General features: G+C 68.6%; 54 protein-coding genes, 6 tRNA genes and 1 pseudogene (1 of these 61 only partly in view). 24 read left to right on the top strand and 37 right to left on the bottom strand.

All coding sequences use genetic code 11. The features are described from left to right. From ruvB to A5767_RS08255, 6 genes are all read right to left on the bottom strand, one after another. A protein-coding gene (gene ruvB / locus A5767_RS08280; protein ID WP_231913153.1) for a Holliday junction branch migration DNA helicase RuvB crosses the window boundary here: on the bottom strand, positions 1–832 show its 5' portion. It extends 266 nt beyond the left edge of the window; the window shows 832 of its 1,098 coding nt (coding positions 1–832); it begins with the start codon at positions 830–832; its stop codon lies off the left edge, out of view. 95 nt (positions 833–927) lie between these two features. Then, positions 928–1,524, bottom strand: coding sequence for a Holliday junction branch migration protein RuvA (gene ruvA / locus A5767_RS08275; protein WP_006551390.1), 597 nt, complete (start codon positions 1,522–1,524; stop codon positions 928–930). Next, a complete protein-coding gene (gene ruvC / locus A5767_RS08270; protein WP_033096573.1) occupies positions 1,521–2,099 on the bottom strand; it encodes a crossover junction endodeoxyribonuclease RuvC in 579 nt (192 codons plus the stop codon). The genes ruvA and ruvC overlap by 4 nt, the downstream gene beginning before the upstream one ends. A gap of 197 nt (positions 2,100–2,296) precedes the next feature. Next, positions 2,297–3,049, bottom strand: a complete 753-nt coding sequence (locus A5767_RS08265) for a YebC/PmpR family DNA-binding transcriptional regulator (protein ID WP_006551388.1) — start codon at positions 3,047–3,049, stop codon at positions 2,297–2,299. Positions 3,050–3,154: 105 nt separating this feature from the next. Next, the gene (gene pdxT / locus A5767_RS08260) at positions 3,155–3,793 is read right to left on the bottom strand and encodes a pyridoxal 5'-phosphate synthase glutaminase subunit PdxT (protein WP_051121558.1); all 639 of its coding nucleotides are present in this window, start codon (positions 3,791–3,793) and stop codon (positions 3,155–3,157) included. An 82-nt stretch (positions 3,794–3,875) separates the two neighbouring features. Beyond that, complete coding sequence (locus A5767_RS08255) at positions 3,876–4,700, bottom strand: acyl-CoA thioesterase (RefSeq protein ID WP_006551386.1); 825 nt, start codon at positions 4,698–4,700, stop codon at positions 3,876–3,878. A 142-nt stretch (positions 4,701–4,842) separates the two neighbouring features. On the opposite strand from A5767_RS08255, the gene A5767_RS08250 reads away from it, so the two are divergent. Next, positions 4,843–5,664: an alpha/beta fold hydrolase gene (locus A5767_RS08250; protein WP_033096572.1), complete on the top strand. Its 822-nt coding sequence runs from the start codon at positions 4,843–4,845 to the stop codon at positions 5,662–5,664. Then, positions 5,661–6,857, top strand: a complete 1,197-nt coding sequence (locus A5767_RS08245) for a SpoIIE family protein phosphatase (RefSeq protein WP_064852062.1) — start codon at positions 5,661–5,663, stop codon at positions 6,855–6,857. The genes A5767_RS08250 and A5767_RS08245 overlap by 4 nt, the downstream gene beginning before the upstream one ends. Before the next feature lie 5 nt (positions 6,858–6,862). Here A5767_RS08245 and pdxS read toward each other — a convergent pair whose 3' ends face one another. The 9 genes from pdxS to A5767_RS08200 all read right to left on the bottom strand — a co-directional run bounded on the left by pdxS (position 6,863) and on the right by A5767_RS08200 (position 15,707). After that, positions 6,863–7,765 (bottom strand): pyridoxal 5'-phosphate synthase lyase subunit PdxS, encoded by a 903-nt coding sequence (pdxS, locus tag A5767_RS08240; RefSeq protein WP_006551383.1) that lies wholly within the window; start codon positions 7,763–7,765, stop codon positions 6,863–6,865. Between the two features lie 250 nt (positions 7,766–8,015). Further along, positions 8,016–9,098, bottom strand: a complete 1,083-nt coding sequence (locus tag A5767_RS08235) for an NUDIX hydrolase (protein ID WP_019289238.1) — start codon at positions 9,096–9,098, stop codon at positions 8,016–8,018. Further along, positions 9,095–10,222, bottom strand: coding sequence for a glycosyltransferase family 4 protein (locus A5767_RS08230; RefSeq protein WP_064852061.1), 1,128 nt, complete (start codon positions 10,220–10,222; stop codon positions 9,095–9,097). Before A5767_RS08230 ends, A5767_RS08235 begins: the two co-directional genes overlap by 4 nt. Further along, entirely contained in the window at positions 10,223–11,125 is a 903-nt protein-coding gene (locus A5767_RS08225) for a phosphatidylinositol mannoside acyltransferase (RefSeq protein WP_006551380.1), read from the bottom strand. Then, positions 11,122–11,793 (bottom strand): phosphatidylinositol phosphate synthase, encoded by a 672-nt coding sequence (pgsA, locus tag A5767_RS08220; protein WP_019289235.1) that lies wholly within the window; start codon positions 11,791–11,793, stop codon positions 11,122–11,124. Before pgsA ends, A5767_RS08225 begins: the two co-directional genes overlap by 4 nt. A gap of 151 nt (positions 11,794–11,944) precedes the next feature. Further along, positions 11,945–12,466: an HIT family protein gene (locus A5767_RS08215; protein ID WP_051121556.1), complete on the bottom strand. Its 522-nt coding sequence runs from the start codon at positions 12,464–12,466 to the stop codon at positions 11,945–11,947. 59 nt (positions 12,467–12,525) lie between these two features. After that, positions 12,526–14,604, bottom strand: coding sequence for a threonine--tRNA ligase (gene thrS, locus A5767_RS08210; protein WP_064852060.1), 2,079 nt, complete (start codon positions 14,602–14,604; stop codon positions 12,526–12,528). A gap of 142 nt (positions 14,605–14,746) precedes the next feature. Next, entirely contained in the window at positions 14,747–15,397 is a 651-nt protein-coding gene (locus A5767_RS08205) for a DUF742 domain-containing protein (protein WP_006551376.1), read from the bottom strand. Positions 15,398–15,635: 238 nt separating this feature from the next. Further along, positions 15,636–15,707, bottom strand: a tRNA-Val gene (locus tag A5767_RS08200). 433 nt (positions 15,708–16,140) lie between these two features. Here A5767_RS08200 and A5767_RS08195 point away from each other — a divergent pair. The 5 genes from A5767_RS08195 (at position 16,141) to A5767_RS08175 (ending at position 16,603) form a co-directional block, all read left to right on the top strand. Next, positions 16,141–16,213 (top strand) — tRNA-Gly (locus tag A5767_RS08195). 25 nt (positions 16,214–16,238) lie between these two features. After that, positions 16,239–16,309: transfer RNA gene (locus A5767_RS08190), tRNA-Cys, on the top strand. Between the two features lies 1 nt (position 16,310). Beyond that, positions 16,311–16,385, top strand: a tRNA-Val gene (locus A5767_RS08185). A 50-nt stretch (positions 16,386–16,435) separates the two neighbouring features. Next, positions 16,436–16,511, top strand: a tRNA-Gly gene (locus tag A5767_RS08180). Between the two features lie 20 nt (positions 16,512–16,531). Beyond that, positions 16,532–16,603, top strand: a tRNA-Val gene (locus A5767_RS08175). Between the two features lie 157 nt (positions 16,604–16,760). Here A5767_RS08175 and A5767_RS08170 read toward each other — a convergent pair. Continuing rightward, a complete protein-coding gene (locus A5767_RS08170) occupies positions 16,761–17,255 on the bottom strand; it encodes a 2-isopropylmalate synthase (protein WP_006551375.1) in 495 nt (164 codons plus the stop codon). Between the two features lie 400 nt (positions 17,256–17,655). Between A5767_RS08170 and A5767_RS08165 the strand changes: the two genes are divergently transcribed. Beyond that, positions 17,656–18,225, top strand: coding sequence for a GNAT family N-acetyltransferase (locus tag A5767_RS08165; RefSeq protein WP_006551374.1), 570 nt, complete (start codon positions 17,656–17,658; stop codon positions 18,223–18,225). Between the two features lie 52 nt (positions 18,226–18,277). On the opposite strand, the gene zapE is transcribed toward A5767_RS08165, so the two are convergent. Then, positions 18,278–19,291 carry a cell division protein ZapE gene (gene zapE, locus A5767_RS08160; RefSeq protein ID WP_064852126.1) on the bottom strand — a complete coding sequence of 338 codons (1,014 nt, stop codon included), beginning with the start codon at positions 19,289–19,291 and terminating at the stop codon, positions 18,278–18,280. 165 nt (positions 19,292–19,456) lie between these two features. Between zapE and A5767_RS08155 the strand changes: the two genes are divergently transcribed. From A5767_RS08155 to msrB, 3 genes are all read left to right on the top strand, one after another. Continuing rightward, positions 19,457–21,016 (top strand): alpha/beta fold hydrolase, encoded by a 1,560-nt coding sequence (locus A5767_RS08155; protein ID WP_064852125.1) that lies wholly within the window; start codon positions 19,457–19,459, stop codon positions 21,014–21,016. Between the two features lie 63 nt (positions 21,017–21,079). Further along, the gene (locus tag A5767_RS08150) at positions 21,080–22,315 is read left to right on the top strand and encodes a glycosyltransferase family 87 protein (protein WP_230809471.1); all 1,236 of its coding nucleotides are present in this window, start codon (positions 21,080–21,082) and stop codon (positions 22,313–22,315) included. 56 nt (positions 22,316–22,371) lie between these two features. Beyond that, on the top strand, positions 22,372–22,800 hold the full coding sequence (msrB, locus tag A5767_RS08145) for a peptide-methionine (R)-S-oxide reductase MsrB (protein ID WP_033096717.1): 429 nt from the start codon (positions 22,372–22,374) through the stop codon (positions 22,798–22,800). On the opposite strand, the gene A5767_RS08140 is transcribed toward msrB, so the two are convergent. Further along, a complete protein-coding gene (locus tag A5767_RS08140) occupies positions 22,763–23,488 on the bottom strand; it encodes an HAD family hydrolase (RefSeq protein ID WP_019289229.1) in 726 nt (241 codons plus the stop codon). The genes msrB and A5767_RS08140 overlap by 38 nt on opposite strands. A gap of 174 nt (positions 23,489–23,662) precedes the next feature. Between A5767_RS08140 and A5767_RS08135 the strand changes: the two genes are divergently transcribed. Next, positions 23,663–24,631 carry an L-lactate dehydrogenase gene (locus A5767_RS08135; RefSeq protein WP_006551368.1) on the top strand — a complete coding sequence of 323 codons (969 nt, stop codon included), beginning with the start codon at positions 23,663–23,665 and terminating at the stop codon, positions 24,629–24,631. A gap of 4 nt (positions 24,632–24,635) precedes the next feature. Here the strand turns inward: A5767_RS08135 and A5767_RS08130 are convergent, their stop codons facing one another. The 4 genes from A5767_RS08130 to hemE are packed head-to-tail and all read right to left on the bottom strand — an operon-like array spanning position 24,636 to position 30,130. After that, on the bottom strand, positions 24,636–26,921 hold the full coding sequence (locus A5767_RS08130) for a molybdopterin-dependent oxidoreductase (protein ID WP_064852124.1): 2,286 nt from the start codon (positions 26,919–26,921) through the stop codon (positions 24,636–24,638). A gap of 55 nt (positions 26,922–26,976) precedes the next feature. Continuing rightward, positions 26,977–27,672 carry a hydrogen peroxide-dependent heme synthase gene (hemQ, locus tag A5767_RS08125; RefSeq protein ID WP_024100734.1) on the bottom strand — a complete coding sequence of 232 codons (696 nt, stop codon included), beginning with the start codon at positions 27,670–27,672 and terminating at the stop codon, positions 26,977–26,979. 5 nt (positions 27,673–27,677) lie between these two features. Then, positions 27,678–29,036: a protoporphyrinogen oxidase gene (locus tag A5767_RS08120; protein WP_064852059.1), complete on the bottom strand. Its 1,359-nt coding sequence runs from the start codon at positions 29,034–29,036 to the stop codon at positions 27,678–27,680. Then, complete coding sequence (hemE, locus tag A5767_RS08115) at positions 29,033–30,130, bottom strand: uroporphyrinogen decarboxylase (RefSeq protein WP_064852058.1); 1,098 nt, start codon at positions 30,128–30,130, stop codon at positions 29,033–29,035. The genes A5767_RS08120 and hemE overlap by 4 nt, the downstream gene beginning before the upstream one ends. 168 nt (positions 30,131–30,298) lie before the next feature. Here hemE and A5767_RS08110 point away from each other — a divergent pair, with 168 nt between their 5' ends. The 3 genes from A5767_RS08110 (at position 30,299) to A5767_RS08100 (ending at position 33,736) form a co-directional block, all read left to right on the top strand. Next, a complete protein-coding gene (locus tag A5767_RS08110; RefSeq protein ID WP_064852123.1) occupies positions 30,299–30,874 on the top strand; it encodes a DUF3000 domain-containing protein in 576 nt (191 codons plus the stop codon). 50 nt (positions 30,875–30,924) lie between these two features. Beyond that, entirely contained in the window at positions 30,925–32,367 is a 1,443-nt protein-coding gene (locus A5767_RS08105) for a WS/DGAT/MGAT family O-acyltransferase (RefSeq protein WP_064852057.1), read from the top strand. 115 nt (positions 32,368–32,482) lie between these two features. Next, on the top strand, positions 32,483–33,736 hold the full coding sequence (locus A5767_RS08100; protein ID WP_064852056.1) for an HRDC domain-containing protein: 1,254 nt from the start codon (positions 32,483–32,485) through the stop codon (positions 33,734–33,736). A gap of 123 nt (positions 33,737–33,859) precedes the next feature. On the opposite strand, the pseudogene A5767_RS23675 reads toward A5767_RS08100, so the two are convergent. Continuing rightward, positions 33,860–34,075 (bottom strand): annotated as a pseudogene (locus A5767_RS23675) (oxygenase MpaB family protein); the annotation flags it as partial. A gap of 366 nt (positions 34,076–34,441) precedes the next feature. Between A5767_RS23675 and A5767_RS08095 the strand changes: the two are divergent. Next, positions 34,442–35,839 carry a sugar porter family MFS transporter gene (locus A5767_RS08095; RefSeq protein WP_024100730.1) on the top strand — a complete coding sequence of 466 codons (1,398 nt, stop codon included), beginning with the start codon at positions 34,442–34,444 and terminating at the stop codon, positions 35,837–35,839. Positions 35,840–35,915: 76 nt separating this feature from the next. On the opposite strand, the gene dxs is transcribed toward A5767_RS08095, so the two are convergent. The 5 genes from dxs to A5767_RS08070 form a co-directional block, all read right to left on the bottom strand. Further along, a complete protein-coding gene (gene dxs / locus A5767_RS08090; protein ID WP_072740497.1) occupies positions 35,916–37,859 on the bottom strand; it encodes a 1-deoxy-D-xylulose-5-phosphate synthase in 1,944 nt (647 codons plus the stop codon). Between the two features lie 159 nt (positions 37,860–38,018). Beyond that, the gene (locus tag A5767_RS08085; protein WP_006551358.1) at positions 38,019–39,614 is read right to left on the bottom strand and encodes an MDR family MFS transporter; all 1,596 of its coding nucleotides are present in this window, start codon (positions 39,612–39,614) and stop codon (positions 38,019–38,021) included. Further along, the gene (locus A5767_RS08080; protein WP_006551357.1) at positions 39,611–40,069 is read right to left on the bottom strand and encodes a MarR family winged helix-turn-helix transcriptional regulator; all 459 of its coding nucleotides are present in this window, start codon (positions 40,067–40,069) and stop codon (positions 39,611–39,613) included. The genes A5767_RS08085 and A5767_RS08080 overlap by 4 nt, the downstream gene beginning before the upstream one ends. Before the next feature lie 151 nt (positions 40,070–40,220). Next, positions 40,221–41,504: a class I SAM-dependent RNA methyltransferase gene (locus A5767_RS08075; RefSeq protein WP_024100728.1), complete on the bottom strand. Its 1,284-nt coding sequence runs from the start codon at positions 41,502–41,504 to the stop codon at positions 40,221–40,223. Beyond that, positions 41,501–43,498, bottom strand: a complete 1,998-nt coding sequence (locus A5767_RS08070; protein WP_006551355.1) for an APC family permease — start codon at positions 43,496–43,498, stop codon at positions 41,501–41,503. The genes A5767_RS08075 and A5767_RS08070 overlap by 4 nt, the downstream gene beginning before the upstream one ends. Before the next feature lie 141 nt (positions 43,499–43,639). Here A5767_RS08070 and A5767_RS08065 point away from each other — a divergent pair, with 141 nt between their 5' ends. Together A5767_RS08065 and A5767_RS08060 are read left to right on the top strand one after the other, a co-directional pair. Further along, positions 43,640–44,305, top strand: coding sequence for a potassium channel family protein (locus A5767_RS08065; RefSeq protein WP_064060807.1), 666 nt, complete (start codon positions 43,640–43,642; stop codon positions 44,303–44,305). 25 nt (positions 44,306–44,330) lie between these two features. After that, complete coding sequence (locus A5767_RS08060) at positions 44,331–44,984, top strand: potassium channel family protein (RefSeq protein ID WP_016694461.1); 654 nt, start codon at positions 44,331–44,333, stop codon at positions 44,982–44,984. On the opposite strand, the gene A5767_RS08055 is transcribed toward A5767_RS08060, so the two are convergent. Together A5767_RS08055 and A5767_RS08050 are read right to left on the bottom strand one after the other, a co-directional pair. Beyond that, positions 44,981–45,721, bottom strand: coding sequence for a DUF3159 domain-containing protein (locus A5767_RS08055; protein WP_006551352.1), 741 nt, complete (start codon positions 45,719–45,721; stop codon positions 44,981–44,983). The genes A5767_RS08060 and A5767_RS08055 overlap by 4 nt on opposite strands. Positions 45,722–45,797: 76 nt before the next feature. After that, on the bottom strand, positions 45,798–46,172 hold the full coding sequence (locus A5767_RS08050) for an OB-fold nucleic acid binding domain-containing protein (protein WP_006551351.1): 375 nt from the start codon (positions 46,170–46,172) through the stop codon (positions 45,798–45,800). Positions 46,173–46,355: 183 nt separating this feature from the next. Between A5767_RS08050 and A5767_RS08045 the strand changes: the two genes are divergently transcribed. Continuing rightward, positions 46,356–47,087, top strand: a complete 732-nt coding sequence (locus A5767_RS08045; RefSeq protein WP_064852122.1) for an alpha/beta fold hydrolase — start codon at positions 46,356–46,358, stop codon at positions 47,085–47,087. A 12-nt stretch (positions 47,088–47,099) separates the two neighbouring features. Here A5767_RS08045 and A5767_RS08040 read toward each other — a convergent pair whose 3' ends face one another. Next, positions 47,100–47,972 carry a DUF3710 domain-containing protein gene (locus A5767_RS08040; protein ID WP_064852055.1) on the bottom strand — a complete coding sequence of 291 codons (873 nt, stop codon included), beginning with the start codon at positions 47,970–47,972 and terminating at the stop codon, positions 47,100–47,102. Position 47,973: 1 nt separating this feature from the next. Then, positions 47,974–48,444, bottom strand: coding sequence for a dUTP diphosphatase (gene dut, locus A5767_RS08035; protein WP_006551348.1), 471 nt, complete (start codon positions 48,442–48,444; stop codon positions 47,974–47,976). Positions 48,445–48,570: 126 nt separating this feature from the next. Between dut and A5767_RS08030 the strand changes: the two genes are divergently transcribed. Continuing rightward, entirely contained in the window at positions 48,571–49,023 is a 453-nt protein-coding gene (locus A5767_RS08030) for a DUF3093 domain-containing protein (RefSeq protein ID WP_006551347.1), read from the top strand. A 184-nt stretch (positions 49,024–49,207) separates the two neighbouring features. Here A5767_RS08030 and A5767_RS08025 read toward each other — a convergent pair whose 3' ends face one another. Continuing rightward, positions 49,208–49,510 carry a DUF4193 domain-containing protein gene (locus tag A5767_RS08025; RefSeq protein WP_006551346.1) on the bottom strand — a complete coding sequence of 101 codons (303 nt, stop codon included), beginning with the start codon at positions 49,508–49,510 and terminating at the stop codon, positions 49,208–49,210. A gap of 361 nt (positions 49,511–49,871) precedes the next feature. On the opposite strand from A5767_RS08025, the gene cei reads away from it, so the two are divergent. After that, positions 49,872–50,555 carry an envelope integrity protein Cei gene (gene cei / locus A5767_RS08020; RefSeq protein WP_006551345.1) on the top strand — a complete coding sequence of 228 codons (684 nt, stop codon included), beginning with the start codon at positions 49,872–49,874 and terminating at the stop codon, positions 50,553–50,555. Positions 50,556–50,641: 86 nt separating this feature from the next. On the opposite strand, the gene A5767_RS08015 is transcribed toward cei, so the two are convergent. Further along, a complete protein-coding gene (locus tag A5767_RS08015; protein WP_051121554.1) occupies positions 50,642–51,535 on the bottom strand; it encodes an inositol monophosphatase family protein in 894 nt (297 codons plus the stop codon). A 99-nt stretch (positions 51,536–51,634) separates the two neighbouring features. On the opposite strand from A5767_RS08015, the gene ppgK reads away from it, so the two are divergent. Next, a complete protein-coding gene (ppgK, locus tag A5767_RS08010) occupies positions 51,635–52,420 on the top strand; it encodes a polyphosphate--glucose phosphotransferase (RefSeq protein WP_024100721.1) in 786 nt (261 codons plus the stop codon). Positions 52,421–52,554: 134 nt separating this feature from the next. Then, the gene (locus A5767_RS08005) at positions 52,555–53,928 is read left to right on the top strand and encodes an RNA polymerase sigma factor (protein WP_064852054.1); all 1,374 of its coding nucleotides are present in this window, start codon (positions 52,555–52,557) and stop codon (positions 53,926–53,928) included. 98 nt (positions 53,929–54,026) lie between these two features. Here the strand turns inward: A5767_RS08005 and A5767_RS08000 are convergent, their stop codons facing one another. Genes A5767_RS08000 through A5767_RS07990 form a run of 3 tightly spaced genes read right to left on the bottom strand, consistent with a single transcriptional unit; the run spans position 54,027 to position 56,124 of the window. Beyond that, on the bottom strand, positions 54,027–55,241 hold the full coding sequence (locus tag A5767_RS08000; protein ID WP_019289208.1) for a cation:proton antiporter: 1,215 nt from the start codon (positions 55,239–55,241) through the stop codon (positions 54,027–54,029). Between the two features lie 9 nt (positions 55,242–55,250). Continuing rightward, positions 55,251–55,733 (bottom strand): cation:proton antiporter regulatory subunit, encoded by a 483-nt coding sequence (locus A5767_RS07995; RefSeq protein WP_006551340.1) that lies wholly within the window; start codon positions 55,731–55,733, stop codon positions 55,251–55,253. Between the two features lie 10 nt (positions 55,734–55,743). Further along, positions 55,744–56,124, bottom strand: coding sequence for a DUF952 domain-containing protein (locus A5767_RS07990; protein ID WP_064852053.1), 381 nt, complete (start codon positions 56,122–56,124; stop codon positions 55,744–55,746). A 258-nt stretch (positions 56,125–56,382) separates the two neighbouring features. Here A5767_RS07990 and A5767_RS07985 point away from each other — a divergent pair, with 258 nt between their 5' ends. Then, on the top strand, positions 56,383–56,577 hold the full coding sequence (locus A5767_RS07985; RefSeq protein ID WP_006551338.1) for a DUF7455 domain-containing protein: 195 nt from the start codon (positions 56,383–56,385) through the stop codon (positions 56,575–56,577). Positions 56,578–56,739 lie beyond the last annotated feature (162 nt).

The following is a 56,739-nucleotide window of genomic DNA, read 5'->3' as shown; positions in this document are numbered from 1 at the left end:
CGGCCACCGCGAGTGTCGACACGCCGACCGGGCCACCACCGAAACTGCGGACGAGTGCGCCGAGAACGGCGCGGTCGAGACGATCGAGACCGATCGGGTCGACGTCGTACACCTCGAGCGCGGCCTGGGCCACGGCCCGGGTCACGACACCGTCGGCGCGCACGTCGGCGTAGTCGCGGACGCGGCGCAGCAACCGGTTGGCGATACGCGGCGTGCCGCGGGAGCGACCGGCGATCTCCGCGGCGGCGTCGTCGCGGAGAGCGATCCCGAGGATCGATGCGGAGCGGTCCAGGATGCGCTGCAGCTCGGGGGGCTCGTAGAAGTCCATGTGCGCAGTGAAACCGAACCGGTCGCGCAGCGGGCCGGTGAGGGCACCGGAACGGGTGGTCGCGCCGACGAGGGTGAAGGGTGCGACCTCGAGCGGGATGGACGTCGCGCCGGGCCCCTTGCCCACCACGACGTCGACGCGGAAGTCCTCCATCGCCAGATACAGCATCTCCTCCGCCGGTCGGGCGATGCGGTGGATCTCGTCGATGAACAGCACGTCGCCCTCCGCGAGGTTCGACAGCATCGCAGCGAGATCACCGGCGCGTTCGAGCGCGGGACCGGAGGTCAGTCTCAGTGACGTGCCGAGTTCGGCGGCGATGATCATCGCCATCGACGTCTTGCCGAGACCGGGCGGACCGGACAGGAGGATGTGATCGGGAGTGCCGCCGCGCAGCTTCGCTCCTCGCAGAACGAGCTGCAGCTGTTCGCGGACCCGCGGTTGCCCGATGAAGTCGTCGAGACTGGTCGGGCGCAGACTGGTCTCGATGTCGCTGTCGGAGGGCAGATGCTCCGCCGTGACCGGCGACCGCTCGCGGTCGGCCGATGCAGCATCGAATTCGCGGGCCGCTCCTGAGGCCTCGAACTCACGGTACTCGTCGGTCACCGCGACCTACCCAGCAGCTTGAGCGCCGAGCGCAGTGCCGTCGAGACGTCGGCGCCCGGCTCCTCGGCAAGGACCTTGTCGGCGGCCGGTTCGGCCTGACGCGGCGTGAATCCGAGGCCGACCAGCGCCTCGACGATCTGGTCGCGCAGCGGCGAGGCACCGGCCGCGACAGGCGACGATCCCGTGGCGCCGAAGGCCGCGACCTTGTCGCGCAGTTCGACGATCATGCGTTCGGCACCGCGCTTGCCGATCCCGGGTACCCGCGTCAGCGCTGCGGTGTTGCCGTCGGCGAGAGCCGCCCGCAGCGCATCGGGTTCGAGGACGGCGAGCGTGGCCATGGCGAGCCGGGGGCCGACGCCGCTGACCGTCTGCAGCAGGCCGAACAGTTCGCGCGCCTCGGCGTCCACGAAGCCGTACAGCGTCATGGAGTCCTCGCGCACGATCATCGCGGTGGCGAGTCTGGCCTGCTCGCCGCGCCGGAGACCGGCGAGGGTCGCAGGTGTGGTGTTGATCCGATAGCCGATCCCACCCGCCTCGATCACCACGTGGTCGAGGGCTATGTCGAGTACCTCGCCGTGTACCGAGGCGATCACCGGCTACCTGCCTTCCGTGCGGCCGACTGTTCGCGCAGCCGCTCCTCGTAGCGTTTCTTCTGCTGGGCGGCCGCAGCTTCGGCGGCCGCGAGTCTGGCGATCAGCGGGGCCCGCCAACAGTGTGCGACGGCCAGCGCGAGCGCGTCGGCGGCGTCGGCGGGCTTCGGCGCGGCGTCGAGCTTGAGGATGCGGGTGATCATCGTGGTCACCTGCTTCTTGTCGGCCGTGCCACTGCCGGTGACCGCGGCCTTCACCTCGCTCGGCGTGTGGAACATGACCGGGATCGAGCGACGCGCCGCAGCCAGGGCGACGACGCCGCCGGCCTGCGCGGTGCCCATCGCGGTGCGCACGTTGTGCTGGGAGAACACGCGCTCGATCGCGACGACGTCGGGCTTGTAGCGGTCCATCCACTCCTCGACCGAGTCGGAGACCTTGAGGAGCCGGTGCTCGAGGTCGAGTTCGGGCGAGGTGCGGATGACACCGACGGCGACGGGGATCACGTCGCGTCCGCGTCCCGTGTCGACCATCCCCAGACCACATCGGGTCAGACCGGGGTCGACACCCATCACGCGCACCCGACTCACCTCTCGACACCCGAATACGGCCGGGTTTCCGACGCCTTCGACGGACCCGACCTTGCTTCGCACGATTGCGAACGCCTGTTCGAGAGCATAGCGGCCGGGATCGGGTGCCGGGAGACCGACACGCGACCCCGGCCGCTGTGACAAGTACGACGAGCGTCGCTCGTGGACGACTACGACGAGAGCGTCGCTCAGGCGTCGAGTTCGGCGAGGACGTCGTCGGAGATGTCGACGTTCGTGTAGACGTTCTGCACGTCGTCGCAGTCTTCGAGCGCGTCGACCAGCTTCATGACCTTGCGTGCACCCTCGGCGTCGACCGGCACCTCGACGGACGCCCGGAAATCGGGGTCGGCCGAGTCGTAGTCGATGCCGGCGTCGACGAGAGCCGTACGCACGGCGATCAGGTCGGACGCCTCGGAGACGATCTCGAAGGAGTCGCCGAGATCGTTGATCTCCTCGGCACCCGCTTCGAGGACGACCTCGAGGATCTCGTCCTCGGAGCGGCCGTTCTTCTCGAGCACGACGACGCCCTTGCGGGTGAACAGGTAGGCGACCGAACCCGGATCGGCCATGTTGCCGCCGTTGCGGGTCATCGCCGTGCGGACCTCGCCCGCGGCGCGGTTGCGGTTGTCGGTCAGACACTCGATGAGCAGCGCGACACCGTTGGGGCCGTAGCCCTCGTAGGTGATGGTCTGCCAGTCGGCACCGCCGGCTTCCTCACCGCCGCCACGCTTGCGGGCACGCTCGATGTTGTCGTTCGGGACCGAGCTCTTCTTCGCCTTCTGGATGGCGTCGAACAGGGTCGGGTTACCCGCCGGGTCGCCACCACCGGTCCGAGCCGCCACCTCGATGTTCTTGATGAGCTTCGCGAACATCTTGCCGCGCTTGGCATCGATGACCGCCTTCTTGTGCTTGGTGGTGGCCCATTTGGAGTGGCCGCTCATTCGCTTCGAGCCCCTTCCGGAGAAGTGTGGTCGGCGTCAACCGACAGGTCGGAGAGTCGATTCTACTCGCTCCCGGTGTGGGCCACCGGCACGGTGGCCGTGTCGTCATGTCGCCGAGGCCGTCGGGCGCACCCGAGGTCGGGTCGCCGAGCGCACGGTCTCCACGAACAGCCGGTGCACGCGATGGTCACCGGTGATCTCGGGGTGGAAGGACGTCGCGATCACAGCGCCCTGCCGCACTGCGACCACCCGGCCCGCCGCCGGCCCGTCCGGAACCGTGGCCAGGACCTCCACGTCGGGCCCGATCTCCTCCACCCACGGGGCTCGGATGAACACCGCGCGCACCGGCCCGTCGCCGAGACCCGTCATCGGCAGGTCGGTCTCGAACGAGTCGACCTGCCGGCCGAAGGCGTTGCGGCGCACCACGATGTCGAGGGCGTCGAGGTGTTCGGCGTCCTCGGTGGTGTCGAGCACCCGGGAGGCGAGCAGGATCATGCCGGCACACGAACCGTAGGCGGGCAGCCCGGCCTCCAACCGGGCCCGCAGCGGTTCGAGCAGATCGAACACACGCAGCAGACGGCTGACCGTAGTGGATTCGCCTCCCGGAAGGACGATGCCGTCGACCTCGTCGAGTTCGCGTTCGCGACGCACCGCGATCGTCCGCGCGCCTGCCTCCTCGAGAGCGCTGCGATGTTCGCGGACGTCGCCCTGCAATGCCAGGACGCCGATCGTGGGAGAGGAAATGGTCACCGTTGCCTGCCTGTCCGTTCGGGGTCGCCGATGCGCAGGCACTTCGTAGGGACGTCTTCGTCGGGGACGCCCTCGTTCAGGACTCGCGCAGGTACCGCGTGAGTCCTTCCTGCACCACCGCCGCGACCATGTTGCCGTTGCGATCGAAGATCCGCCCCTGGGTCAGTGCGCGCCCCAGCCCGGCGGAGGGTGACGTCTGGTCGTAAAGCAGCCAGTCGTCGGCGCGGAACGGCCGCAGGAACCACATCGCGTGGTCCAGCGATGCACCCTGCGTCCGTTCGTCGTCGTGGCCGACACTCGCCGAGCCGAGCAACGTCATGTCGCTCATGTACGCGAGCGTGCACACGTGGAAGACCGGGTCGTCGGGGAGGATCTCGCGGGACTTGAACCACAGCTGCTGCTGTGCAGCCATCCTGCTCGACGAGTCCATCCGGTCGCGGGGAACGAATCGGAAATCCCATTCGGCCCATTCCTTCTTCGCCCACAGCAGGGTCGCGTCGTCGACCACAGTCTCCGGATCGGGCAGTTCCTCCGGAGCCGGCACCCGCGGAATCGTGTCCTGGTGCTCGATCCCCTCGTCGCGTACGTGGAACGACGCCGACATCGTGAAGATCGCCTTGCCGTCCTGGACGGCCGTCACGCGCCGGGTGCAGAAGGAGCGGCCGTCGCGGATCCGGTCGACGAGGTAGACGATCTGCATCGTCGGGTTCCCCGGCCGGAGGAAGTAGCCGTGCAGCGAGTGGACCCCGAATGCGGGATCGACGGTGCGGACCGCCGACACGAGCGCCTGACCGGCCACCTGACCACCGAACGTCCGCGGCAGCAACGTCTCCGTCGCTATGCCCCGGAAGATGTCGTTCTCGATCTGTTCGAGCGCCAGGATCTGCTCGATCTTCGCCATGGGAACTCCTTCTGTGCACCGTACGCAAGAAGGCTAGCTGCACGGAGGTGTGCCGAACGCCGTGTCCCCGGAAGGTGGCGAGAGAACCGGGATCGCTATCGAGTAGCGAATATGACACCCTCGGTAGAACGGAGGGGGTGCAATGCGACAAGTCACCGATATGGTGCGCAGGAACAGCGTGACGATCACGGGCAACCGACAGGGCCCGGTGGTCGTCCTCGCGCACGGTTTCGGTTGCGACCAGCACCTGTGGCGCCTGATGATCCCGCTGCTCGAACCCGACTTCACCGTGGTGCGGTTCGACCACGTCGGCTCCGGGCGTTCCGATGCGACCGCCTGGGACTCCCAGCGCTACTCGCGGATGGAGACCTACGCCGAGGACGTCGTGGACCTGTGCCGGAGCCTGGATCTCGGGCAGGTGCTCTTCGTCGGCCACTCGGTGAGCGCATCGATCGGTGTCCTCGCGGCGGCCGCTGCCCCGGAGGTCTTCTCCGGTCTCGTGCTGCTCGCGCCGTCCCCGCGCTTCATCGACGATCCGGCCAGCGGATACCGAGGTGGGTTCAGCACCGACGACATCGACGAGCTGCTCGAATCCCTCGAGGCGAACTATCTGGGCTGGACCGAGTCGATGGCGCCGGTCATCATGGGCAATCCCGAGCGACCGGAGCTCGGCGACGAACTCGCCGAGATCTTCTGCCGCACGGATCCCGAGGTGGCGCGCGTCTTCGCCCGGGTGACCTTCCTGTCCGACAACCGCTCCGACCTGGCCGCGGTGTCGGTGCCCACGCTCGTCGCCCAGTGCGCCCACGATGCGATCGCTCCGCGCGAGGTCGGTGCCTTCGTTCACGAGCAGATCCCCGGGAGCGAACTCGTGACCCTGAACGCGACCGGCCACTGCCCGCAGCTCAGCGCACCCGAAGAGACAGCAGCCGCGATCGCGGCGTTCGCGCGCCGATCGGGGTGACGGCGACGACCGATCGAACCCTCGATCCCCGTATCCGACACGGCGATGCGCTGTACGACAACGCGCCGTGCGGATTCCTGACGACGCTCCCGGACGGCCGGATCACGGAGATCAACCGGACCTTGACGGACTGGCTCGGGTTCACGAGCGACGAACTGGTCGGCAAGCGGTACTTCTCGGACCTTCTCAGCGTGGGCGGCCGCATCTACCACGAGACCCACTACGCGCCGCTCCTCCTCATGCACGGACAGATCAACGGGATCGCCCTCGAACTCGTCCGTGCCGACCGGACCCGGCTGCCGGTCCTGGCCGCCTCGGTGGTCGAGCCGGACGCCGAGGGCAGGCCCACGCTGATCCGCACGATGCTGTTCGATGCCCGCGAGCGCCGCGCCTACGAGACGGAACTGCTCCGTGCCCGTCGCGAGGCCGAACTCGAGCGTGAGCGGCTCCGCACGATCAACGCCACACTCCAGGCGACCCTTCTTCCGCCGAGCCTGCCCGCGGTACCGGGACTCGAGGTCGACGCGTACTACCACATCGCGTCCCCCGACGAGGTCGGCGGCGACTTCTACGACCTGTTCCCCGCGCGCGCCGGCACGTGGGGGCTGTTCCTCGGCGATGTGTGTGGAAAGGGCGCTCGCGCAGCGGCGGTGACGTCGATCGTCCGCTACACGCTGCGCGCCGCGGCGGTCTACGAGACGGTCCCGTCCGCGGCGCTCAGGACGCTCAACACCACCCTGTTCGACGAACGCCACAGCGAAACGCGAGCTCCCTTCTGCACGCTCACCTTCGGCACGGTCGCGCCTGATCCGGACACCGGACGGGTCGACATCCGTCTCGCCTCGGGTGGGCATCCGCCGCCGCTCCTCGTGCGCGCGAACGGCAACGTCGACTATCTCCCCACGATCGGCGGACAGCTGATCGGAATGCTGCCCACGCCGCGGCTCGTCGAGCACACCTTCGCGCTGCGCCCCGGCGACACGCTGCTGCTGTACACCGACGGGGTGACCGAGGCCCTCGTCTCCGGTGAGACCCGTGAACGCTTCGGGGAGGACCGGCTCCTCGAGCACGTCCGCGCATCGAAACCGACGAGCGCGGCGGAAGCGGTCGGGGCCGTCCGCGAGGCGCTCGCGACGCTCGGGGCGGGCGTGCAGGACGACGTCGCCCTGCTCGCCCTGCACGCGCCCCGGTAGAACGATCACCAGCCGCGTTCGGCGAGCCGGTGGGGCTGCGGGATCTCGTCGACGTTGATACCGACCATCGCCTCGCCGAGGCCCCGCGAGACCTTCGCGAGCACGTCGGGATCGTCGTGGAAGGTGGTGGCCTTGACGATCGCGGCCGCACGCTGGGCGGGGTTGCCCGACTTGAAGATTCCGGATCCGACGAACACGCCCTCGGCCCCGAGCTGCATCATCATCGCGGCGTCGGCGGGGGTGGCGATGCCACCGGCGGTGAAGAGGGTGACGGGCAGCTTGCCGGCGCGGGCGACCTCGACGACGAGGTCGTAGGGGGCCTGCAATTCCTTGGCGGCGACGTAGAGCTCGTCCTCGGGAAGCGAGCTCAGGCGCCGGATCTCCTGGCGGATCCGGCGCATGTGGGTCGTGGCGTTCGAGACGTCGCCGGTGCCGGCCTCGCCCTTGGAGCGGATCATCGCCGCGCCTTCGTTGATACGGCGCAGTGCCTCACCGAGATTCGTTGCGCCGCACACGAACGGCACGGTGAACGCGAACTTGTCGATGTGGTTCTCGTAGTCGGCGGGGGTGAGCACCTCCGACTCGTCGATGTAGTCGACCCCGAGGGCCTGCAGGACCTGCGCTTCGACGAAGTGGCCGATGCGCGCCTTGGCCATGACGGGGATCGAGACGGCCTCGATGATGCCGTCGATCATGTCGGGATCGCTCATGCGCGACACGCCGCCCTGCGCGCGGATGTCGGCGGGCACGCGTTCGAGGGCCATGACCGCCACCGCGCCGGCGTCCTCGGCGATCTTCGCCTGTTCGGGGGTCACCACGTCCATGATCACCCCGCCCTTGAGCATCTCGGCCATGCCACGCTTGACGCGGGCGGTACCGGTGACGGGGGCGGTGTCGGGGCTGGTCACGATGGGAGTCCTCCTCGGTGGACGGATCGGCGAAAGCTGCCGGCGCACGGGCGACGGGCAGCGGAACCGAGCCTAGGGGCGCAGCCGAGCCGGTCCTATAGCCAGTTCGGAACAACTGGACTGCCGCACACCGGTCCACTCCTCGGACGGGCACTGAAGATCCTGCGCATTCCCCAAAGGAACCGTCCAGTTTCGCGAACTGGATCTCTACGTGAGAGGCTCTGCGGCCGGACCGAAAGGGTTCAAAATTTCACCGGATCGCGCGGATCTCCGGCTCCAGCCGCCGCGTCGCGACCTGCCTCGCCTCATCGAGGAGCTCGGGCAGATCGTGCGGGTAGACCGGGTTCCCGGACCGCACCAGCGCCTGCAGCTCGTCGTCGTCGAACCAGCGATGGTCGAGGCGCATGCTCCGTTCGAGATCGGTGAAGCCGTCTGCAGCGGGTTCGAAGGACGGCACCCGCACCGAGAAGAACAGTTCCTCCGAGTGCAGGACCTCACCGTTGAACGGGAAGACGGCCACGCGCCGCCACATCGGCCCGCACAGGAGGTCGCGCTCGACCCGCAGACCGGTCTCCTCGGCGAGCTCCCGGAGCGCGGCCGTCGCCAGGTCCTCGCCGGGCTCGACGGCGCCACCGATCGTGAACCAGAAGTGCCGCTCGGGCACCGCGGGGTCGTGTCCGCGCAGCAGCAGGACCCGGCCGTCCTCGTCGAGCACCACGACGCGAGCCGACGTGCGTGCCCGATCCGGCACCGGGGTGGTCCGCGAAGCGGGAGCAGTGGCCGCGCCTGAGGAAGGGGACGTGCCGGGAACGGCCGGAGGCGCGGTGGCGACCGCACCCGCCCGCTCGGCAATCTCGAAATAGGTGGGCAGCGGCGCGGTTCCCCCGAGGTGCAACCAGCGGACCGGCCGTCGGGTGCGCAACGCCAGGGTGTCGCGCACCGCGTCGTTGTGGAAACGACGGGCGATGAGCACCCGCGCCTCCGCGTCGGCGAGCTCGGCCACGAGTTGGGGGCGCAGCCGGCCGGTCTCGAGCCGTGCCAAGGAGGCCGACAACGCGTTCTCGGCCTCCTCGCGCCGGGCGCGGTCCGCACGTTCGGCAGTATCGGCGAGCAGGGCGAGTGTGCGTCCCTCCGGGACCGGGATCGACGCCACGATGCTCCGCACGACCGCCGCGCGACGCGCCAGGGCCGCATCGAGTGCCTGCCAGGACAGATCCGAGCGCACATGGAGGCGGTCGAGTCGGTTGGCGGTGGAATAGGCCCACACACCGATCGCCACGACCACGGCGGCGATCAGCGACAGGACGAGGATCGTCACCGCGCTGACGGTCACGACCGGACCTCCCGCACCGGGCCGGCACCGACGGTGACGGTCTCGTAGACCCGCAGGATCTGATCTGCGACCACCGGCCAGTCGTACGCTTCGACCACCGTGGATCCGAAGTCGACCAATGCCTGCCGGCGGTCGTCGTCGTCGAGGACCTCGAGGAGTCCACGCGCGAGCGCATCGGCATCGCCGACCGGGACGAGGACCCCGGCCTGCCCGTCGCGCAGTACCCGGCGGAAGGCGTCGAGCTGGGAGGCGACGACCGCCGTCCCCGCGGCCATGGCCTCGACGAGCACGATGCCGAAGCTCTCACCACCGAGGTTCGGCGCGCAGTACACGTCGGCGCTGCGCATCGCGGACGCCTTCTCGTCGTCGTCGACCTGCCCGAGCAGCCGCAAGTGCCGGAAGTAGCGTCCCGCTCCCTTCCGCAAGCGGTCCTCGTCACCGCGCCCGACCACGAGGATCTCGATGTCGGGATGTCGGGCGACGAGCGCCGGCAACGCGCCGAGCAGGATCTCCATGCCCTTGCGGGGTTCGTCGTACCGGCCGAGGAAGAGCACCGTGCGGCCCGCTCGCGGGTAGCCCGGCAGCAGCGGGGCGTGCCGGAACAACGGCACGTCCACACCGTTGGGGATCTCGACCGCATCGGCACCGAGAGAGGTGACCTGCCACCGCCGGGCCAGCTCGGACACCGCGATCCGGCCGCTGATCTTCTCGAGATAGGGCTGCAGGACACCCTGGAAGGTGCTGAGCACCAGCGATTTCGTCGTCGACGTGTGGAAGGTCGCGACGATCGGTCCTTCCGCCACCTTGAGCGCGAGCATCGACAGGCTCGGCGCGTTCGGTTCGTGGATGTGGAGGACGTCGAAATCGTTGTCGTTGATCCAGCGGCGGACCCGGGCATAGGAGACCGGACCGAAACTCAGGCGCGCGACGGACCCGTTGTACGGGATCGCGACGGCGCGACCGGCGGAGACGACGAAGTCGGGCAGGGGCGTCGTCTCCGACGCGGGTGCCAGCACACTCACCTCGTGCCCGCGGCCGATGAGGACCTCCGCGAGATCCACGACGTGTGCCTGTACTCCACCGGGAACGTCGAAGGAGTACGGGCAGACCATCCCGATCCTCACCTACGCCTCCATCCGGGCGCGGCGAGCCTCCGACAGGTCGTCGAGCCACAACGGCTGCAGCATGTGCCAGTCCTCGGGGTGGGCGGCGATGTTGGCGGCGAACCGGTCGGCGAGGGCCTGTGTGGCAGCGTCGATCCCGACACTCACGTCGAGCTCCGGATCCACGCGGAACCCCCAGCCGTCCTCGGTGAACCAGCAGTGCACCGGCAACAGTGCCGCACCGGTGTCGATGGCCAGTTTCGCCGGTCCGGCGGGCATGCGGGTGGGTTCGCCGAAGAAGGTGACCGGCACTCCCTTGCGGGCGAGGTCGCGTTCGCCGAGCAGGCACACGATCCGGTTGTCGCGCAACCGCGCGGCAAGCTCCCCGAACGGCGGCGTCTCCCCGCCGCTCGAGGGGAAGATCTCGAAACCGAGACCCTCGCGGTAGTCCACGAAACGGCGGTAGAGGGACTCCGGACGCAGGCGCTCGGCGACCGTGGTCAATCCGCCGAAGTAGCGGACGCACCACACGCCGGCGAGATCCCAGTTCCCACTGTGGGGCAGCGCCAGGATCGCGCCGCGACCGGCGGCGAGCGCCGCCTCGATGTGCTCACGGCCCTCGATGGACGAATCGATCGACTTCGCGGTCGCGTCGAGATCCATCGACGGCAGGCGGAACGCCTCGCGCCAGTAGCGCGCGTAGGACCGGACCGACCGGCGGATCAGATCGTCGGGCACCTCGTGCGGCTGCACCCCGAGCACCCGCGCGAGGTTGCGGCGCAGTTGCTGCGGTCCGCCGCCACGGCGCGCCGCATGGTCGGCGCCGGCGTCGAACAACCGTCGCGCGACGCCGTCGGGCAGTGCCCGGACCAGGCGCCAGCCACCCGCGTACGCGAGATCGGACGCCTTCTCGCCGACACTCACTGTGCTCCCCCGTCGTCCCGGGTCTCCGTCGTCCCCCCGGCCGGGGGCGTGATGGGAAGCAGTTCGCGCGCACCCGCGGAGTTGCGGACGGCGAGCACCCGCTGGAAGACGGTGATCACCGATCCGACGACGAGCAGCCACATGGCGATGTGGATCGCCCAGTCGAGTCCGAGGCCGGTGAGACCGGCGCCGACGAGCACGATCACGAGCCGGTCGGGTCGTTCGATCAGACCGCCGTCGGCGGACAGTCCACTCGCTTCGGCCCGCGCCTTCGCGTACGAGATGACCTGCGAGGTCACCAGACAGAGCAAGGTGGCGACGAACAGCGGACGGCTCTGCTCGTGGTAGACGGCCCACCACGCGAGACCGGCGAAGATCGCGCCGTCGGCGACCCGGTCGCAGGTCGCGTCGAGAACCGCGCCGAAGCGCGTTCCGCCACCGCGGGCCCGGGCCATGGCTCCGTCGAGCATGTCGAACATGACGAACAGCCAGATGACCATCGCACCCCAGAACAGGTGTCCCATGGGGAACAGGGTCACGGCGGCGGCGATCGTGGCGACGGTGCCGACGAGTGTGACGGCGTCCGGAGTCAGGCCGGTACGGATCAGCGCCTTGCCGAGCGGCGCGGTGACCTTCGACACCGACGCACGCCCGAAGAAGCTCAGCATCCCGCGACCCCTGTCTTCCTGTCCGACCGTTGTGTCCGGAATCCGATCCTGCCACGAGTAGGGCCGGAAATGCGCAGTCGGCCCGCAGCGGATCGACACGCGAACGGCACCACGGCCGTACGATGCGATCGCGACGACTCGGGGAGGGCTGTCACTCGTCCCATGCCGAGGCGAGCAGTGCACGGGTGTCGCGCAGCAACTGCACCATGACCTTCGACCCACCGAGGACGGTGATGAAGTTGGCGTCGCCGCCCCAGCGCGGCACGACGTGCAGGTGGAGATGCTCGGCCAACGAGCCTCCCGCCGCGGCACCGAGGTTGAGGCCGACGTTGAAGCCGTGCGGACGCGAGACGCGCTTGATGACGCGGAGCGCCCGCTGCGCGAACTGCATGAGTTCGGCGCTCTCCTCGGGCGTCAGGTCCTCGAGGTTGGCCACCCGGCGATACGGTACGACCATCAGGTGCCCCGGGTTGTACGGGTACAGGTTGAGCACCGCGTACACCGTTTCGCCGCGAGCGACGACGAGACCTTCCTCGTCGGACATCTTCGGGATATCGGTAAAGGGTTCGTACGGCTCGTCGCGACCTCGCGGGGACTCGGTGATGTACGACATCCGGTGCGGCGACCACAGGCGCTGCAGGTGGTCGGACTCCCCCACACCGCGATCGACCATCGACGCGGGACTGTCGTCGGTCGCGGGGATGTCGGCCGGCCCCGGAGTGCGATCGCCCGTCACGACGGGCTGCCTTCCCCACCGGAACCGACGAGCTCGGCGGTGGGCGAGGCGTTCTCGCGGCGACGGACCCATTCGGTCACGATCCGCACGGCCTCGTCGACCGGCACGCCGTTGACCTGCGTGCCGTCGCGGAAACGGAAACTGACCGCGCCCGCCGCGACGTCGCGCTCACCGGCAAGCAGCATGAACGGCACCTTCTGCGTGGTGTGGGTGCGGATCTTCTTCTGCATACGGTCGTCGGAGACGTCGACCTCGGCCCGGATCCGCTGAGCCTTCAGCTTGCCCACGACGTCGAACAAGTGGTCCTCGAAGTCCGCGGCCACAGGAATGCCCACGACCTGGACGGGCGAGAGCCACGCCGGGAAGGCACCGGCGTAGTGCTCGGTGAGCACGCCGAAGAACCTCTCGATCGACCCGAAGAGCGCCCGGTGGATCATGACGGGCCGGTGTTTCGCCCCGTCGGTGCCGGTGTACTCGAGCTCGAATCGCTCCGGCAGATTGAAGTCGAGCTGGATCGTCGACATCTGCCAGCTGCGGCCCAGGGCGTCCTTGACCTGCACCGAGATTTTCGGACCGTAGAAGGCCGCACCGCCCGGATCCGGGACGAGGTGCAGACCCGAGGCCTCGGCGACCTCACGCAGGGTGTCGGTCGCGACGTCCCACAGCTCGTCGCTGCCGACGAACTTCTTGGGATTCTTCGTCGACAGTTCGAGGTAGTAGTCGTCGAGCCCGTAATCCTTCAGCAGGTCGAGGATGAACTTCAGGACGCTGGTGAGCTCGTCGCGCATCTGCTCCGGGGTGCAGAAGATGTGCGCGTCGTCCTGCGTCATGCCGCGCACACGGGTGAGCCCGTGGATCACACCGGACTTCTCGTAGCGGTAGACGGATCCGAACTCGAACATGCGAAGCGGCAGCTCGCGGTACGAGCGGCCTCGCGACCGGAAGATCAGGTCGTGCATCGGGCAGTTCATCGGCTTGAGGTAGTAGTCCTGACCCGGCTTGCGAACCGTGCCGTCCTCGTTGAGCTCCTCGTCGATGTGCATCGCCGGGAACATGCCGTCGCGGTACCAGTCGAGGTGACCGGAGACCTCGTAGAGGTGGCCCTTGGTGATGTGCGGCGAGTACACGAACTCGTAGCCGGCCTCGACGTGCCGCTGACGCGAGTAGTTCTCCATCTCCTGGCGGATGATGCCGCCCTTCGGATGGAAGACCGGCAGTCCCGAGCCGAGCTCGTCGGGAAACGAGAACAGGTCGAGTTCGGTGCCGAGCTTGCGGTGGTCGCGGCGCTCGGCCTCGGCGAGGAGTTCGAGGTGCGCGTCGAGCGCCTCGGTGGACTCCCAGGCCGTGCCGTAGATGCGCTGCAGGCCGGCGTTGTCCTGGTCGCCGCGCCAGTAGGCCGCGGAACTGCGCGTGAGCTTGAATGCCGGGATGAACTTGGTGGTGGGCACGTGCGGGCCGCGGCACAGGTCCTTCCAGACGAGCTCACCCGTGCGGGGGTTGAGGTTGTCGTAGATGGTCAGTTCCTTGCCGCCGACCTCCATCACCTCGGGGTCCGGCTCGAAGTCACTGCTTCCTGCCTTGTCGTCGATGAGTTCGAGTTTGAACGGTTCGTCCTTCAATTCCTCGCGGGCGTCCTCGAGGCTGTCGACGACGCGACGCGAGAAGCGCTGGGCATCCTTGACGATCTTCTTCATCCGCTTCTCGAGCTTCGCGAGATCTTCGGGCGTGAAGGGACGCTCGACCTGGAAGTCGTAGTAGAAGCCGTCGCGGATGGGCGGGCCGATGCCGAGCTTCGCCTCTGGAAACTCCTGCTGCACGGCCTGTGCGAGCACGTGGGCGGCCGAGTGGCGGATGACGCTGCGACCGTCCTCGGTGTCGGCGCCGACGGCCTCGACCTCGACGTCCGATTCCGGCGTCCACGAAAGATCGTGCAGCGTGCCTTCGGAGTCGCGGACGACCACGATCGTCTCGGGTCCCTTGGTGGGCAGACCCGCGTCACGGACCGCCGCGCCCGCAGTGGTCCCCGCGGGCACCCGGACGATCGTGGCTGGTTTCGCGGATGCGGGCGTGGTCACTGTGACGGACTCCTCGGCTCGATGCCTGATACGTGGTCGTCGCCGGACGCGTGCTGCGGTCGACGATCGCGAGCACACGGCAACTTCATCATGCTATCGACATCCGCCCGGGCAGCGAACACAGGGAGCCGAGCGGAGAAACTCAGAGGTGGTTGAGACCCGTCAGCACCCGTTCGAGCAGTTCGACGTTCGGTCCCACCTTGTCGGCCGTGCGGTGCACGGTGATCTCGCCGGTCGCCGCGAGATCCCCGACGAGCACGCGCGCGACACCGAGCGGGATCTGCGCGAGGGCCGCGATCTCCATGATCGATCTCGGCTGGGCGCACAACGCCAGCACGAGGCGATGCTCGTCCATCGCCGGACCGGACTCACTGCCCATCGCGGAGGGGACGGCCGACACGAGCACTTCGAGAGGCAGCTCCACCTCGGCTCGGGTGCGTCCCCCGCTCCGCACGAACGGGCGCACGAACGACGACGTCTCTGACTGGTTCATGTCCTCGATTCCCACACTGGTCCCGGTGCCCGCATTCCGGCCGGCCGGCTGCGCTGCACCGCCCGACAACGCTCTGTCGACCGACAACGCTCTGTCGACCGGCTGCGCTGTGTCGACCGGCTGCGCTGCGGGACGGTACATCTCGGCTGCCGTGACCTCGTCCACGACGGGGCCCGGCTCGCGGTGATTCCGTACCGGCACGGCGTGATCCGCCGGCCGCCGACGTCGACGGGACCGACCGGATCCGAATCTCGCTCCGGTCGCCCCCACGACCGGCCATTCGCTGTCCGCAACGCTCATCCGGACGTGCCCTCCTCGACGACCACGATCCTGCCATCACTACGCGCACTTCGGCCACAAGCACCACAGCTGTGCCCACACGACACGCGTGGTCGGGCCCGAGGGGGCCGTTGCGGTTCGAAGGAAACAAGCGCTCGCGGGCGACCACCCGACCGGGCGCCACGCTCGCTCAACGATTTCATCAAGGTACGAAAAAAGGCACCCCTGCGGGGGTGCCTTTCGTCACTGCCGATCTCGGTGGTCCCGGCTGGGATCGAACCAGCGACCTCCCCGGTGTGAACGGGACGCTCTTCCACTGAGCCACGGGACCGGGCCGCTCCGCAGCGGCTCGAACGAGATGGAACACTAACACGCTCCCGCCATGAAGACGAATCGCCTGGTCCCAGCGTTTCGACGCGGATGTTCCGTGCAGCGCGTTCGGGTGGCGCCTCTCGCGCGCGTACGCGAGCGGGCAGGAAACCGTGCTCGTAGAGACGAGAAGGCGCACCCGGAGCCCCGGGACGTGGACGGCCCTCAACTCGGGAGGACCGGGGAACGCAAGTGTCGGCCGGAGCGACACGAGCGGGGGACGCGGGCTCGGCCTCCGAAGCCCTATTCGTCGCCTCCCGCAGGGGTCATCAGCCCGTCACCTTCGCGAAATCTGCCGGTTTTCTGCCGTTGACCTGCGGATTTGTGCGTTTCGTAGATGCTCGGCTACTGTTTTGAACCGCACCACGGAGAGCACGACGCCGAACGGTGCGAATGCGGATGTAGCGCAGCTGGTAGCGCATCACCTTGCCAAGGTGAGGGTCGCGGGTTCGAATCCCGTCATCCGCTCGAGAGGTTGGACTCGACCTTTTACGGTGGAGTGGCCGAGTGGTGAGGCAACGGCCTGCAAAGCCGTGCACACGGGTTCGATTCCCGTCTCCACCTCGCGCGATTAGCTCAGCGGGAGAGCGCTTCCCTGACACGGAAGAGGTCACTGGTTCAATCCCAGTATCGCGCACCAGGTTCGACCAGCACGTGGGCCGAGCCGGTTCACCGAAAGAACGTGCACATGCGGATGTAGCGCAGCTGGTAGCGCATCACCTTGCCAAGGTGAGGGTCGCGGGTTCGAATCCCGTCATCCGCTCCATTCCGGCGATCACCATGCCGGCGCGATTAGCTCAGCGGGAGAGCGCTTCCCTGACACGGAAGAGGTCACTGGTTCAATCCCAGTATCGCGCACAGAAGATGAAGGCTCCCTTCGAATTTCGAAGGGAGCCTTCATTCGTTCGTGGAGACGCATTCGTTCGTGGAGACCGCCGATCGTCCGGGCCACCCGGTGAGAATCCGGCAACGGGTGATCCGGTGCGGAGGTATTCCCCCGCACCGGATCGGCGCGTCACGCGCCGAGCGTGTTGATCCCCGCGATCATCGCCCGCAGCGACGACTCGTTGCCGGTCTCGCCCGTGCCCATCACCCAGGTCGTGCGCTCGCCGGAGCGGCACAGCAGGAAGGTCGCGGACATCTCACCGAGGTCGTGGCGGTGGAACGACAGGATCTCGATGTTCAGCCCGAGGTCGTACAGCATCGCGGTCATCGCGGCGATCGGTCCGCAGGTCGTGGCGGATGCCGTATGGATCGTGTCGCCGATCGCGATCGTCGCCTCGAAGGCGCTGCGTCCCGCACCCAGGGCCGTCGCGGTCCAGCCACCGAGGCGGACCGGGCCGTGCTGCGCACCGTAGGTGGATTCGAACTCCGTCCAACTCATGCCGGAGGCTTCCTCGCGCAATCCCCGAGGAAGGCCGCGTCCGTAGCGGGCGAAGAACGGATCGGCATCAGGGGTGCCAGAGGGGAACATCGGAGCGAAACCCGAGAAGGAGGTGAAGGCGTTCATCGTTCGTAGTGGTCTTCCATGAGAAGGAAGGACCGACGCGTAGCTCAACGACCCGCAGCGAGGGGTCGGTCCGAATCAGACCCCGCTACGGCGGTGAACTACGAGTACGCGCTTCATAGCCGCGACGGTACAACGCACCGACATTTCGTGCAAGTCGCATCCACGGGACCGTGTGACGCAACCGTGACCACGGTCGCTGGAACCTGAGGGATCCCTCATGTAGCGTGGATGTTGCCATCCCCCCGATGGTGTCGAACCCCAGCCATGACCCCCCATCCAAGGCTGGGGTTCAGCCATATCCGGACCCTTCTCCGTCTCGCGTCCGGGCTCGTGTCTCCGTCTCGCATCGACACGCGGGGCACCTGCCGTATCGTCCCGTCCGAGTGCTTCACTGGTGTGCATGTCCATGCCACCACTCGAAGAAGCAGTCTCCGTCGACGAGGCGGGCATCTGGGACGCCGAGGCGATCGCTCAGGTCGCCGCCGCGACCTTCCCGCTCGCCTGCCCTCAGGACGCCGCCGAGGACGACATCGCCGACTTCATCGAGCGCACCCTCAGCGCGGAGAAGTTCGCCGAGTACCTGTCCTCCCCCGAACGCATCGTTCTCGAGGCGCGCGCGGGTGAGGAGATCGTCGGTTATCTGATGGCAGTGGACGCCGCTCCCGAGGATCCGGCGATCGACGCGATGATCACGGCGCGGCCGGCGATCGAGATCAGCAAGCTGTACGTGATGCCGGGCCATCACGGTTCCGGAATCTCTGCGGCGCTCATGGATGCGATCGTCGCGCGGGCCCACACACTCGGGCGTGTGGGCCTGTGGCTCGGCGTCAACCAGGAGAACACCCGCGCCCGGCGCTTCTACGAGAAGCAGGGCTTCGAGGTGGTGGGCACGCGCACGTTCGTCGTGGGGGCGCAGACGCACGACGATTTCGTCATGCAGCGCACCCTCCGAAGGGACGCCGGCCGGTGAGCCGGTGATGGGGTGAAGGTCGACCCGGCGCGCATGAGCGCCGGGTATCCGATCAGCCCGCGGCAACCTCGAATCGGGACAGCGCCAGCAGACGGGACGTCGCGCGCAGGTACTTCTTGCGGTAGCCGCCCGCGAGCATCTCGGGCGTGAAGATCTCGTCGAGCTTGGCGCCGGAGACCGTCACGGGGATGCTCGCGTCGTACATGCGGTCGGCGAGGACCACCAGACGCAGGGCCACCGACTGGTCCTTCGCCGGGTGCACACCCTCGACGAAGACGGCGGGGACACCCTCGACGAGCTTGCCGTAACGGGACGGGTGCAGCGTGCTCAGGTGCGCGCACAGCTCGTCGAAGTCGTCGAGCGTCGCACCCGGGATCGCGTCGGCGCGCTCGGTGAGCTCTGCCGAGTCGACCGGATCGGGTGCAGGCGGCAGGTCGCGGTGACGGTAGTCGGGGCCGTCGACGCGGATGGTCTCGAAGATCGACGCGAGCTTCTTGATCTCGCGCAGGAAGTCCTGTGCCGCGAACCGTCCCTCACCCAGCTGGCCGGGGAGCGTGTTGGAGGTCGCGACGATCGAGACGCCGCGGGCCGACAGTTCGGTCAGCAGGCGCGAGACGAGCATGGTGTCGCCCGGATCGTCGAGTTCGAACTCGTCGATGCACAGCACGCTGTGGTTCGACAGCTCCTCGACGGCCTTGTTGAACCCGAGGGCGCCGACGACGTGGGTGAGCTCGACGAACGTGCCGAAGGCCTTGGGCGCGGGTGCGCTGTGGAAGATCGAGGCGAGCAGGTGGGTCTTGCCCACGCCGAAGCCGCCGTCGAGGTAGAGGCCGGCCCCCTGCGGCTGGGAGCGGCGGCCGAACAGGCCGCGCTTGCCGCCGCGGATCTTCCCGATCTTGCCGACGAACTCCGCAGCGGTCGTCACCGCGGCCGCCTGGCTCGGCTCGTTCGGATCCGGAATGTACGACTCGAAGCTCACCTCGTCGAACATCGCGGGGGGCACCATCTGCGCCACCAACTGGTCTGCAGGCACCACCGGATTGCGGTCGACGAGACGTTCGTGCATCAGCCCAGGGTACGACCGCATCATGCTCGGATCCTCACTCGAATCCGGAATGCGACCTACTTCACACGGCGTTCACCTCGGCGTCATGCACCGGGAGGACACTTCGGATCGGCCGCTCGACCACCGGTTGCGCGCGGCCGCCGGTGAACCTGGCAGGCTGTGCGCATGCGCAGATCGGGAGTGATCGCCGCGATGTTGATCACGGTTGCCGCGGCGTCGACCGCGTGCGGAGCAGGACCGTCGATACGTCCCGACGTCGCCGTGGTGCGCGACGATCCCGGTGTCGCCGTCGACGGGACCCCGCAGGACGAGACCGAGGTACCCGAACTTCCGGTGCCGTCGGCCGAACCGGCGTGGCGGAACTGCACGGACGAGACGCTCTCCTCGTTCGACGCACCGCCGGGTGCCCAGGGCCTCGTTCTCGAGTGCGCGGAGGTCGTCGCCCCGATCGATGCGGCCGGCACCGTGACGGGCACCTTCCCGCTGGCAGTCATGCGCGCACGACTGCCCGACACCCCCACCGACGTGGCGCCGCTGGTTCTCACGACCGGCGCCGACGTCGCGTCGACGCGCGCACTGACCGCCATGGCGACCGGCGCGATGTCGGGTGCACTGGCGATGCGTCCGATCGTCGCGGTGGATCGGCGCGGGATCGGCAACTCGCTCGCGATCGACTGCATCTTTCCTGCTGATCGTCGCGGTCTCGGCGATCTCGGACAATTCGGCCGCACCGGCGATGCACCCGAACGCGTCGCCGATCTGGGTCGTCAGGCGACCGTCTCGTGCACCGACTACCTGCAGCCGCAGCAGCTGATGTTCGGCGCATCACACGCCGCCGACGACATCGAACGCCTCCGGCAGGCATGGGGCGTGGACCGGATCGGTCTCCTCGGGGTGGGGAACGGTGCGACGGTCGCGCTCGCCTACGCCGCCGCCTATCCGGGCGCGGTCGGCCGTCTCGTCCTCGACTCCCCCGCCGCGGCCACCGCCGACGCCGAACTCATGGCCGAGTCGCAGGCCCGCGGCGCGGAGGCCGCCGTCGATGCCTTCGCCCGGCAGTGCACCGCCCTCGACTGCGCCCTGGGCGACGATCCGCGCGCGGCGATCGAGGATCTGCACGAGCAGGCCACCGAGGGTGAACTCGCGCCGGTCTCGGCCAATTCCTTCCTCACGGCGCTGACGGGTGTCCTCGGCACGCCGCGCGCCGATCTGCAGGCCCGCGTCCGTGAGGTGGCGGACGTCCTCGCAGCCGCGCGGGACGGCGATGTCATGCCGCTCATCGAACTGGTCGGTGTGGCCGAGGAGAGGCTCTCGACGGACGGTCAGTTCGTCGCCCGGTGCAGCGACGGACAGCGCTGGCCGACCCCGACACACGCGGGCGATCTCGCCCGGAGTTGGTCCACCCTCTATCCGCTGTACGGCGCGGATCTGGCGACGGGCCTGACGGCATGTGCGGCGTGGCCGAGCCTGCCTCCCCCGCCGCTGCCGGCGGCGCTCGACGTGCCCGTGCTCGTCTCCTCGGGGGCCGCGGACCCGGTCGTGGGCAATGCCGGCGTGGAGTCGGTGACCGGTGTGCTCACCGCAGGCGGTATCGCCTGGGCGTCACTGTCGTGGCAGGGTGCCGGTTACTCGGCGGTCCTGCACTCGGGATGCGTGCAGGCCCGGGTGGATGCCTATCTGTCCAGCGGAGAACTTCCACCCAACGGGAGCCTGTGCCCCGCGTGACGTTCCCCGGTCGGGGGCAGGGCGTGTGCACGGGTCCGCAGGCCCGCGGTGTACCGTGCCGTAGTGTTCCTCAGAAGTCTCGAACCCCGGACCGCACGCACGACCGCCGAGGTGGTCAAGGCTGTGGTGTGGCCCCTGGCCATACTGACGGTTCTGCACCGGGTCGTAATCAAAGCGGTCAACGGGTTCCGGACGGACGACTTCACCCCGGTCTACAACGCCGCGCTGGCCTTCCTCAACCGCCGGCCGGTGTACACCGCCGAGTTCCAGTGGGTCGATCCCCACTACCTCTATCCGCCTTCCGGCACGTTGTTGATCGCCCCGATCGCGGTGATCGACCCCGAGCGGTCGCGGTGGTTGTTCATCCTCGCCAATGCGATCGCGATCCTCGTCGCGCTCTACCTGTTGCTGCGCATGTTCGGTCTGCGACTCGATTCGCCGATCGCGCCGGTGCTGGTCTTCGCCGCGTTCGCGTCCGAGACGGTGACGAACACGCTCGTCTTCACGAACATCAACGGTCTCGTCCTGCTCGGCGAGATCGCGTTCCTGACGCTGCTGCTCAAACGACGTGATCTGTGGGCGGGGGCTGCGCTCGGCCTGACCTTCGCCGTCAAACCGATCCTCGCTCCCCTGCTGTTGCTCCCGCTCGTGCGCGGACAGTGGAAGGTCTTCATCACCGCCGCGGGTGTCCCGATCGCGCTGACGATCATCGCGTGGCCCCTGTCGGTCGACGCGTGGCAGTTCGTCGAGCACACCGTGCCGTACCTGCTCGAGTCCCGCGACTACTTCAACAGCGCGATCGTCGGCAACGGCATGTACTACGGGCTCCCGGCCTGGCTGATCTTCGGTCTGCGGGCGGTGCTCGCGGTGATGGTCGCGGTGTCGGTGTGGTTGCTCTACCGCTACTGCCGCCACGACGAGGTGTTCTTCGTGTGCACCGCCGGCGGTGTGTTGCTCGCGGCTTCGTTCCTGCTCGGATCGCTCGGCCAGATGTACTACTCGATGATGCTGTTCCCTCTGCTGATGACGGTGCTGCTGCCGAACTCCGTGATGCGGAACTGGCCCGCCTGGCTCGCCGTCTACGGCTTCCTGAGCTACGACTCGTGGCTGTCGAACCGGTGGGTGGAGGCCGGGCGCGCGGCGGAGTACATGAAGACAACCTTCGGCTGGTCGCTGCTGCTCATCGTCGTCTTCGCCGTCCTGCTCGACCGTTACCTCGTCGCGAAGCGCGAAGGGCGCCTGGCGGACGGCATCGAGCCGTCGCACCTGCTCGAGGAGAAGCAGCCCGCACGGACGTGATCGTCCGTGCCGGTGCAGACGTGACGCGCGCGCCGAGCGCGGTTAGCGTGGAGATCATGACGTCTGCTCCTCGATCCGAACCCGCACCCAAGGTCGTCCACACCGACGAGGAATGGCGCGCGAAGCTCACTCCCGCCGAATTCGCCGTGTTGCGTCAGGCCGGCACCGAGCGTCCCTTCGTCGGCGAGTACACCGACACCGAGACCGAGGGCATCTACGAATGCCGCGCGTGCGGTGCCGAACTGTTCCGCAGCACCGAGAAGTTCCACTCCCACTGCGGGTGGCCGTCGTTCTTCGACCCCGCCGACTCCGACGCCGTGATCCTGCGCGAGGACAACTCGCTGGGCATGCGGCGCATCGAGGTGGTGTGCGCGACGTGCCACAGCCATCTCGGGCACGTCTTCGAGGGCGAGGGTTACCCGACGCCCACCGACAAGCGGTACTGCATCAACTCGATCTCCCTGCGCCTGGTTCGGTCGGAGTGATCCCGGCCGCGGCCAGCGCGGTCCACAGTGCGTCGTGCCGCTCGGTGGTCGGTGTCGGTTCGACGAGTTCGAACGCGCATCCGATCGACCGGGCGGCACCGTCCGCCTTCTCGCTGTCGCCGATCATCAGCGTCCGTCGCGGGTCGACACCGAGTCTGTCGACGGCGTGGCGGAAGATCTCCGGTTCGGGCTTGACGGCGCCCACCTCGAAGGACAGCGCGAACACCGACACGAGGTCGTCGATACCGAGCCGCGCGAAGGCCGGCCGCAGGTCGAAGGCGATGTTGCTCACCACGCCGACGGCGATCCCGTCTCCAGCGAGCGCCTCGATGACGGGGACGGTGTCGGGATAGACGGTCCAGCAGTCGGGGTCGGTCACCTTCTCGTAGAGCGCCTGTGCCTGTTCGGGATCGGCCACGCCCGATCTGCGCAGCACCGTCAGGTAGGCCTCGCGGTGCCAGCGCGGTTCGCGGTCGCGGTTGGTCCACGCGTGGTGCTCGTCGGCGTCCATCTCGACGGGCTGCCCGACGGGTTGCGTCAGCCGCCGCATGAGTTCGGCCTGCCGGTGCACGTCGAAGGGTCTGCCCTCGTGGTCGGTGACGTCCGCGAGCCAGCTCTCGTCCTCCTCGAGCCGGAACAGGGTGCCGGAGAAGTCGAACAGGACGGCATCGAAGGGGGTCTCGGCCATGTCCCGAGGCTAACGGCTGAGCGACAGTGGCAGGTCGGCTCGGCTAGATCTCCTCGAGCAGTCGCATCGCCGCCATCGCGGCGGGCCGGCCGCTCGCAGGGAATGTCCCGATGCGGACCGAGTCATGTGGCGCGAGGCTACCGACCGAGGGGCCGGTTTGCCACAATGTCTCGCATGGCTGAGACGGGTACGAGAATCCGGCGACACACGAAGCTGTCCGTCGTCGGCGCCGGGAGCGTCGGTACCGCGGTGGCGTATGCATGTCTACTCAGGGGTTCGGCAGACGCGATCGCGCTGTTCGACACGAACTCCGCGAAGGTGCGCGCGGAGGTCCTGGATCTGAACCACGGCACGCAGTTCGCGCCGTCGTGCCGGATCGAGGGCAGCGACGACATCGCGGTCACCGCCGGTTCCGATCTGATCGTCGTGACCGCGGGGGCCAAGCAGCATCCCGGCCAGTCGCGTCTGGATCTCGCGGCGGCGAACGTCGCCCTGACACGGGACCTGACTCCCGGCCTGCTGTCCGTCTCCCCCGATGCAGTGATCGTCTTCGTCAGTAATCCGGTCGACATCGTCACCCGCGCCGCGATCGCGGCGACCGGCGTCTCGGACGGCCGGATCTTCGGGTCGGGCACGGTGCTCGATTCCGGCCGGCTGCGGTATCTGCTCGCCCACCGCGCCGACGTCGCGGTCGAGAACGTTCACGCGTTCGTCGTGGGGGAACACGGCGACTCGGAGGTCGCCCTGTGGTCGAGTGCGACGATCGGCGGCGTGCCGGTGGAGTCCTTCGCCGTCGACGGACGACCCGTCTTCGGACCGGACACCCGCGCCGAACTCTTCGAGGAGGTCGTGCGCAGCGCCTACGAGATCATCCGCGGCAAGGGCGCCACGAATCTCGCGATCGGACTGTCGAGTGCCCGCATCGTGGAGGCCGTGCTGCGGAACCAGCGCCGGGTGCTCGCGGTGTCGACGCTGCAAACCGGGCGGCACGGCCTGCAGGACGTCTGTCTCTCGCTTCCCACCGTCGTCGACGCGCGCGGCGCGCACACCGTGCTCGATGTGCCGTTGTCGTCGGAGGAGGAAGCGGGGCTGGCCGCCTCCGCGGCCACCCTGCGTGAGGTCCAGTCGTCACTCGGCCTGTGACCGCTCAGCGCTGCCGGACGACCGGCGGATCGTAGGCCCGGATGGGCGGCAACTCGCCGTCGAACCGCTCGACGTCGACGAGCACGTGCTGCCCCGTGCATCCGTGCGACAGCGACGACGTGCCGACGTCGGGGGTGAGCACGTTCGCGTTCCCGTGCACGCACATCGATCCGGGATCGGACGGATCCAGCGGGTCGTACCAGGCTCCCGTCGCGAGCTGGACGACGTTCGGCAGCAGACCGTCGTCGAGGACCACCCCGGCGAGGCACGAACCACGATCGTTGAAGACGCGGACGATGTCGCCGGCTTCCAGACCTCGCGCGACAGCGTCGTCGGGACGCATCCGGATCGGTTCACGGCCACGGATCTTCGACGCCTGGCTCACCGGGCCGTGATCGAGCTGCCCGTGCAGGCGCGTGGCCGGCTGATTGGCGATCAGGTGCAGTGGGAACCGCTCGACCCGCGGGGAGCCGAGCCATTCGTCGGGTTCGTACCAGGTGGGGTGCCCGGCGCAGTCGTCGTAGCCGAACGAGTCGATATCGGCGGAGAAGATCTCGAGCAGTCCGCTGGGAGTCCGCAGCGGGTTCGCCGCGGGATCGGACCGGAAGTCCTCGAAGAGGGTCAGATCGTCCTCGGTCCGCATCCGGACCGGTCCGCCGTACCAGAAGTCGTCGAAGGGCGGCGGGTCCTCGATGCGCCGGTCGTCGGCGAGGACGAAACCGCGCCACTGCTCGTAGAGGTGTTCGAGCCACTCCCGGGAGGTCCGGCCCTCGGTGAACTGCTCGCCGAAGCCGAGGCGGTGGGCGAGAGCGGTGCAGGTGTCGTAGTCGTCGCGGGCGTCGGCGAAGCGTGGGACGGCAGCCTGCATCGCGACGAGCAGCGGATCGTTGCGCGTGCACGTCAGGTCGTCGCGCTCGAGCGCCGTGGTCGACGGCACGACGATGTCGGCGTGCTTGGCCATCGGCGTCCAGTACGGGTCGTGGACGACGATCGTGTCGGGCCGTTGCAGGGCGCGGCGGAGCCGGCCGATGTCCTGGTGGTGGTGGAAGGGATTGCCACCCGCCCAGTACACGAGCCGGATGTCCGGGAAGGTCAGGCGACGGCCGTCGTAGTCGAATTGCTCCCCCGGTCGCAACAGCAGGTCGGAGATCGCGGCGACGGGGATGAAGTCCTCGACGTCGTTGTTGCCCTGGAACAGGGTGGGCAGCGGATACGGGACGGGCGCGAGACCGGGTTCGTTCATCGAACCGTAGCCGTGGCCGAAACCGCCCCCGGGAACGCCGAGTTGGCCGAGCATCGCGGCGAGGGTCACGCCCGCCCAGGGCGCCTGCTCGCCGTGCCGCACGCGTTGCAGCGACCATGTGACCGACACCAGGGTGCGGCCACGGGCCATGCGTCGCGCGAGGTCGACGAGGGTTCCGGCCGGGATGCCCGACAGTCCGGCGGCCCACTCGGGGGTCTTCGGGACGCCGTCGGTGCGGCCGAGCAGGTACTCCTCGAAGCGGTCGTAACCGGTGCAGTAGCGGTCGAGGAACTCACGGTCGGCCAGACCCTCGGTGGCCAGGACATAACCGAGGGCGAGCATGATCGCGACGTCGGTGCCCGGCCGGGGCGCGAGCCACTCGTGCTCACCGTGCACGTCGCTGCGGATCGGGCTGAACGAGACGATCCGTCCGCCGCGGGCCCGCATCCGGTCGAGGGCGTCGCGGGTGGGGTGATCGCTCGTGCCGCCGTCGTTGACGACGGTGTTCTTCAGCGGGATCCCGCCGAAGCACACCATCAGATCGGTCTCGCGGGCGATGACCTCCCAGGAGGTCGAGCGCGCGAACAGTTTCCAGTGGGTGCCTACGACGTGCGGCATGATCACGCCGGTCGCGCCGAGCGAGTAGGAGTGCACCGAGCGGGTGTAGCCGCCGAACATCTTCAGGAAGCGGTGCACCTGGCTCTGTGCGTGGTGGAACCGGCCCGGGGCGGACCAGCCGTAGGAGCCGCCGAAGATCGCCCGGTTGCCGTGCCGGTCCTTTACGCGCTGCAGTTCGCCCGCGAGGATCTCGGTGAGTTCGTCCCACGAGACCGCGACGTACTCGTCGTCGCCGCGTCGTGTGCTCGGTCCCGGTCCGTTCTCGAGCCAGCCGCGACGGACGGCCGGACCGGCGATGCGAGCACGGTGCCGCACCGATCCGGGGATGTTCCCCAGGATCGGTGAGGGGTCGCGGTCCCCGGCGTAGGGCCGCACGGCGACGACCTCGCCGTCGCGTGCCTGCGCCGAGAACATCCCCCAGTGCGCCATCTGGGAGAACAGACGGCCTTCTCCCTCGGGTGGCACCGCGCTCGTCGAGGTCACGTCAGGGCAGCGACGCGACGAGGGCTTCGACGTCGACCCGCGGTCCGGTGAAGAAGGGGGTCTCCTCCCGGACGTGCAGGCGCGCGTCGGTGGCGCGCAGGTCGCGCATGAGATCGACGATGCGGTGCAGTTCCGGCGCCTCGAAGGCGAGGATCCACTCGTAGTCGCCGAGCGCGAAGGCCGGAACGGTGTTGGCGCGGACATCGGGGTAGCCGCGGGCCGCCATGCCGTGGTCGGCGAGCATCTTGCGACGCTGCTCGTCGGGCAGGAGGTACCACTCGTAGGACCGCACGAAGGGGTACACGCACACGTAGTTGCCCGGCTCCTCCCCCGCAATGAAGGCGGGCAGGTGGCTCTTGTTGAACTCCGCGGGTCGGTGCAGTGCGGTGTTCGACCAGACCGGGGTGCTCGCGCGGCCGAGGATCGTGGTGCGCCGGAAGTCGGCGTACAGCTTCTGCAGATCCTCGATGTGCTCGGCGTGCGTCCAGATCATGAAATCGGCGTCCGCGCGGGTGCCGGCCACATCGTAGATACCGCGCACGATCACGTCGGTGTCGTCGAAGCGGGCGAAGAACGCCTTCGCGTCCTCGATCGCCGCGGCGCGGTCGTCGCCGAGGACGCCGGGCCGGACCTGGAAGACCGACCACATCGTGTAACGGAGGGTGGAATTGAGCTTGTCGTAGTCGAGACGTGCCATGACGTTCATCCTTCCATTCGTGCAGTCAGGCGTGCGGCTGCAGCCGTGCCTGTTGCGACACATGCGGGTACACCCACACCGTGCAGCATCGCGCCGGCGACCTCGAGTCCGTCGATCCCTGCGATCTCGGCCTCGAAGGCGGCGACGATCTCGCCGTGGTGTTCGCGGTACTGCGGCAGCCCGCCGTGCCACCGCTGCACGAAGGCGGCCACCGGTTCGGCGTCGACTCCGGTGACGGTCGCGAGATCCGCGCGGGCCAGCGCAATCAGGTCGGCCTCGGACGCGTCGACGAGCGCGTCGTCGCCGAACCGTCCGAACGACGCACGCGCGAGTGCGACGGGACGTTCGGCGAGGTGCGGCCACTTGCGGCTCGACAGCGTGAAGGCCTTCGCCGACAGTTCCTCCCCCGTCGCGACGAGGATCCCGGAGTTCTGCGGCAGGCCGGCGTCGTGCGGCAACGCGAGCGCGACCACCACCGACGAGGCGAGCGGGATCTGCGCGGCGCACTGCGCGGCGGATCGGACACTGTCGGAGAGCAGCCGGGCGGCGTCCGGGGCGGGCACGGCGAGCACCACACCGTCGACCTCGCCGAGCGGATCGACCGACCACCGGCCACCGCTGCGCTTCAGTCCGGATGCGGCTGTGCCGTAGAGGAACTCGGCGTCGGCCTCGCGGACGAGAGCTTGGATCAGCACGCCGTAGCCCTCGCGCAGCGTCCCGAAGACCGGGGCGTCCGACTTCGGGGGCAGAGCGCGGGCGACGGCGTCGCTCAGGCTCGTCGCGCCGGCGTCGAGGGCCGCGGCGAGCGTCGGGAGGGTGGCACGGACACCCGCGGTGTCGGACAGCCCCGAGTACACCCCACCGAGCAGCGGGTCGACGCTGCGCTGCACCACCTGCTCACCGAAGCGTGATCGGACGAGATCCGCGACGGAGACGTCGGAGTCCCGGTCCCAGTGGAACGGCACTGTGGGTTCGGCGGCAATGCGCGCCAGGGTCTCGTCGTCGACGAGACCCTCCACGGCCTGCGCCGAGGCGGGGATGCCCATGAGCGTGCCCGCCGGCAGCGGATGCAGTCGCGCGTCGGCGTACAGGAGCGGACGGGCAGCCGAAGGGTGGACGATGTTGGCGCTCAGGCCGAGTTCCTCGACGAGCGCGACCACCTCGGGTCGGCGTGCGATGAACGCCTCGGCGCCGACGTCGACAGGATCACCCGCGAGCGGGACCGTGCGGAGCTTGCCGCCGAGCCGCGACGATCGCTCGAGCACGACGATGCGGGCGGCGGCGCCGAGCGAACGACGCAGCCGATACGCGGCGACGAGCCCGCTGATCCCACCGCCGACGACCGCGACCGTCGGCGGGGTCACAGCGAATGCACCAGCTCGACCACTCGGGTGATGGCATCGGGATCGGTGTCGGGCAGCACGCCGTGACCGAGATTGAAGATGTGTCCGATGGCGCCGGCCTCGAGAGCACGGTCGGCCTCGGCGACGATGCGGCGCACCTCGCGTTCGACGACCTCCCGGCCCGCGAACAGAATCGCGGGGTCGAGGTTGCCCTGCAGGGCCTTGCCGGGGCCGACGCGGGTCGCGGCGACGTCGAGCGGGATGCGCCAGTCGACGCCGACCACGTCGGCGCCCGCCTCACCCATGGCGCCGAGGAGCTCACCGGTGCCGACACCGAAGTGGATGCGCGGCACGCCCGCACCGGCGATCTCGGCGAAGACACGCTCGGAGTGCGGCAGGACGTACTCGCGGTAGTCGGCGAGCGAGAGGGCACCGGCCCACGAGTCGAAGAGCTGGACGGCGTCGACACCGGCACCGATCTGCACGCGCAGGAAGGCGATGGCGACGTCGGTGAGCTTGCCGAGGAGGGCGTGCCAGGTCTTCGGGTCGGCGTGCATGAGCGCCTTGGTGCGCTCGTGGTTGCGGCTCGGGCCGCCTTCGACGAGATATGAGGCCAAGGTGAAGGGCGCGCCCGCGAACCCGATGAGCGGGGTGTCGCCGAGTTCGCGGGTCAGCAGACCGACCGCGCGGGCGACCGCTCCGACCTCTTCGGCCTCGAGGGTCGGCAGCGCGGTGACGTCGGCGGCGGTGCGGACGGGGTTCGCGACGACCGGGCCCGTGCCGGCGACGATGTCGAGGTCGATCCCGGCGGCCTTGAGCGGGACGACGATGTCGGAGAAGAGGATGGCGGCGTCGACCTTGTGCCGCCGCACCGGCTGCATCGTGATCTCGCAGACCAGTTCGGGGTCGAAGCACGATTCGAGCATGCCGATCCCGGCCCGGATCTCCCGGTACTCGGGCAGGGAGCGGCCGGCCTGGCGCATGAACCACACGGGCCGGTGGGCCGGCTTCTCACCGCGCGCGGCCGCCAGCAGGGGCGCATGGGGCAGGATCCTCCGCGCGGGGTACTCCGCGGGCACCGCAGATCCGACGTTCGTGTTCTCCAAGCCGGTCATCGATCCTCGTTCTTCGGGCACTGCGCGCCGTCGCGCAGGGCAGCGTCTGCCGGGTCGCACACAGGACGTGTGGTCCGGACCCGCTGCCCATGCTGCCACGCCCGTGCCGTTCGCCGGAATCGGCGCGCCTCCCGCGTGCGGTGCGTCACCGGCACTAACCTCCGCCTGGTGACCACCTCGCCCGCCGAGCCGGCCCGCTTCCGTTCCGCAGTCGATGCGATGAACGCGGCCACCGTGCGCCCGGAGATCGAGGTCGGGCCGATCCGACCCCCGCAACGGCTCGCCCCCTACAGCTACGCACTGGGCGCCGAGGTCCTGCACGACGAGACGGACCGGGTGCCCGAGCAATCCGAGGGCGACGCGTTCGGCCGCCTCATCCTTCTCTACGACCCCGACGGCGACGAGGCGTGGCACGGGACCACCCGGCTCGTCTCGTACATCCAGGCCGACGTCGACGAGAGCCTGGCAGCGGACTCGCTGCTGCCGGAGGTCGCGTGGAGTTGGCTCGTCGACGCCCTCGCCGCGCACGGTGAACCGCTCACGGCGCTCGGCGGCACGGTGACCGCGACGACCTCCGTACGGTTCGGGGACATCGCGGGCCCGAGACGCGCCCACCAACTGGAACTGCGCGCGTCGTGGACTCCGCAGTCCGACATGCTGACCCCGCACGTGGAGGCGTTCTGCGACGTCCTCGCATATGCCGCGGGTCTGCCTCCGGCGGGGGTCGCGCGACTCCAGCGGTGAAAACCTGCGCAATCCGACCGGATTTCTAGAACCTGTTCTACTCTTGATCCATGCAGCGTCTCAGCGGGCTCGATGCCGGTTTCCTCTATCTCGAGACCCCCAGTCAGCTCCTCCACATCTGCGGGCTGATCGTGCTGGATCCGTCCACCGTCCCGGGCGGCTACGACTACGTGAGCCTGCGCAACGAGCTCGAAGCGCGCCTCACCGCCGTACCCCAGTTCCGGATGAAGCTCGCCGACAGCAGGTTCAACCTCGACCATCCGGTCTGGGTCGACGACCACGACTTCGACCTCGACCGGCACGTCCACCACGTCGGCGTGCCCGCCCCGGGCAGCCGGACCGAGCTCGCGGAGCTGTGCGGTCACATCGCCGCGCAACCGCTGGATCGCTCCCGGCCGCTGTGGGAGATGTGGTTCGTCGACGGTCTCGACGACGGCAGGATCGCGGTCATCGCGAAGATGCACCACGCCGGGGTGGACGGGGTCTCCGGTGCCGCGCTCATCGCGCAGCTGTGCAGCCTCGACCCCGCCGATCCCCGGCCCGAACCGGTGCAGTGGGGTGCCGGCGACGCGAACGACCTCGCCATCGCGATCGCCGGAGCCCTCAACGTGGCGCGCCGGCCCCTGCACCTGCTGCGGATCCTCCCGGGCGCGGTCACATCGCTGACCTCGTGGATCGCCCGCGCACGACGCGGCGACGCCATGCCCGCGCCGTTCACGGCGCCGCGCACCCCGTTCAACTCCACCATCACCGGACACCGCAACGTCGGCTTCGCCGAGTTGAACCTCGACGACGTGACACTGGTGAAGAACGTCTTCGGCGTCACCGTCAACGACGTGGTGATGGCGGTGTGCTCCGGTGCGCTGCGCCGATATCTGGAGCGGCGCGGCGAGCTGCCCGACTCCCCGCTCATCGGGATGATCCCGGTCTCGGTCCACGGCAGGTCGGATCGGCCGGGACGCAACCAGGTCTCGGCGATGTTCGCCGACCTTCACACCCACATCGCCGACCCCGCCGAGCGGCTGCGAGCCCTTGCGGAAGCGAACGCGGTGTCCAAGGAGCACAACGCCGACCTCGGCGCGAACCTGCTGCAGGACTGGTCGCAGTTCCTCGGCGCGGCGGTCTTCGCCCCCGCGATGCGTGCCTACGCCGGGCTCCGACTCGCCGACCGGCATCCGGTGATCCACAACCTCGTGATCTCCAACGTGCCCGGACCGCCCGTCCCGCTGTACTTCCTGGGTGCGTGCATGACGGCGATGTACCCCTTCGGGCCGATCTTCCACGGCGCGGCGCTCAACGTGACGGTGCTCTCCCTCGACGGCAGGCTCGACATCGGCCTGATCTCGTGTCCCGATCTCGTCCCCGACCTGTGGGAACTCGTCGACGACTTCTCCCCCGCCCTCGAGGACCTCATCCTCGCGGCGGGTGCGGAGAACGACGACATCCTCACATCGGATGTGGAGCGCGACGATGTCGTCTCGCAGGAGAGGTGACGGTGTTCTGAGGGGAGTTCGCGAGGCGTCGAGCGGGTCCGTGCGTGTCCACCGATCGGACGTTCCGGACAGGAACGGAATTGCACACGGGGACGACACCGCTAGAGTCACGCCCATGCCGGCACAGAACGACGAGGACGAGCAGAAGAGCACGAGCGTGACCACGGTGCCGCTCCTCGAACCCCGCGACGGCGTCCCGAAGGTCGTCACCACGGCGCGCGGGGTCGCCGACGCGGCAGCGATGCTCGCGCAGGGACACGGCCCGCTCGCCGTCGACGCCGAACGCGCATCGGGCTACCGCTACTCCGGGCGCGCCTATCTCGTACAGCTCCGTCGTGACGGCGCCGGCACGGTGCTGCTCGATCCCATTCCCACGCGGGACGACCTCGCTCCCCTGACCGAGGTGATCAACGACCTCGAATGGGTCCTGCATTCCGCCGACCAGGATCTCCCCGGCCTGGCCGAACTCGGACTCCGTCCGGCGAAGTTGTACGACACCGAACTCGCCGGTCGTCTCGCCGGATTCCCCCGCGTCGGTCTCGCCGCGATCGTGGCCGAGACCCTCGGCCTCGAACTGCGCAAGGGCCACGGTGCGGCGGACTGGTCGACGCGACCGCTTCCCGACTCGTGGCTCAACTACGCCGCGCTCGACGTCGAACCGCTCGTGGAACTCCGCGACGCGATGGCGAGCGAACTCGAGCGGCAGAACAAGACCGAGTGGGCCGCTCAGGAATTCGAGCACATCCGGCTCGCGGGGCCGCCCGCTCCGAAGCCCGATCGGTGGCGGCGCACGTCCAAGATCCACGCGATCAAGGACCGACGCCGCCTGGCGATCGTCCGGGAACTGTGGACCACCCGCGACGAGATCGCCGCCCGGCGTGACATCGCCCCGGGGCGCATCCTTCCCGACTCCGCGATCATCGCCGCCGCGGAGGCGAATCCCACGAGCGTCGAACAGTTGCAGGAGCTTCCGGTTTTCGGCGGTCCGCGGCAGCGGCGTTCCTCCCGTGCGTGGTTCAACGCGATCGAGCGGGCCCGTGCACTGCCGGAGGACCGGCTCCCACCTCTCACGCCACCCCTGACCGGGCCTCCCCCAGCCGGCCGGTGGTCGCGTCACCACCCTGAGGAGGCCGCACGTCTCGCCCTCGCGCGCGGCGAACTCACCGCTCTGAGCGAGGAAGTCGCCGTTCCCGTCGAGAACCTGATCAGTCCCGAACTCGTTCGGCTCCTGTGCTGGGACTGGGACGTCTCCGACGGGGTCGACGTCGAGGAGTACATCGACGGCCGCTTCGCCGAGGGCGGGGCACGGCCGTGGCAGCGCGCGCTGACCGTGCCGCGACTCGCGAAGGCCCTGACGGCGGAGAACTGATCTCCGCCGTCTGCTCTGCGTGCCATCTACTTCCGGCTGCTGCCGCGTCCTGGACATCACATCAAGGCCGAAGAACCGCTCGTACACGTCGCGGCCGCCGTGGAACATCACCGCGGCGATCCACAACTGGAGCCTCGGATCGAAGGCGTTGTATCCGTCGGAGCGGACCGGTGCGTGGGCGCGGTCGACGAAACGCACCACCCTGCGCCGTTCCTCGTCGTCGCCGAACGCCACGAGGAAGAGGTACGCGCTCGTGTTCCGGAAAGGTGTGACGGGGTCGATGAGCGCCCTGCTGTGTTCCACCACACCGTGCTCTACCGGAGGCAGAGCGATCTCCATGAGGAACCTCCGGGTCAAGTCAGCGGGAACGCCGCTTCACCCACCACACCCCGTACCGTCGCGTCCGGTCGTCGCCGAGTCATGGAACGGGACTGTATTTCCAGATCGCACGGTGTCAAGCGGAGGTCCTCACCGCTTGGGCAGGTCGCAGACAGAGCGACGGCGCGGAGAGAATAGTTCTTAACTTCTTACCCACTCGGAGGCGTCGCCACACTCCATGCCGCGTTCGAAGTCCGCCTTGTGGGCGAGTTCTCGCCGGAAACGTCGAGTCGGCCGTTCACCCCGGCGTAATGTTCCCCTGAAGAAAACACACTGTGTCCAACCCTTTTCCCGCTCTCGCGGCCAGTCCGATCCAGGAGTTCCTCGGTGACCCAACCATCGACCGCACACGCCGCGAAAGTCATCGCCGTGACCGTCGCGGCGGCCGTGGGCGGTTTCCTGTTCGGCTTCGACAGCTCGGTCATCAACGGCGCCGTCGACTCCATCCAGGACAACTTCGCGCTCAGTTCGTTCGTGACCGGTTTCGCCGTCGCCATCGCCCTGCTCGGTTGTGCCGTCGGCGCGTGGTTCGCCGGACGCCTCGCCGACAGTTGGGGCCGCAAGCGGGTGATGCTCCTCGGCTCCGCCCTGTTCGTCATCTCGTCGATCGGGTCCGGTCTGGCCTTCAGCGTTCCCGATCTCATGCTGTGGCGTGTGCTCGGCGGCCTCGGCATCGGTATCGCGTCGGTCATCGCACCGACCTACATCTCCGAGATCGCACCCGCTCGCTACCGTGGCGCCCTCGCATCACTGCAGCAGCTCGCCATCACTCTCGGCATCTTCGCGGCCCTGCTGTCCGACGCGGTGCTGCAGAACGCCGCCGGTGGAGCGTCGAACGAGCTGTGGTGGAATCTCGAGGCCTGGCGGTGGATGTTCCTCGTCGGCGTCGCGCCTGCCGTCCTCTACGGTGTACTGGCGCTGACGATCCCGGAGTCCCCCCGCTATCTCGTCGGCAAGGACATGGACGAAGAGGCTGCGGCCGTCCTGGCCAACGTCACGGGCGAGCTCCGGCCCGACGAGCGTGTCCGCGAGATCCGGCTGACGCTGCGACGCGAGTCGAAGGCGTCCTTCGGCGACATCCGCGGCCCGGTCTTCGGTCTGCAGCCGCTGGTGTGGGTCGGCATCACGATGGCCGTCTTCCAGCAGTTCGTCGGTATCAACGCGATCTTCTACTACTCGACGACACTGTGGAAGTCGGTGGGCTTCACCGAGAACCAGTCGTTCACGACCTCGGTGATCACCGCCGTGATCAACGTGGTCATGACGTTCGTCGCGATCCTGTTCGTCGACAAGATCGGTCGCCGTCCGCTGTTGATGACCGGTTCGATCGGCATGTTCGTCAGCCTGCTGCTCGCCGCGATCGCCTTCTCGCAGGCGGTCGGCAGCGGTGAGGACGTCGAACTTCCGGCACCGTGGGGTGCGCTCGCCCTCGTCGGCGCGAACGCCTTCGTGATCTTCTTCGCCGCCACCTGGGGTCCGATCATGTGGGTGATGCTCGGCGAGATGTTCCCGAACCGCATGCGCGCGGTGGCCCTCGGTATCAGCACCGCCGCCAACTGGATCGCGAATTTCACGGTGACACTGGCGTTCCCACCACTCACCTCCGCGGTCGGCCTGTGGTTCCTGTACGGACTGTTCGCGTTCTTCGCCCTGCTGTCGTTCTTCTTCGTCAAGGCCAAGATCCCCGAGACCAAGGGCATGGAACTCGAGGAGATGCAGAGCTAGCCGATACAGACGCCAGGGGCGGTATCCGGATCACCGGATACCGCCCCTGGCGTTTGCTCACCTGCGTCGGTCGGACTCAGCCCGCTTCGCGGTCGGACTGCTCGACCGCCGACGGTCGCGATCGCTCCTCGGGTTCGCTGTCGAGGCCGGCGACCCAGCCGGTGACCTGACGCGCCACGTCCTGGGCAGTCAGACCGAGTTCGGCGTGGATCTCGTTGCGGGAGGCGTGATCGAGGAACTTCTGCGGCACCCCGAGATCGCGGGCGGGCACGTCGACGCCGTTGCGGCGCAACGCGGCGGAGACCGCCGAGCCGACACCACCGTGGAGGCCGCTGTCCTCGATTGTGACGACGATCCGGAAGCCGCGTGCGAGGTCGACCACCGCGTCGGGCACGGGGAACACCCATCGCGGGTCGACGACCGCGGCGTCGATGCCCTGCCTGGAAAGACGATCGGCGACGTCGAGCGCGAGACCGGCGAAGGCGCCGACCGCGACGATCAGTGCGTCGCCGCACCGCGACGGCGGCATCCGCAGCACGTCGACCGTGCCGTCGAGACGCTCGATCGCCGGGATGTCTTCTCCCACCGAGCCTTTGGGGAACCGGAGGACGGTCGGGCCGTCGGAGACGTCGAGCGCCTCACCGAGTTCCTCTCGCAGCGTCGCCCCGTCGCGCGGAGCGGCGACCCGGATGCCGGGAACGATTCCCAGCAGGGACAGATCCCACATGCCGTTGTGACTGGCCCCGTCGGAACCCGTGACGCCCGCCCGGTCGAGCACCACGGTGACCGGCTGCCGAAGCAGTGCGACGTCCATGAGCAGCTGGTCGAAGGCGCGGTTGAGGAAGGTCGAGTAGACGGCGACGACGGGATGCATTCCGCCGAGCGCGAGACCCGCCGCCGACGTCACCGCGTGCTGTTCGGCAATGCCGACGTCGAAGGTGCGCTCGGGGAACCGTTCGCCGAACTTGGCGAGGCCGGTCGGTCCGGGCATCGCGGCGGTGATCGCCACGACGTCCTCCCGCTTCTCCCCCAGCGCGATGAGTTCGTCGGAGAAGACCGACGTCCAGTCGGGAGCGGAGGCGGACTTCGCCCGGCCTGTGCGCGGATCCATCACGCCGGTGGCGTGCATCTGATCGGCGAGGTGGTTCTCGGCGGGCGCGTAGCCCGCTCCCTTGCGGGTGACGGCGTGGACGAGGACCGGACCGCCGTACGCCTTCGCGCGACGCAGCGCCGATTCCATCGCCTGCTCGTCGTGCCCGTCGACCGGGCCGAGATACTTGATGCCCAGATCGGTGAAGAGCACCTGCGGGCTGACCGCGTCCTTCACACCGGCCTTCATGCCGTGCAGCACCGAGTAGGCCGCCGAGCCGATCCAGGGGATCCGCTTGACGATGCGCCGACTGTTGTCGAGCACCTTCTCGTAGCCGGGCTTGAGGCGCAGCGCCGCGAGGTGCTCGGCGAGACCGCCGATCGTGGGCGCGTAGGAGCGGCCGTTGTCGTTGACGACGATCACCATCGAACGGTTCTGCCCGGCGGCGATGTTGTTGAGCGCCTCCCAGCACATACCGCCGGTCAGCGCGCCGTCGCCCACCACGGCCACCACGGTCCGATCGGACTGTCCGGACAGCGAATAGGCCTTGGCGAGTCCGTCGGCGTACGACAGGGCCGCCGAGGCGTGCGACGACTCGATCCAGTCGTGTTCGCTCTCCGCGCGGCACGGGTAGCCGGACAACCCGCCTTTCTGCCGGAGACCGTCGAACTCGTCGCGACGACCGGTGAGGATCTTGTGGACGTAGGCCTGGTGACCGGTGTCGAAGAGGATCGGATCGCGTGGCGAATCGAACACCCGGTGCAGAGCGATGGTCAGCTCGACGACGCCGAGATTGGGACCGAGGTGACCGCCGGTCGCCGCGACCTTCTCGACCAGGAATTCCCGGATCTCCCCCGCGAGCTCGGTGAGCTCCACAGGAGAGAGTCGACGTAGATCGTCGGGCGACTGGATGCGGGACAGAACACCCAACTGGAACAGCTCCCTCCGGCTCGTGCCTCACGCTCGTCGCGCGAGTGATTTCCTCAGTCTACGGAGCGCGGGAACGGAGCGTCTCCCGCCACCGCCTCGCTTCCGCGTGATCTCCTGGTCACCGGCGGACGGATCGTCCGCCGGTGAGCGAGGTCACCCTCACGAGGAGATGTCGGCGCGATCGGCCGGCGACTTCTCCTCGACGAGGTCGATGGTGGTGCGCAACGCCTGGTTCGGGATCAGCACCACTGCCACCAGGGTAACGACCGCGAACGCCGCCGCCACGAGGAAGAGGGTCGCCGTCGCGTCGCCGTAGGCGGCACGGATGACTTCGGCCACCGGCTCGGGCAGCTGGGAGAAGTCGAGGCTTCCACCCGATCCGCCGCCGGAGGTGTCCACACCGAGCTTCGCGAGACCGTCGGCGGAGATCGTCGCGACACGGGACGCGAGGATCGAACCGAGCACCGACACACCGATCGCGCCACCGAAGGTGCGGAAGAAGGCGACCGAGCTGCTTGCGGCGCCGATGTTGCGCACGCTCACGGTGTTCTGCACGGCGAGGACGAGGTTCTGCATCAGCATGCCGGTGCCCAGACCCACGATCGCGATGTACACGCTGATCAGCGTGAGCGAGGTGAGGTGGTCGACCGTGCCGAGCAGGCCGAAACCGACCATCTGCAGGATCGCGCCGCCGATCAGGAAGCCCTTCCACTTGCCGAAGCGCGTGATGAGCCCACCGGAGAGCATCGACGAGACGAGCGTGCCGGCGACCATCGGGATGGTGAGCAGACCGGCGACCGTCGGGCTGTAGGCCCGCGAGGTCTGGAAGTACTGGCCGAGGAAGGTGGTGGCGCCGAACAGACCGATACCGACGGCCACGGACGCGATGATCGCGAGACCGGTGGTGCGTTCGGTGACGATCTTCAGCGGGATGATCGGATCGGCGACCTTCGTCTCGACGATCAACGTCGCGACGAGCAGGACGATGCCGGCACCGACGTACAGGGCGGACTCGACCGAGATCCACTCGTAGTAGCCGGCCTTGCCGGCGAAGGACACCCAGACGAGCAGGACGCTCACCGCGGCGGTGATGAGCGTGGCGCCGAACCAGTCGATGCTCACGTTCTCCTTGCGGACGGTCGTGACATGCAGCGTGCGCTGCAGCAGGATCAGCGCGACAACGGCGATCGGAACGCAGACGTAGAAGCACCAGCGCCAGCCGAGGAGGTCGACGATGACACCACCGAGCACGGGTCCACCCGACATGGCGACGGCCATGACGGCGCCCATGTAGCCGGAGTACCGGCCACGCTGGCGGGGCGGGATGATGCTGCCGATGATCGCGACGACGAGAGCGGTCAGACCACCCATGCCGATGCCCTGGATCACGCGGGCGGCGAGCAGGACCGGCACGTTGTGCGCGATACCGGCCAGGACCGAGCCGATCACGAAGACCAGGATCCCGAGCTGGACGAGCAGCTTCTTGTTGAACAGGTCGGCGAACTTGCCCCAGATGGGCGTCGACGCGGCGTTCGCCAGCAGCGCCGTCGTGATGACCCAGGCGTACTGGGTCTGCGTGCCGTTCAGATCCGCGATGATCGTCGGCAGGGCGGTCGAGACGATGGTGCTGCTCAGCAGCGCCGTGAAGAGGGCGGCGAGGAGGCCCGACAGCACGACGAGGATCTCGCGGTGCGTCATCTGCTCCTCGGCTGCCGGAGCATCCGGCTGCGCTCCCTGTCCGGAGACTGTGGTCATGAATTGGTCCTTCGAGTATCGATGACGAGCGGAGCCAGGGAGGAGGTGAGACGTTCGAGCGTCGTGATGGCGCCTGCGATCTCGTCCTCGTGCCAGTCCGAGAGTTCTGCGGAGAGCCGTTCGGTCCGGCGCTTCTTCACGATGTCGAGGATCTCGATACCCGCGACCGAACAACTCACCCGATGAGCACGACGATCGTCGGGATCGGGATGTCGATCCACGAGGCCTCGCTCGACGAGTTCGGCGATCTGTCTGCTCAACGACGACTGGCTGACGCACATTTCGACGGCGAGCTCGCTGGGCCGGCACTCCCCCATCCGTGCGAGCACGAACAGCACCGCGACGAGCGCGGAAGGAAGCACATCGGTGTCGTGGTGCACGAGTGCACCGCGCAGCGTGCGACCGAACATGAAGATGGCGTCGGCGAGTTCGTGGGCCTGAGCCTTTTCCGGCACAGCGAACCTCCGTCGGAATGAACTAATTGATTACGTCATGCAACTATACAGATTAGTTGCGTACTACAAGCAATCTCTTTTCACGTCACACCAACTGTTGGATGCGGCCCTCGTCACACCTCGCCCCGAGCGGGTGCGACGGGAACCCGGTTCAACGGGTGAACAGTCCGATGCACTCCACGTGATGGGTGGAGGGGAACGCCGCGAAGGCCCGGACGTCCGCCAACTCGAATCCGTGGTCCCGGTACAGCCCCACGTCACGACCGAAGGACGCGGGATCGCAGCCCACGTGGACGATCCGGCGCGGCCCCGCTGCTGCCACGGCAGCCACCACGTCCTTGCCCGCCCCCGCCCGCGGCGGGTCGAGGACGACCACCTCGGGAGCCGGCAGATCGGGAATCACCCGCTCCACGCGCCCGTGACGGAAGGACACCCGGCCGAGGTCGGCGAGCGCCTCGATCCCGTCGTCCACGGCGGTCTTCGACGACTCGACCGACACCACCCGACCGGACGGACCGACCTGCTCTGCGAGCACGGCCGCGAAGACCCCCACTCCGCCGTACAGATCCCATGCCGTCGCACCCTCCGAGGTCTGCGCCCAGTCGGCCACCGCAGCCGAATAGGTCGACGCGGCACCGCGGTGGGCCTGCCAGAAACCGGTCGGCGCCAACCGCCACTCGCGTTCGCCGACCCGCTCGACCACACGTCCCGATCCTTCGATCACCTTCTCCGGACGGCGCGCGTTCACCGCCGCCCGCCGCGACGCCGCGCCGCGCCGGCCCTGCCGTCGCGCACCACCCGAGAGGACCGGAGGTGCGATCTCCACCACGTGCCGCCGGCCGTCCGCGTCGAGTACGACCTGCAGCTCCGCTCCCGGCTGCCACACACGATCGGTGAGGCCGACGTAGGCGTGCGGATCGATCTGCGGGCACGCCAGTTCCGGGACGACCTCGTTGCTGCGGTACCGGCGGTATCCCGGGTTCCCCACCACGTCCACCGCGAGCCGGACCCGGGTGCGCCACAGGGTGCCGTTGGACGCACCGCCCGGCACCTCCTCGACGGTCACCTCGCGGTCCACCCCACCGAGCCGGCGCAGCTGCTCGGCCACCACCGCGCCCGTGAAACGGCGTTGCGCCTCGACGGTCATGTGCGCGAGGTCGCAGCAACCCGCCCCTCCCGGACCGGAGATCGGGCAGACCCGATCGACGCGGTCCTCGGACGCCTCGAGCACGTCCTCCACGTCGGCGAAGCAGAACGACCCGCCCCGATCCTCGGTGACCCGAGCGAAGACACGCTCCCCCGGCAGTCCGTGCCGCACGAACACGACGCGCCCCTCGAACCGCGCGACACACGCACCACCGTGGGCGGGATTGCCGAGGATCACCTCGATCCTCCGGCCGGACCAATCCGTACGCGGGTGTGCCTGACGATTCACCGCGGTTCCTCCTCGTTGTCCAACTGTCGATCCTGCCCGTTGGGGGCGGCCCGCCCCACCGCACCGGCGTCCGCGGACGAGCGCAGCTGCCAGGGCACACTCGTCACCATCACTCCCGGCTGGAAGAGGAGCCGGCTCTTGAGCCGCAGGGCGCTCTGGTTGTGGAGCAGTTGCTCCCACCAGTGCCCCACCACGTACTCGGGGATGAAGACGGTCACGACGTCGCGGGGAGAATCGCGCCGCACCCGGCGGACGTAGTCGAGGACGGGCCGCGTGATCTCCCGGTAGGGCGATTCGACGACCTTCAACGGCACGGTGAGATCGCTCTTCTCCCATTCGAGTACGAGACGCCGGGTGCTCTCGTCGTCGACGTTCACGGTGATCGCCTCGAGGGTGTCGGGGCGGGTCGCCCGCGCGTAGGCGAGGGCGCGCATCGTGGGCAGGTGCAAGGTCGAGACGAGCACGATCGAATGGGTGCGGCTGGGCAGCACCCCGTCCCAGTCCGCCCTCTCGAGTTCGGCGGCGACCGTGTCGTAGTGGTGCCGGATCGCCTTCATGAGCCCGAACGCGACGACCATGGTCACCACTGCGATCCACGCCCCGGCGGCGAACTTGCCCGTCAGCACGACCAGCAGCACCACCGACGTGGAGACGCACCCGACGCCGTTGATCAGCCGCGACCGCGCCATGCGGCCCAGCGCCGACGGATCCGTCTCGGTGCTCAGTTCCCGCGTCCAGTGCCGCACCATGCCGGCCTGCCCCAGGCTGAACGCGACGAACACACCCACGATGTACAGCTGGATGAGCCGGGTGACCTCGGCCTCGAAGACCCACACGAAGACGACGGCGATCCCGGCGAGGAAGAGGATGCCGTTGCTGAAGGCGAGCCGGTCGCCGCGGGTGTGGAACTGGCGCGGCAGGTAACGGTTCTGCGCGAGAACCGAACCGAGCACCGGGAATCCGTTGAAGGCCGTATTGGCGGCGAGCACGAGGATCACGGCGGTGACGATCGTGATCAGGACGAACGCGGCCGGCACCCCCTCGAAGACGGTGTGCGCCAGCTGGGAGAGCAGCGTCTTCTGCTCGTAACCCTCGGGTGCACCGCGCAGCTGGGTGTCGGGATGCTCGGCCACCACCACACCGAGCCGCTCGGCGAGGAAGACCACCCCGAGGAACAGCGTGACGGCGATGCCACCGAGCACCAGCAGGGTCGTCGCGGCGTTGCGTGCCTTCGGCTTCTTGAAGGCCGGCACCCCCGTGCTGATCGCCTCGACACCCGTCAGCGCCGCGCAACCGGACGAGAAGGCGCGCGCGAGTAGGAGGACGAAGGCGAGCGCGGTCAGATCCGTCTGCTCGGCGACGAGTTCGAAGTCCGCCGACTCCGCACGCAGGTCGTCGCCGAGGACGAAGATCCGGAACATCCCGGCCCCGAGCATCACCAGCATGCAGCCCACGAAGGTGTAGGTGAGCACGGCGAACGCCCGGCCGGCGCGCCGGAGTCCGCGCAGGTTCACCGCGGTGAGCAGCACGATCGCGACGACGACGAAGAGCACCTTGTGCCGGGCGACGAACGGGACGGCCGATCCGACCGTCGCCGCCGCGGACGACAGCGACACCGCGACCGTCAGGACGTAGTCGACGAGCAGCGCACTGCCGACGGTCAGCCCTGCCGTGGGCCCGAGATTCTTCGTGGCGACCTCGTAGTCGCCGCCGCCGGACGGGTAGGCGCGCACGGTCTGGCGGTAGCCGGCGACCACGATCACGAGCACGAAGGCGACAGCGAGTCCGATCCACGGCGAGAAGGCGTAGGCGGACAACCCCGCGACGGAGAGGACGAGGAAGATCTCCTCGGGTGCGTAGGCGACCGACGACAGCGCGTCGGAGGCGAAGACCGGCAGTGCGGTGCGCTTGGGCAGCAACTCGTGCCCGAGAGTGTCGCTGCGGAAGGGGCGACCCAGCACGAGCCGCTTCGCCGCGGTGGAAAGCTTGGACACGCGCAAAGCCTATGCGGTTCCGGCCCCGAAGTACCCCTCGGCCGGGTCACGACCTCTCGAAGATCGTCACGCGGTACCGTTCGGATCGGCGGTCCACAGCGGTCCGTCTCGGAAAGATCGACCGGAACGGAGTCCACTGGGGTGTACGTGGTGGTGATGGGGTGCGGTCGGGTCGGTTCGGCGGTGGCCACCGCACTCGTCCGGCTCGGCCACGAGGTCGCGGTCATCGACCGCGATGAGAGCGCGTTCGGACGACTCGGCCCGGACTTCCCCGGGCGCACCGTGCTCGGCATGGGCTTCGACCGCGACGTCCTGATCTCTGCCGGCATCGAACACGCCGACGCCTTCGCGGCGGTCTCGTCCGGCGACAACTCGAACATCATCTCGACGCGCGTGGCCCGCGAGACCTTCGGCGTCGAACGCGTCGTCGCGAGAATCTACGACGCCAAGCGGGCCGCCGCGTACGAGCGGCTCGGCATCCCCACCGTGGCGACTGTGCCGTGGACCACCGACCGTTTCCTGCATGCGCTCACGCACGACAGCGAGACCGCCCGCTGGCGCGATCCCACCGGATCCGTCGCCATCGCCGAGGTGAACGTGCACGAGGGGTGGGTCGGACGACGCGTCACCGACCTCGAGGATGCCACGGGTTCGCGCGTCGCGTTCCTGATCCGGTTCGGCACCGGGTTGCTGCCCGACCGCAGGACGGTGCTGCAGGCCGACGACTCCGTCTATATCGCGGCCGTGGCCGGTTCGGTTTCGGAGGCGATCACACACGCCGAGAACCCGCCGGTCGACGAGAACTGACCCGTCCACCCGAGAGGAAGCCCACATGAAGGTGGCGATCGCCGGCGCCGGAGCGGTGGGGCGCTCGATAGCGCGGGAACTGCTGCGCAACGCCCACGAGGTGATGCTCATCGAGCGCAAACTCGACCACGTAGAACCCGAGTCCGTGCCGGACGCGACGTGGGTACACGCCGATGCCTGCGAACTCAGCTCGCTCGAATCCACCGGACTCGAGCAGTACGACGTCGTGATCGCGGCGACGGGCGACGACAAGGCCAACCTGGTCCTCAGCCTGCTCGCGACCACCGAGTTCGGTGTTCCACGGGTCGTAGCCCGCGTCAACGATCCGCGCAACGAGTGGCTGTTCGACGAATCGTGGGGTGTGGACGTCGCGGTGTCCACACCGCGCATGCTCGCGGCGCTGGTCGAGGAAGCCGTCACCGTGGGCGATCTGGTGCGGCTGATGACGCTGCGCAAGGGCGCGAACCTGGTGGAGGTCACCCTGCGCGACACCACCGCCCTCGCCGGGAAACCGGTCCGGAAACTGGAACTGCCGCGCGATACGGCACTCGTGGCGATCCTGCGCGGCGGGCGGGTGATCGTCCCTCAGCCGGACGATCCGCTCGAAGGCGGGGACGAACTGCTGTTCGTCACGGCGGAGGACGTCGAGGATGATCTCCGGCAGGCGGTGAACCGCTAGTCGCGGAGCCGGTGCCGACCGGGGAGCCGCGGCTGCCCGTCGTGCGTGCCGTGCTCGTCGCGGGGCTTGTTCGACAGCCCGTCGTCCGTCGCCGGATCGTCGGCCGGCGCGTCACCGACCGTCTCCGAGGGCGCGGGTTCGACGATGCGGTCGGCACGCCGGACCGCCCAGAGGGTCACGAGCAGGGCAAGAGCAGTAAGCGGCCAGCCCATGCCGATCCGGGCCACCGCGAGCCAGCCGGTGCGGTCCTCGTCGTAGAGGTGGTTCTGCACGAGATAGCGACCGAGGAAGACCAGGGTCCACGCGAGGGTCGCGACGTCGTAGGCGCGCACCGCGGTGGTATGCGAACGCCACCGCGATCCCTGGCCGTTGAGCATCCCCCAGATCACGCCCACGAGCGGTCTGCGGACGAGCACGGACAACAGGAATGCGCCCCCGTAGACCAGGCTCGCGTAGATCCCGAAGAGGAAGTATCCCTTCGCGTCGCCGGTGCGATGAGCGATGAAGGCACACAGGGCGACTCCGAAGAAGCCCGAGATCGCGGGCTGGATGGGGGTGCGCTGGATCAGGCGCCACACGAGCACCGCGAGGGCGACGCCCAGCGCGGACCAGATGGCGACGGTGAGGCCCCACAGGCTGTTGACGGGGACGAACACCAGCACCGGCAGCGTCGAATAGACCAACCCGCTGATCCCACCGAGTTGTTCGAGCATCGTCTGCTGGTTGGTGTCGCTCACTCCTACGAGCCTGCCACATCCGGCACAGGGGTACGACCCTGCGTGCACCAGGGGCACCACTCCGCGCGCACAGAGGTCAGGCGGGCTCGCGCAGCTCGTAGTAGGGGTTGTAGATCACCTTGCGTCCGTCGCGTTCGCCGACACGACCGCGGACCATCAACGTACGCCCGGGCTCGATCCCCGGAATGCGCCGACGACCGATCCACACGAGCTGGATCGAGTCGGTCCCGTCGAAGAACTCCGCCTCGACGACGGCGGCAGCGGCACGCGAACACGACTCGACACTGCGAAGACGTCCGTACATGGTCACTTCCTGACCGCGGGCGCATTCGACGACGGGTAGGGCGCCCGTGGAGTGCGAGGATTCGGCCATCTGCTCGGCATCGAGTTCTTCGATGTCCTCGGTGAGCCGCCGTGTGAGCCGACGCAGGTAGCCGGCCGGGGAAGCCATAACACGCTCCTGTACGGAAGGGGCACGGATCTCGCGCCACCGAACTCTTCTTCGCCCGCCACTGTAGACCCATTCTCGCCGGATACAAGTTGCACGGTGCACACGCGCGTGCAGCCGTCGGTCGTCCTGCTGTGCGGGCAGGTGAGCGCGGTCTCCGGGGTTCGATGGTGCAGGATCGTCCGCATGTCCCACAGCGAATCCCCGGTCCCCCCGACCGCCGGCACCGCGGTCGTGCTTCCCGGCACGGGTTCGGACGCATGCTTCGCCGAGAAGGCGTTCGGCGCCGAACTCCGACGGCGGAGCATCATCCCGATCGCCGTCGATCCGGATCCGCGCGGTGTGGTGGCGAGCTATCTCACCGCGCTCGACGAGGCGGCCGAGAACGGGCCGATCCTCGTCGGAGGGGTGTCGATCGGTGCAGCCGTCGCGTTGAGGTGGGCATACGACAATCCGGACCGGGTCGTCGGCGTCCTCGCTGCCCTACCTGCATGGACCGGCGATCCGCGGGAGGCGCCGGCCGCCGCGAGCGCGCGGTGGACGGCCTCCGAACTGCGCGCCCACGGGCTCGATACGGTCACCGCTGCGATGACGGCGTCGAGTCCGCCCTGGCTCGCCCGGGAATTGACGCGTTCGTGGAGCGCCCAGTGGCCCGATCTCCCGTCCGCGCTGGACGAGGCCGCACACTACCGGGCACTCGACGTCGACGAACTGCGTGCCGTGACCGTGCCGGTCGGTATCACCGCCGCGGTGGACGACGCGGTTCATCCGCTCGCAGTGGGGCGGCAATGGTCGCGGGAGATCCCTCACGCGGAACTCGCGACGGTGACACTCGAACAGGTCGGGGACGACCCCTCCGTGCTCGGGAGGTTGTGCCTCGCCGCGCTCGACAGGATCGTCCCCGTCCCGAACCGATGATCGGTACCGGCCTCAGAAGCCGAGTTGCTGCATCGCCGAACCGGATTCGCCGCGGCGCGGCGGCGTCTGCCGGGCGGGCGGGACCTGCTGCGTCTGCTGGGCGGGCTGTTCCGGCGGGGCCGTCCGCGGAACGGGCTGCGCCGGAGCTGCGCCCTGTTGCTGCTGCGCGGCGGCCTGCTGTTGCTGCTGCGCGGCGGCCTGCTGTTGCTGCTCCTGCGCCGCGACGAGCTGGCGGGTGAGTGCCTCGGGCAACACGATCGGCAGCGGTGTACGCACCGGATGGGGTTCGGATCCGCGACGGACGACGGTGCCGGAGATCACCGACCGTGCGATCCCGACGAGTTCGGAGTCGGCTCCGGCGTTCCCCGAGGGCGCCGCGACGACACAGCGGATCATCCAGCGGAAGCCGTCGACACCGATGAACCGGAGATCCGCGTTCGCGGTCCTGCCGTGCAGTTCGCGACCCCACGGCCCCGATTCGATGCTGACCTCGGCCTTGTCGTTGCGCAGCGTCTCCGCGAGCTCGGCGGCGACCTCACGCCACTGTCCCGGCGACTTCGGTGCGGCGTACGCGGAGACCGTGATGCGCCCGAACTGGGTCACGAGATGGACGTTCTGCGGCGTCCCGTTCGGAGCCATCTCGACCTGGATCTGACCACCGGCCGGCAGCGGTACGAGCACGGATCCGAGGTCGAGACGGGAGGCGGTCACCGTCTCCTCGTCGACCTCGTCGATGTCGTACGGGCCGGAATCGGCCGCACTTCCGGTGGCGTACTCGTCGTACTCCTCGTCGGCGGGCTCGTCGTACGCGCCGAGGTCGCCGGCGGAAGCGGCGTCGGTCGCCTCGATGTTCGACCCGCGGTCCTTGCGGCGTCGTCCGAACATGTCAGGAACCCTCCTTCACGAGGCCGGCGTGCCCGCCGCTCGATCCGTATCCGCCGCTGCCCCGCGCCGTGTCGTCGAGCTCGTCCACTTCGACGAATTCGACGAGTTCGACACGCTGGACGAGCAGCTGCGCGATGCGGTCGCCTCGGCGGAGTTCGACGGCGCGCTCGGTGTCGTGGTTGATCAGACACACCTTGATCTCTCCACGGTAGCCCGCGTCCACCGTCCCAGGAGTGTTCACGACGGACAGACCGAACTTGGCGGCGAGGCCCGAACGCGGGTGGATCAGGCCGACCGTGCCCACGGGCAGCGCGACGGCGATGCCGGTGCCGACGAGCGCCCGCTCCCCCGGGCCGAGGGTCACGTCGACCGACGTGCACAGGTCCACACCGGCGTCACCGGGGTGGGCACGAGTGGGCACGGGGAGCTCCGGATCGAGCCGGCGCAGCGGTATCGGGGGAAGATCGGTCACGTCGTCCGAGACTACTCGCGTGCCGGGTCGCTCCGCCGAGGCGACTATCCTTACGGTGTGTCCCGTTCCTCGCGCACCTCACCGACTACACCTCCGACGGCCGACGCTCCGACCTTCTCGGAGCGGATGTGGGTGCCGTGGTGGTGGTGGCCGATCGGGCTCGGTGTGGCCGCCCTGCTCGCGGCCGAGCTGCACATGGGTGCCCCGGGGATGTACGCGTGGCTTCCCTACGTCCTTCTGCTCCCGGTCCCGATCTGGGTCCTGACCTGGCTCTCACGCAGCCGGGTCGAGGTGGTCGACGGCGAACTCGTCGTCGGTCGCGCACATCTGCCCGTCGACGTGATCTCGCGGGGTGTGGTGGTTCCGGCGTCGGCCAAGAGCGCCGCGATGGGCCGCCAGCTCGATCCGGCGGCGTTCGTCCAGCACCGTCCCTGGGTGCGGACCATGGCGCTCGTCGTGCTCGACGACCCGGAGGATCCGACACCCTACTGGCTGGTGAGCACGCGGCGGCCTGCCGAACTGCTCGCGGCGCTGGGTTGCGACGAGTCGGGCCGCAAGGACGATCCGACCCGCAAGTAGGCTGTTCGAACGGGCACCGGGTCCCCGGATACGACAGGGCCCGGATACGACACGGCCCCGGATGCCGGGAACAGCAGAGGCTGCCGCGGCGCCGGGGCACGCAGGAGGGAGACGCGGGTGACCACGGCGCATCGTCGTCACCCGGCCTCGTTTCGCACCTATGTCCTCACGCTGCCCTATGTCCTCACGCTGCGCAGTCCCGGCAGATCATGACACCGTTCTCCTCGCTCGCGAGTCTGCTCCGGTGATGCACCAGGAAACAGCTCGAGCAGGTGAACTCGTCGGCCTGCTTCGGGACGACACGCACCGACAGCTCTTCGCCGGACAGATCCGCCCCGGGCAGCTCGAAGGACTCGGCGGTGTCCGATTCGTCGACGTCCACCACAGCGGACTGGGCCTCGTTGCGCCGGGCCTTCAGTTCCTCGAGTGAATCCTCCGACACATCGTCGCTGTCGGTCCGCCGGGGTGCGTCGTAGTCAGTCGCCATTTCCTCTTACCTTCTAGTACTCGTACCGGTAGCCGGCCGGGGCACGGACGGTGCTCCCGGCCAGGGCAACGCACGGCCGTCCGTTGGAGTTCCCGACGGGTGTGCCATTGCTGTGGCATACCCGAATTGACTCTGTTTTCGCGCCGCACCGCCCATTCTTGGACGGTTCGGCCGCCGAACAATAGCCGACCTCACGCACGAATATGCAATCGATGCGTGGAAACGCCGGGAATTGTCTGGCAATCGTCATCAACAACACAACGGCTCGTGACATTTCCTCGGGTCGGCGGTTCCACCGACCACGTCCGCGACCTCTACAGTGAGTGCGACGAACACGGCATGACACGAGAGGCAGGGCCGCGTGGTTTCCCTGATCACCGAAGGAAGCGCAACCGATGACCGCGGCCGCCCGTTCCGTCGGCGCCGGGTGGTCCCGGCCGCCGTGGCGGGTGCCGTCCTCGCCGCAGGCACGATCGTCGTGTGGTCCTCCGTGTTCACCTCGTCCGAGCCCGTCACGACCACCGTGGCGTGCAACGCTCCCCCGACCGAGGCCACCGACCCCGAAGGCCCGCAACCGGCTCCGCTCGGCGAGGTCGTGGACCGGTCGACGCTGCTCGAGGTCGAACCCGCTCCCCTGACGGCCACCCGGGTGCGCGTCTACAACGCCAACGGCGAACGCGGCCAGGCCACGCACGTGGCCGCTCAGCTGAGCGATTACGGTTTCTCGAGCCCGCCCGACGTGCAGGCCGGCAACGATCCGGTCTACGTCGACCAGAACATGCAGTGCCAGGGGCAGATCCGCTTCGGCGAGGCCGGGCGCGCTGCTGCGTCCTCGGTGTGGTTGCTCGCCCCGTGCGCCGAGTTGGTGCAGGACACACGCGAGGACGACACCGTCGACCTCGCGCTGGGAACCTACTTCCGGGACATCTCCCCCGGGGCGGATGCCGAAGAGGTCCTGCGGGCACTACGCGAGGTCCCGGCGGGCGAGGAGACGGCTCCGCTCGACCTCGATCTACTCACGGCCGCACGCAATGCCCGGTGCTGAATCTCTTTTCACAGACCGTGCATCCTGTTTTTCGTCACTGTTGCGGCAAAAGGTGACGAACCACAATTCATGATGTGACGAAACGGTCAATTCGGAATTGCGTCGAGCGCTCCGATTTCGGCGAGCAGAGTTTCGAAATCGGCCGCGATCCCCGGCGCGGCCGCGACCGTGAGTTCCCCGTCGTCCCCGGTGCCGCTCGGGACACGCACCACCGCACCGGCTTCCGCAGCGACGAGCGCCCCCGCCGCCCAGTCCCAGGGACCGAGTCCGTGTTCGTAGTGGGCGTCGACCCTGCCGGCCGCGACCATGCACAGGTCCAGGGCGGCCGCTCCGACACGCCGGATGTCGCGCACCCTCGGTAGCAGCGCTGCCACCAGCTCACCCTGACGTGCGCGTCGTGCCGGCGAGTACGAGAAGCCGGTCGCCACGAGCGCCAGTCGCGGATCCGTCACGGGATTGCATCGCAACGGCACCCGCGTGCCGTCGACGTCCAGATGGGCACCGAGACCCTCTGCCGCCGAGAACGTCTCCCCCGAGGCGATGTCGACGACGGCACCGGCCACCGAGCGTCCGTCGACCCGCGCGGCCACCGAGACCGCCGAGGCGGGGAGTCCGTAGACGAAGTTGACGGTGCCGTCGATGGGATCGACCACCCAGACGACTCCGCTCGCGGCAGTCGCCGTCCCGCCGTCGGCCCCGGTCTCCTCGCCGAGGAAGGCGTCGCCCGGCCGCAGTTCCGTGAGCCGACGCCGGATGAGTTCCTCACTCTCGGTGTCGGCGGCGGTGACGGGATCGGTCACCGTCGATTTCGTCCCCACACTGGCGGCCTCCCCCGAGCCCGGAGGACCGAACAGTTCGACCCGGCGTACACGGACGTAGGACGCGGCCTCACGGGCGACGGTCACCGCCACATCCCTCAGCGCGGACAACTCGGATTCGGGGATTGTTCTCTGTGCGTGCACGAACCGATCCGAACACAGTGCCGACGGTTTCGCCACCGACCCCGCACCCGGTGACACCGGGCACTATCGTTTCCACGAGCGGAGCAGCCGGCCCCACCCAGCGAGAGGAAGTACGCAATGGCACAGGACGTCCCCACGGACCGAGCGACTCCCGTCAACCACGGATTCGGAGTCGACATCGGGGGAAGTGGCGTCAAGGGTGCCGTGGTGGATCTCGACACGGGCCGCTTGGTCGGCGACCGCATCAAGATCCTCACTCCGCAACCGTCCACTCCCGAGGCCGTGGCGAAGACGGTGGCGCAGATCGTCGAACAAGCCGGCTGGACGGGTCCCGTCGGCGTGACCCTGCCGAGCGTGGTCACCGGAGGTGTCGCCCGCACCGCCGCCAACATCGACAAGTCGTGGATCGGGACCGACGCCGGATCCCTCTTCTCGCGGGTGCTCGGCGGCCGGGACGTCTCGGTGCTCAACGACGCGGACGCCGCGGGAATCGCCGAGGACCGCTTCGGTGCCGCCAAGGACACCGACGGCGTGGTGATCCTCCTGACCTTCGGCACCGGGATCGGTTCGGCCGTGCTGCACAACGGTGTACTGCTGCCCAACACCGAGTTCGGGCACATGGAGGTCGACGGCAAGGAGGCCGAGCACCGCGCCGCCTCGTCGGTCAAGGAGCGCAACGACCTGTCGTACAAGCAGTGGGCCAAGGAGGTCTCGCGCGTCCTCGCCCGCTTCGAGGATCTGCTCTGGCCCGACCTGTTCATCGCGGGCGGCGGCATCAGCCGCAAGCACGAGAAGTGGATCCCGCTCCTGACCAACCGCACCCCGGTGGTCCCCGCCGAACTGCGCAACGCGGCGGGAATCGTAGGGGCTGCTTATGCTGCGAAAACAGGTGTCACTCCCTGAGTCCGGCGCATCGGCCGCCCGAGGGATCGTTACAATGGTCCCCAGCAGGCCGGAACCGGCCCTCATCCCGACAGACCTCTCCGCCGGAATCACTCTGGCGCGACGCCGCACTACCTCGTCACGAAAGGGCGTACGTGGCAGCCACCGACATCCACACCGCTGATTCCGCCAACGAATCGGCACCCGTTGCGGACGCTTCGAGCGTCGCAGGCGCTGCGGACTCCGCGGAGGGCACCGCTCCCGGTGCCAAGCCGCCGGCGAAGAAGACCGCTGCGAAGAAGGCCCCCGCGAAGAAGGCGGCCGCCAGGAAGGCTCCTGCGAAGAAGGCAGCCGCCAAGAAGACCACCGCGAAGAAGGCAGCGAAGAAGGCCACGAAGGCTGCGGGTTCGGGCGACGAGGACTTCGTCGCCACCGAGGAAGCGGACCTCGCAGACCTCGAGGTCTCGGAGGGTGATCTCGCCGGCGCCGAGGATGTGGTGGTCGAGGACGACGAGCCCAGCGAGAAGGACAAGGCCTCGGGCGACTTCGTCTGGGACGAGGAGGAGTCCGAGGCGCTGCGTCAGGCACGCAAGGACGCCGAGCTCACCGCCTCGGCCGACTCCGTGCGCGCCTACCTCAAGCAGATCGGCAAGGTCGCCCTCCTCAACGCCGAGGAGGAAGTCGAGCTCGCCAAGCGCATCGAGGCCGGTCTGTACGCGACCCACATGCTGCAGCAGCTGGCGGCGAAGGGCGAGAAGCTCCCCGTCGCGCAGCGCCGCGATCTGAACTGGATCTGCCGCGACGGCAACCGGGCCAAGAACCACCTGCTCGAGGCGAACCTCCGTCTCGTCGTCTCGCTCGCCAAGCGCTACACCGGCCGCGGCATGGCGTTCCTGGACCTGATCCAGGAAGGCAACCTCGGTCTGATCCGCGCGGTCGAGAAGTTCGACTACACCAAGGGTTACAAGTTCTCCACCTACGCGACCTGGTGGATCCGTCAGGCCATCACCCGTGCCATGGCCGACCAGGCCCGCACCATCCGTATCCCGGTGCACATGGTCGAGGTCATCAACAAGCTCGGTCGTATCCAGCGCGAGTTGCTCCAGGATCTGGGCCGCGAGCCCACGCCCGAGGAGCTCGCCAAGGAAATGGACATCACGCCGGAGAAGGTGCTGGAGATCCAGCAGTACGCGCGTGAGCCCATCTCCCTCGACCAGACGATCGGCGACGAGGGCGACAGCCAGCTCGGCGACTTCATCGAGGACTCCGAGGCCGTCGTGGCCGTCGACGCCGTCTCCTTCACCCTGCTGCAGGATCAGCTGCAGTCGGTGCTCGAGACCCTGTCCGAGCGTGAAGCGGGCGTCGTGCGTCTGCGCTTCGGCCTCACCGACGGCCAGCCGCGTACCCTCGACGAGATCGGTCAGGTCTACGGCGTGACGCGCGAGCGCATCCGTCAGATCGAGTCGAAGACCATGTCGAAGCTGCGCCACCCGTCGCGGTCGCAGGTGCTGCGCGACTACCTCGACTGACATCTGTCACGAAGAACGAGGGCCATCCGATCGGGCGGCCCTCGTTCTTCGTTCCGGACCCCGAGGTCAGCAGAAGAAGGCCGCTGGAGAAGGGGCCGCTAGAGAAGCTCCGGTTCGTCTCCGGGAAGGCGCTGTCGCTCGTCACCTCCGGGGAGTCGTGTGGATGCGAACCGCATCACCGGTTCGACGACCCGCGCGGCCACCGGACCGAGCACGGCGGTGATCATCACGTATGCCGAAGCGATCGCCGCGAGGCGACTGTCGACGTGTCCGGAGGCGACGGCCAGCCCGGCGATCACGATGGAGAACTCTCCCCGGGCGATGAGTGCCGCGCCGGCGCGCGCCCGGCCCATCACGGCGATACCGTGACGGGCCGCCGCGATCCATCCGGTGACGAGCTTCGTCAGCGCGGTCAGCACGGCCAGCAGGATCGCCCAGCCGAGCACCGGCGGTATCGCCGTCGGATCGGTGTTCAGCCCGAAGAAGACGAAGAAGATGGCGGCGAACAGGTCGCGGAGCGGTTCGAGGACCCGGACCGCGTTGTGTGCCGTCGAACCGGAGATGGCGATGCCCAGCAGGAAGGCGCCCACGGCCGCGGACACCTGCAGGGCCGACGCGATCCCCGCCACCAGCAGCGCTGCGCCGAGCAGCTTGAGCAACAGCGTTTCCCGATCGGGGCTGTCGAGCACGACCGAGACGTAGCGCCCGTATCGCACCACCAGCACCAACACCACGGTGACGAGACCGAGTGAGATCGCGACGGCTTCGAGGCCGCCGAGCAGACTCACGCCCGCCAGGATCGCAGTGAGGATCGGGAGGTAGACGGCCATCGCGAGATCCTCGAAGACGAGGATCGACAGGACGACCGGTGTCTCGCGGTTGCCGAGGCGCCCCAGATCGGCGAGGACCTTCGCCACGATCCCGGACGACGAGATGTAGGTGACACCCGCAAGCACGAAGGCGCCGATGGGTCCGAGACCCAGGATCAGCGCGATGGCGGCTCCCGGCACCGCGTTCAGGGCGAGGTCGAGCAGGCCTGCCATCCGGGAGCGTCGCAGACCGCTGATCAACTCGTTCGCTGTGTACTCGAGACCGAGCAGCAACAGCAGCAGGACCACGCCGATCTCGCTGGCGATGTGACTGAACGCCCCGATATCGCCGAGCTGGATGAAGCCACCATTGCCGAAGCACAGGCCGCCGATCAGATAGAACGGGATCGGCGACATGCCGATCCGCGCCGCGAGCCGTCCGAGGACGCCGAGTCCGAAGAACACCGCACCCAGTTCGATGAGTGCGAGTGTCGTCGTGTCCATTCTGCGGGATCAGCCGTTGCGCAGGATCCTGGCGGCCGCGTCGAGACCGTCGGCCGTTCCGACCGTCACCAGGATGTCCCCACCCGTGAGAACGAAGTCGGGTGTCGGGGACGGCATGACCTGACCGGCACGCATCACGGCCACGACGGACACACCGGTGCGGGTGCGCAACGCGGTGTCGCCCAGTACCGCTCCGTCGAACCGTGAATCCTCGTGGATGTGGAGCTGGCGGGTGAGGATTCCGGGCAGGTCGCGGTGGTCCTCACGCAACTGGGCGACGAGCTGTGGGGCACCGAGCAGATTGCTGAGCGTCGCCGCCTCCTCGACGGTGAGAGGCAGGGAGGCCGCACACGCGTCGGGGTCGCCCGCCTTCGAGATGATGAGGTCGCTGTGACCGTCCCGATGGGTGATCACCCCGATGCGGCGCCCGGAGGCCAGTTCGAAGTCCTTGCGTACACCGATCCCGGGAAGCGGCGTCACGTCGACGATCATGGTCGAAAGACTAGTCCTCCGGACCGACGGCGTCCGCTCGCTCCCGGTCGAGGGGCGGGAACCGACCGTCCGGTCCCGGCAGGTAGGGCGTCACCTCCACAACGACGTCGACGGGCAGGGGCCCGTAGAGGTGCGGAAAGCGCATCGAATCCGGGTCCTCCGGTACGCCGGGTTCGAAACGGAGCGGGTCGACGAGGCGCGTCGGGTCGACGCGCAGCAGGAGGAGGTCCGTGCGGCCTGCGTACAACCGGTCGGCGGGCAGGTGCACCTGGTGCGGGGTCGACAGGTGGACGAAACCCTGGGTCCCGAGGGAGTCCGGCACGACCGCCCCGAGGGGTCGGAAGTGGTCCCAGTCGTCGCGGGAGATGATGTGCAGCAGGGTCTCGGTCATGGCGTCATTGTGCGTCGGACAGCCCGTCCGGGGCGTTTCCGGCCCCCTCGGGCTCTGCGCTGTGAGCGAACACACCGTGCGGAAAACGGCCATGTCGAAGCATTTTCGCTGTTCGATGCGTGAAACACGCCACCATTGGGCATCCAGGGGAACAACACGTGAATACGAATCGTCTGTCAGAGTAGATCCACCGCGCCGGCCGGTGCGGCGGACCAGACCCCGGCACCCGATATGAGCGGTGGCCAGTTTGGAGGAGTCATGCCCGGTACGTTGACCAGCCCGAAATTGACCGCTGCAGATCGCTGCGATCGGTGCAATGCCGCCGCTCGTGTCCGCGCCGTCCTTCCGACCGGCGGAGAACTGTTGTTCTGCGGGCACCACGCGAACGAGCACACCGACCGCCTCCGTGAACTCGGAGCGACGATCGTGAGCGAGTCCGACGCCACCGTGTGATCCGCCGTCCGGAACCACGGTTCCGAGACCCGACCGAACGGGGGGGCCCCCCCCCGGGGGGGGGCGGGGGGGGGGGGGGCCAAAAAACACGCGCGACGGACCCGCGGGGGGGGGGGGGGGGGGGGGCCGACCCCCGCGGGCCCCCCCCCCCCCCGGCCCCCC

Origin of the sequence: Rhodococcus sp. 852002-51564_SCH6189132-a, assembly GCF_001665495.1 — a bacterium.
Lineage (GTDB): Bacteria > Actinomycetota > Actinomycetes > Mycobacteriales > Mycobacteriaceae > Rhodococcus > Rhodococcus pyridinivorans.
The sequence above is the reverse complement of the archived record's forward strand: the minus strand, read 5'-3'. Positions and strand labels throughout refer to the sequence as shown.

Excerpts from the sequence above, each read along its gene's own strand:
- A5767_RS08265 (WP_006551388.1), bottom strand. The coding sequence starts at position 3,049 with ATGAGCGGCCACTCCAAATGGGCCACCACCAAGCACAAGAAGGCGGTC.
- A5767_RS08255 (WP_006551386.1), bottom strand. The coding sequence starts at position 4,700 with ATGGCGAAGATCGAGCAGATCCTGGCGCTCGAACAGATCGAGAACGAC.
- A5767_RS08250 (WP_033096572.1), top strand. The coding sequence starts at position 4,843 with ATGCGACAAGTCACCGATATGGTGCGCAGGAACAGCGTGACGATCACG.
- pgsA (WP_019289235.1), bottom strand. The coding sequence starts at position 11,793 with ATGCTGAGCTTCTTCGGGCGTGCGTCGGTGTCGAAGGTCACCGCGCCG.
- A5767_RS08215 (WP_051121556.1), bottom strand. The coding sequence starts at position 12,466 with ATGGTCGATCGCGGTGTGGGGGAGTCCGACCACCTGCAGCGCCTGTGG.
- A5767_RS08205 (WP_006551376.1), bottom strand. The coding sequence starts at position 15,397 with ATGAGCGTTGCGGACAGCGAATGGCCGGTCGTGGGGGCGACCGGAGCG.
- A5767_RS08170 (WP_006551375.1), bottom strand. The coding sequence starts at position 17,255 with ATGAACGCCTTCACCTCCTTCTCGGGTTTCGCTCCGATGTTCCCCTCT.
- A5767_RS08165 (WP_006551374.1), top strand. The coding sequence starts at position 17,656 with ATGTCCATGCCACCACTCGAAGAAGCAGTCTCCGTCGACGAGGCGGGC.
- zapE (WP_064852126.1), bottom strand. The coding sequence starts at position 19,291 with ATGCACGAACGTCTCGTCGACCGCAATCCGGTGGTGCCTGCAGACCAG.
- A5767_RS08155 (WP_064852125.1), top strand. The coding sequence starts at position 19,457 with ATGCGCAGATCGGGAGTGATCGCCGCGATGTTGATCACGGTTGCCGCG.
- msrB (WP_033096717.1), top strand. The coding sequence starts at position 22,372 with ATGACGTCTGCTCCTCGATCCGAACCCGCACCCAAGGTCGTCCACACC.
- A5767_RS08140 (WP_019289229.1), bottom strand. The coding sequence starts at position 23,488 with ATGGCCGAGACCCCCTTCGATGCCGTCCTGTTCGACTTCTCCGGCACC.
- A5767_RS08135 (WP_006551368.1), top strand. The coding sequence starts at position 23,663 with ATGGCTGAGACGGGTACGAGAATCCGGCGACACACGAAGCTGTCCGTC.
- A5767_RS08130 (WP_064852124.1), bottom strand. The coding sequence starts at position 26,921 with ATGGCGCACTGGGGGATGTTCTCGGCGCAGGCACGCGACGGCGAGGTC.
- hemQ (WP_024100734.1), bottom strand. The coding sequence starts at position 27,672 with ATGGCACGTCTCGACTACGACAAGCTCAATTCCACCCTCCGTTACACG.
- hemE (WP_064852058.1), bottom strand. The coding sequence starts at position 30,130 with ATGACCGGCTTGGAGAACACGAACGTCGGATCTGCGGTGCCCGCGGAG.
- A5767_RS08105 (WP_064852057.1), top strand. The coding sequence starts at position 30,925 with ATGCAGCGTCTCAGCGGGCTCGATGCCGGTTTCCTCTATCTCGAGACC.
- A5767_RS08100 (WP_064852056.1), top strand. The coding sequence starts at position 32,483 with ATGCCGGCACAGAACGACGAGGACGAGCAGAAGAGCACGAGCGTGACC.
- A5767_RS08085 (WP_006551358.1), bottom strand. The coding sequence starts at position 39,614 with ATGACCACAGTCTCCGGACAGGGAGCGCAGCCGGATGCTCCGGCAGCC.
- A5767_RS08060 (WP_016694461.1), top strand. The coding sequence starts at position 44,331 with ATGAAGGTGGCGATCGCCGGCGCCGGAGCGGTGGGGCGCTCGATAGCG.
- A5767_RS08050 (WP_006551351.1), bottom strand. The coding sequence starts at position 46,172 with ATGGCTTCCCCGGCCGGCTACCTGCGTCGGCTCACACGGCGGCTCACC.
- A5767_RS08045 (WP_064852122.1), top strand. The coding sequence starts at position 46,356 with ATGTCCCACAGCGAATCCCCGGTCCCCCCGACCGCCGGCACCGCGGTC.
- A5767_RS08040 (WP_064852055.1), bottom strand. The coding sequence starts at position 47,972 with ATGTTCGGACGACGCCGCAAGGACCGCGGGTCGAACATCGAGGCGACC.
- A5767_RS08030 (WP_006551347.1), top strand. The coding sequence starts at position 48,571 with ATGTGGGTGCCGTGGTGGTGGTGGCCGATCGGGCTCGGTGTGGCCGCC.
- A5767_RS08025 (WP_006551346.1), bottom strand. The coding sequence starts at position 49,510 with ATGGCGACTGACTACGACGCACCCCGGCGGACCGACAGCGACGATGTG.
- ppgK (WP_024100721.1), top strand. The coding sequence starts at position 51,635 with ATGGCACAGGACGTCCCCACGGACCGAGCGACTCCCGTCAACCACGGA.
- A5767_RS08000 (WP_019289208.1), bottom strand. The coding sequence starts at position 55,241 with ATGGACACGACGACACTCGCACTCATCGAACTGGGTGCGGTGTTCTTC.
- A5767_RS07995 (WP_006551340.1), bottom strand. The coding sequence starts at position 55,733 with ATGATCGTCGACGTGACGCCGCTTCCCGGGATCGGTGTACGCAAGGAC.
- A5767_RS07990 (WP_064852053.1), bottom strand. The coding sequence starts at position 56,124 with ATGACCGAGACCCTGCTGCACATCATCTCCCGCGACGACTGGGACCAC.
- A5767_RS07985 (WP_006551338.1), top strand. The coding sequence starts at position 56,383 with ATGCCCGGTACGTTGACCAGCCCGAAATTGACCGCTGCAGATCGCTGC.